The following is a 56379-nucleotide window of genomic DNA, read 5'->3' as shown; positions in this document are numbered from 1 at the left end:
TTCGGTGTGAACAGCGAATACACCTGGCCGCGATTGACACCGGGGGTGAAGAAAACTTCGTCCGTCACGCCGCGCAGCGTATCCAGGAATTCCTTGTTGTAGATGTCGCCTTGCTGCCCCTTCCACTCCACGCTCACCAGAATGCGGTTGGCGCCCGAGAAGGTGGCTGCATGCTTGAGAAACGCCGTCATGTACTCATGGCGCATGGGGATCAGCTTGTTGAAGCCGGGGTCCAGATGCGTGCGCATGGCCGAGGCAGCCAGCAGTGCCGTGGCAATCAGCGTCAGCACGACGATGGACTTGCTCCACGAGATCAGCCAGCGTGCCGTGGATGCAATGAACCGGTCCAGCCGGCTGGTGGGTTCGCTCAGAGTCATGGGGTCGCTCCTGGGTCAGCCTGAGTGGCTGCCTTGGCTTGTTGTGAAGGAGGGAAGGGCTGGAGACCCGCATCGCTGGACATCCAGCCGCTGTCAGGGCCGGTCAGAACGATGTCGGTCAGGGTGGCGCGGCCCTTGGCGCGTTGCAGACTGAAGCTCTTGCCGCCGTCCTTGCTCAGGCCCAGCATGCTGCCCTGTCCCACCAGGATGAGGGTTCCGTCCTTTTCCTGGGCATGGCCGAAAAAGGAAACCGGAGCCGGTATCGCCGACTTGAGCCACGGCGTGCCGGGCGCTGCCTGCACGAAGGCGTTGCCGCGCATGCCGTAGATCAGCCAGCCGCCCTCGCGCGTGGCCATGGCGTTGTAGAAAGAGCCCTTGTAGAACTCGGGCTCGATCTGCCAGCTGGCACCGGAGTCCTCGGATCTGATGACCAGACCGCGCTCGCCCACGATCAGCCAGTGCTTGCCGTCCTCGGTACTGGCAATGCGGTTCATGTGCTTGTCCTCGACCTCTGCGGGCAGGGCAAGCGGCTCCCAGGTCTGGCCGTTGTCCCTGGAGGTGATGGCACGGCCGAAGGCGCCGACGCTGATCCAGTCGCCCGAGGGAAGGCGTGCGATCGACATCAGAGGCTCACCGTTTTCCTTGGAGAAGGCGACCTCCTCCCAGGTGCTGCCGCCGTCCTTGCTGCGCAGGATCCAGCCCTCATGACCCACGGCAAAGCCGGTCTTTCTGTCGGGCGCAAAAGCCATGCTGATGAGGAGTGCCTGGCGCTGCTCCTTGATCCGTGCCTGCAGCCAGTGTGCGCCCTTGTCGTCCGAGTACAGGATCTCGCCCAGTGAGCCAGCGGCCAGCAGACGTTCACCCACCTGTGTGACGGTGTTGAAATGGCTGCGCTCGACGCCAATGGTGGTAGGCGCCAGCGGGGGCGGTGTGCGGGGCGCAAAGGCGAGCGCTGAGGCAAAGGCCACCAATGCTGCTGCGCCTATACCGACGGCTGTTTTCACGTTGTCTCCTTGTTGATTCGTACACGCTGTGCATGTATTGCAAACACGGGTGCAGGTTCTTGATTTGGAGCCTCAGCAACATCGTCCGAATGGACGTTTGCCCGGAGAATTAGGGGTATGTACGGGGCCGGCTTTTTAGTCTCTACAGACGATGGATTCGGTCTGCTTCATTTACACAATGAATGCACACTTTCTTGGTAAGGGAGACATATGGGTTTGCAAGGAAAAGCGGCGCTGGTCGGCGTCGCGCAGTACAAGCCGCAGAAGTACGCAACGGCGCCACGCATGTTCCATCTGGAGCAGGTGGCCGACCTGACGCTGCAGGCTCTGGAGGACGCCGGCATGGAGCTGTCCGAGGTGGACGGCCTGATCACCAGCGCTCCGCACTTTCATGAGGCCAGCTGCTTTGTGCCGGCCATGGCCGGCGAGTACCTGGGCGTGCGTCTGAACTTTGCCGAAGTGGTCGACCTGGGAGGGGCCAGCTCCGTGGCCATGGTCTGGCGCGCGGCGGCAGCGATAGAGCTGGGGCTGTGCAACACCGTGGTCTGCGTGCTGCCGGCGCGCATGGCGCCGATCTCCGAACATGACGACCATATCAAGGAAGTCATGAAGGCCAGCCGCTTCGGCGGCCACAGCACCCGCTTTGGCGCACCCGAGGCCGAGATGGACCTGCCCTATGGTCATATGGCGCAGAACACCGGTTACGCCATGATTGCCCAGCGCTACGGCGCGGTTCATGGCTACGACGCGGCCGCTCTGGCGCGCATCAGCGTGGACCAGCGCTTCAATGCCTGCCACAACCCCGATGCCATGTTCTACGGCCAGCCCATCACCGTCGATGACGTGCTGAACTCGCGCATGGTGGCCGACCCACTGCATGTGCTCGAAATCGTGCTGCCGGCGGCGGGCGGCGGGGCCATGATCGTCACCCGTGCAGACCGTGCCAAAACCACCCGACACCGCCCCGTCAGCATCGTCGGCTGCGGCGAGCATGTGAGCAGCAAGTCGCCCACCTATATGGCCGACATGCTGCAGACCCCCATCGGTCCGGCCTCTGCCAAGGCTTTCGAGATGGCGGGCATGCGCCCTTCCGATATGCATATGGCGCAGATCTATGACTGCTACACGATTACCGTGATGCTGACGCTGGAAGACGCGGGCTTTTGCGAGAAGGGCAGGGGCATGGACTTTCTGCGCAACAACGATTTCACCTTCAAGGGCAACTTCCCCATGAACACCCATGGCGGCCAGTTGAGCTTCGGGCAGTCCGGCACGGCGGGCGGCATGTCCCAAGTGATCGAGGCGGTGCACCAGATTCAGGGGCGTGCCGGCGACAGGCAGCTGGGTCGCAACGATCTGGCCTATGTGTCCGGCACCGGTGGCGTGATGAGCGAGCAGGGCGCCTTGATCCTGCGGGGAGCATAAGAACATGGCTTGGAACAAACCTCTGCCCCATCCCACGGAAATTTCTGCGCCGTACTGGGAAGGTCTCAAGGCCCACGAAGTGCGCATTCAGCAATGCGATCGTGGACATTCGCTATTTTTCCCGCGCACCCATTGCCCCACTTGCGGGTCGCGCTCACTGAAGTGGAGCAAGGTGTCGGGCGAGGGCACCCTCTACAGCTTCACCGTGGCGCGCATCCCCACCATGCCCGAGTTCACTGACGAGATGCCCCAGGCCCTGGCCGTGGTCGAACTGCGTGAAGGCGTGCGCATCAACACCACCATGGTTGGCGTGGCTCCCGAGGCGCTCAAGGTGGGCATGGAGGTGCGCCCAGTGTTTGACGAGCGCCCCGGCGAGGTCACGCTGCTGCGCTTTACAGCCCATGCGGGCAGCTATCCGAGCGTCATCAAGGCCGACGCAGATGCAGAGGCCGATGCCGCCGTGGCGGAGCAGGCTGTCGTCGCCAAGCGCAAGATTTCCGTCAAGGACATCGAGGCCATGAAGTCGCTGGTGTCCGAGGAGTACAGCCCCTGGTCCAACGAGTTCACCGTGAGCCAGGAAGTCATCGACGAATTTGCCAGGCTCTCGGGCGATGACTACTGGATTCACACAGACCCCGTGCAGGCGCGTGAGAAAAGCCCGTTCGGCACCACCATCGCCCATGGCGCCCTGGTGCAGGTGCTGGCCAGCCAGCTCAGGATTCCGCTGGACTACGAGGTAGTGGACTTCAACAACATGGTCAACTATGGCTCGGATCGTCTGCGCTTCCCGACCCCTGTGCCCTCCGGTTGCAAGATCCGTGCGCGGGCCCGCATCAAGGCGGTGGAGCAGGTCAGGAGCGGCGTCCAGGCCACGATGGAGCTCAACATCCATGTGGTCGGCCAGGATCGTCCGGCCGTCATCAACGACCTGGTGATTCTCTACATGTGATCGCCGCAGTCCGCCCTGTGAAGGCGGGTGTTTCAGTTTCTTCAAGGGTTGGGGCTTTGCGCAGGCAAAGCCCCTTTTTTGTGGCCACACACAGATGGACTGCGTTCTCTGCTGTCGTGCAGAAAATATCAGACAAATTGGCCTTATAGCTATGCCTGTAAAGCGATGACAGCTATCAAATTATGAAGATTGTGCTTGCCAGTAGTCCAAGCTGTGCGATGGCACCAGCGGGTATCGGTCTGGGGTTGCCACCTAAGTAAATACCTGCTCATCAAAACGGACGATGTTGCGTTTTCCGTGCTGGCCATACTGCAAATCACAAAGGCCATAGAGCCTGCACAGGAGACAAGCATGAAAACCTCTTTTCGCTGGATGAATGCACTTCGCGCAGTGTGGCTGGCCGCTGCGGCACTGGCGCTATACCTCCCCGCCATGAATCTGCCACAGAGTGCCGCGGTGGCGGCGCAGACGGACTCTGCGCTCAAGCTGCCCGCCGGCATCGTGCTGGCCAGAGCCCAGACTTCCTGGAGCGCGGTTTTTGCATCGGGCTATTGAGTCCAGGCAGACCTCGAATCCTGCGGCCTTCTGCTGCCTAGCCGACTCTGATTTCTGGGGAATTTCTGTACTGTAAAGTACAGGTAAATGAGACTGATTCTCGATTATGATGCGCACGCTTTTGCACAGCACACAGGTTGTAGCCAATTGATGCCGTAGTCCCTGCGGACGATACCCGCCAAGCCGAATTACAACTCCGTATAACGAGGCATTCATGGCATTGAGGTATTCGCCGCTGGCAGCGGCATTGGGGCTGGCTTTCTCCGGCGCAGCATGGGCGCAGAAGGCTCCAGAGGTGGTACTCGACGAGGTACAGGTCCGCAGCGAGCGTCAGCCGGATTCGAGCTACAACCCTCCCACGGCAACGAGCGCCACCAAGATCGAGGCCCCGCTGCGTGATATTCCTCAGACCGTGAATGTGGTGCCGCAGAGCCTGCTGCGTGACCAGGCTGCGCAGTCCATGCAGGACGCTCTCAAGGCCGTGCCCGGTGTGGGTTTCTCTCATGGCGACGGCCAGCGCGACCAGGTCACCATTCGCGGCTTCTCGGCGATTGCCGACCAGTTCGTGGATGGCCTGCGCGATGACGCACTGTACTTCCGCGATCTGTCCAATATCGAGCAGATCGAAGTGCTCAAGGGCCCGGCATCGGTTCTGTACGGGCGCGGCTCGTCGGGCGGCCTGATCAATCGCATCACCAAGAAGCCCGGCGTCAATCTCAGCGAAGTGGGCTTGACTCTGGGGCGCTGGAACCAGCGCCGCGGCGAGTTCGACCTTGCGCGCGCGCCGCAGGACAGTGTGGTCTCCTATCGCCTGACCGGCGCCATAGAGCGCGCCGACAGCTACCGCGACCAGCAGTTTCTCGATCGCAAGGCGCTTGCGGCATCGGTGCTGATCAAGCCCAGTTCGGATACCAGCGTGCTGCTGCAGGCCGACTATCTGAAGGACAGCCGCCTGACGGACTTCGGTATCCCCGCGTACCAAGGCCGACCCGTCAATGTGTCGCCCGGCACCTACTACGGCGCGGCTAATGCCAGGGATGTGGATGTCAGCCGTGCCGAAGTGGCATCGCTGGGTGCGACGCTGAATCACCGTATCAGCGATAGCTTGTCGCTGCGCAATGCCTTGCGCTTCTACGATTACTCGCTGGATAGAAACAACACGCTTGTGGGCTCGGTCAACGAAAAGGCCCTGACCGCATCGTTGACCCGGGGCAATGTCCAGCGGGATGAGAGCGGCTTTTTCAACCAGACCGAACTGACCCAGAAGCTCGAGCTGGCGGGGATGAAGCATCAGCTGCTGTACGGCTTCGAGTTCGGTCGCCAGAGCAAGGACCTGCTGTCATACAGCCAGGCCAACGTGGCGACGGTCTCGTTGTTCAATCCGGTGCTGCCGACTTTGCCGCTGCGCATCAACGGCAAGCCTTCGGCGGACAACCACAGCGTCTTCAAGGTGGCCAGCCTGTATCTGCAGGATCTGGTGAGCATCAACTCTCAGTGGAAGGCTCTGGCCGGCGTGCGCTATGACCGTTTCCAGCAAGAAACGCATGAGCGTCAGCCGGGCAAGCCGGATCTGGGCCGCACGGACACCGCCTGGAGCCCGCGCGTCGGGCTGGTCTATCAGCCTTCGTCGGCATGGTCTTACTATGCATCGTGGAGCAAGTCCTTCCAGCCCTCGGGCGAAACCTTTGCGCTGGCAGCAAACAATGCGCAGCTGGCACCGGAAAAAACCACCAGCCAGGAAGTCGGCGTCAAATGGGATCTGCCTGACGGTAAGGCCTCGGTCACGGCCTCGCTGTTCAAGCTCGAGCGCACCAATATCAAGAGCGTCGATCCTGTCAGCAATACCGTGGTGCCTCTAGGCGTGCAGCGCACCAACGGGCTGGAGCTGACCTTTGCCGGAGAGATTGCTCCGAGCTGGCAGGTCTGGGCTGGCTACGCATTCCTCGATGGCGAGATGACCACATCGCCTGCCGTCGATGCCGGCCAGCCGGTCCAGGGCAAGCGCCCCACGCTGACGCCCAGGCAAAGTGCCAACCTCTGGGTGACCAAGGCGCTGGGCCACGGTTTCGGCCTGGGTGGGGGGCTGAACTATGTCGGCGCCCGGTTTGCCAATCCTGGCAATACCGTGACCTTGCCGGGCTACACCACGGTGGATGCCATGGTCTACTACCGCATGGGCCCCTGGGATGTACAGCTCAAGCTCAACAATCTGCTGGATCGTCGCTACATCGTGGCCGGCCATGGCAGCTCGCCCAATCTCAACCTGCCGGGGGCACCTCGCTCGGCCCAGGTGGTGGCGCGCTATCGCTTCTAAAAAAGCTGTGCCAACCGGCCCAGGCCGATTGGCCTGGACCAGAGCCGCTGCCAGGGGCCTCGGTGTGGATGGATAGAGGTTTGACGCTCACGACGATGCCGCAAAAAAAAGGGTTCAACGGCCGCCCCAAGCAGCCGCTGAACCCGATACAAAGTGGCAAAGAGAATGTGAAGTCAGGCGATCAGGCAGCCACGGCCACCTTCTGTGCCAGCTTCTGGCGCTCGCGCACCATGGTCAGTGCCGTGTCCTCGATCATGTCCTCCTGGCCGCCCACCATGCCGCGGCGGCCCAGCTCCAGCAGCAGCTCGCGCGCGGGGATGCCGTACTTGGCTTCGGCACGCTTGGCAAATAGCAGGAAGCTGCCGTACACGCCGGCATAGCCCAGAGTCAGCGCGTCGCGGTCGATGCGGATGGGGAAGTCCATCAAGGGCACGACCAGATCTTCGGCAACGTCCTGAATCTTGAACACATCCACGCCGGTTTCAATGCCCATGCGCGCGCATACGGCGACCAGCACTTCCATTGGCGTGTTGCCCGCACCGGCACCCAGACCTGCAGCGGCCGCATCGATGCGGTTGGCGCCGACTTCGATGGCGGCCAGTGAGTTGGCGATGCCCATGGCCAGATTGTGGTGGCCGTGGAAGCCCAGTTCGGTCTCGGGCTTGAGGGCCTGCCGCACGGCGGCCAGACGTTCCTTCACGTCATCGGGCAGCATATAGCCGGCTGAGTCCGTGATGTAGATGCAGTTGGCGCCGTAGCTTTCCATCAGCTTGGCTTGCTTGACCAGGCCTTCGGCGCTGTTCATATGGGCCATCATCAAAAAACCCACGGTGTCCATGCCCATCTTGCGGGCCATGGCGATGTGCTGCTCGGAGACATCGGCCTCGGTGCAATGGGTGGCCACGCGGATGGTGGAGACGCCCAGCTCATGGGCCATCTTCAGATGGTCGACGGTGCCGATACCGGGCAGCAGCAGGGCCGAGACCCTGGCCTGCTTCATCAGAGGGATGACGGTGGACAGGTATTCCTCGTCGGTGTGCGCGGGGAAGCCATAGTTGACCGAGCTGCCGCCCAGGCCGTCGCCATGGGTCACTTCAATCAGGGGCACGCCGGCGGCGTCCAGGCCCGTTGCCACGGACTTCATCTGCGCAAGCGTCATCTGGTGGCGCTTGGGGTGCATGCCGTCACGCAGCGTCATGTCGTGAACGGTGATCTTCTTACCTTTGAGGGACATGTTCTTCTCCAGTATCAGGCGGCAACAGCGGCTTCGGCCAGCTCGAAGCGGCCGGCAAGGATTTCTTCGGCAAACATCTCGGCCGTGCGTGCGGCGGCGGCGGTCATGATGTCCAGATTGCCGGCGTACTTGGGCAGGTAGTCGCCCAGGCCTTCGACCTCCATGTAAATGGAGACGCGGTTGCCGTCGATCACGGGGCCGTTGACCAGCTTGTAGCCGGGCACGTATTTCTGCACTTCCTTGATCATGTCGTGCACCGAGGCTTCGATTTCCTCTTTCTTTGGCGTATCCACGGTCAGGCAGTGGATGGTGTCGCGCATGATCAGAGGCGGCTCGGCGGGGTTGATGACGATGATGGCCTTGCCTTTTTGCGCGCCGCCGATCTTTTCGACCGCGCCCGATGTGGTGCGCGTGAACTCGTCGATGTTCTTGCGCGTTCCGGGGCCAACCGAGCGGCTCGAGACCGTGGCCACGATCTCGCCGTAGCTCACGGCCTGCACGCGCGAGACCGCAGCCACCATGGGAATGGTGGCCTGGCCGCCGCAGGTGACCATGTTCACGTTCATGGCCTTTTCGGCCACCTTCTCGGCCAGGTTCACGCTGGGCACGCAATAGGGGCCGATGGCTGCGGGCGTTAGGTCGATCATAAGTACGCCCAGCTCGTTGAGCTTGCGGCTGTTTTCAGCGTGGACATAGGCGCTGGTGGCGTCGAAGGCGATCTGTATGCCGTCTTCCTTGACGAAAGGCAGCAAGCCATCCACGCCCTCGGCCGTGGTCTTGATGCCCATTTCGCGGGCACGCTTGAGGCCGTCGGACTCAGGATCTATGCCGACCATCCACACAGGCTCCAGCAGGGGAGAGCGCTGCAGTTTCATGAGCAGGTCGGTGCCGATATTGCCGGGCCCGATCAGTGCGCACTTGATTTTCTTTTGCGTCATGGTGTCTTACTCCGTGAATTGAATGGAACAGCTGCCCAGGCCTTCAATGACCATCTCGAAGCGGTCACCGGCAGCGGCGGGCACCAGCGGAGCGAGGGAGCCCGAGAGAATGACCTCGCCTGCCTTGAATGGAATGCCGAACGCCCCCAGTGTGTTGGCCAGCCAGGCTACGGCTTCGGCCGGGTGGCCTTGCACGGCGCTGCCCAGGCCCGATCCGGCGGGTTGACCGTTCTTGCTCATCTGCATGGAAGCAGCGGCCAGATTCAGAGTGGCCGGATCGGTGTGCTGCTTGCCGATGACAAAGACGCCGCAGGATGCGTTGTCGGCCACGGTGTCCTGAATCTTGATCTTCCAGTCGTTGATGCGTGAATCGACGATCTCGAAGCAGGGAGCCACCCACTCGGTGGCAGCCAGCACGTCTTCGCGGGTCACGCCCGGGCCTTGCAGGTCCTTCTTGAGCATGAAGGCGATCTCGCCTTCGGCGCGGGGCTGGATTAGACCGGCCGCCTTGAGCGAGACGGTTGCGCCGTCCTCGTACTCCATGGAGTCGGTCAGAAAGCCGAAGTCGGGCTGGTGCACGTTCAGCATGTCCTGCACGGGCTTGGAGGTCACGCCGATCTTCTTGCCGATGACACGCTCGCCCGAAGCTTCGCGCAGGCGCAGCATGTGCAGGGATATGTGGTAGGCGTCTTCCACCGTCATTTCGGGGTGGTTGTCGGTGAGCGGTGCCAGCGTCCTGGCAGAGCGCAGTGCCTCATAAAGGCGCTGGCCTTGCGTTTCGATGAACTGCTTGTCACTCATGGCTTCAACCGTTCTTCATGAAGTCGATGCAACTGCGGTTGAACATCTCGCGATGCTCGACCTGCACCCAGTGGCCGCACTGGTTGACCAGAACCACGCGGCAGTTTTTGATGCCCTTGGCCAGCTTGTCGGCACCGCCCACGGGGTTGAAGGCGTCCTGCATGCCCCAGAAGCCCAGCACATTGCACTTCAGATCGGGCAGTTGCTCTGTCATGTTCGGGATATACAGACGCTGGCGCGAGGCTTCAGTCTGGGTCAGGGCAATGGGCGCGCGTTCGTTGATGATCTCGTCGGTCAGCAGCGCCTGGTCTACCACCTGCATGCTCATGACGGCGCGCATGGCCTCGGGGCCGGTCTTGCCGGACTTGTAGACATTGAACATATTGGCAATGCCGGGCATGGCCATATAGGCTTCGAACTCTTCCACGCCACCGGGCGCCATGAGGATCAGGCTCTTGACGTCTTCGGGGTACTTGAGCGCATAGCCCAGAGCCACTGCACCTCCCAGAGAGTTGCCCAGAATGGTGATGTTCTTCAGGCCCAGTTGGTCCACCAGCCCCTTGACGCCGGCGATGAAGAAATCCATGTCGTACTGTCTGGGCTCCTCGGTCTTGGAAGACAGGCCGTATCCGAGCAGATCGGGAACGATGGAACGAAAGCCGGCTGCCGCAAATTCGGGGTAGTTGCCCTTGAAGTTGCTGTAGCCGCTGGCGCCGGTGCCTGCGCCATGCAGAAAGATCACGGGGTCACCCGAACCCTGCTCGTGGTAATGCACGCGCTGGGGATGGCCGGCCACATCGCCGATGTCCACATATTTGCCTTCGGGAATGGAAAAAGTGCTCATCTCTGTTCTTTATGGTTGGGGTGGGTAGGCGAAGGCTGTCTTCTGCCTTCGGGTGAGGAATCGTTGCTGGCGCCTGCTCTCAGGCCTTGGCCTGCCAGAGCTTGGGTAGGCCGGGGTCTGTGGCTGCAATGGCTTTCTTGAGCAGATTGCGCAAGGTGGCGGCTTCCATCTCGCCCAGGCTTTCAACGAGGTCTGTCTCGACGGCCTTGGCAGCGGCCAGCACATGCAGGATGGCTTCATTGCCCTGGGCTGTCAGTTGCAGGGACTCGGCGCGGTCACGGCTTTCTTCTACCCAGCCTTTGCTGATCAGCGACTGCAGTGCCACGGTGCCGATATCGGTGCCGGTATAGGCCATGTGAGCGGCGATCTCGGCAGGCGATTGGGGTTGCTGGATGCTCAGCAGCGAGAGCACGTAGAAATCGGCATCGGTCATGCCGTAGGCCGCCATGGGCCTGCGCAGGCCGCTCAGAAACTGGAAGTGCGCGCGGCCCATCAGATAGCCGATCAGGTTTTCGGAATAGGCGGTGTTGGTGTCGGCTGCGGGTTCGCTGGCCACGGGGCTTGCCTTGCGCGAAGCCATGGCGTAGCCGCCGGTCACATAGAGCAGAGGAGGATGCGGGTTTGCGTCGTAGTCGGTCACCTCGCCCACAAAGATGATGTGGTCGCCACCGTCGTACTGGAAGGCCGTCTTGCACCGGAAGCGTGCGCTGCAGTCCTGCAGCAGCGGGGCATGGGCTTCCTCGGAGTCCAGCGGCAGGCCCGAGAACTTGTCCTCGCCGACGCGTGCAAAGCGGTTGGAAAGTGCTTCTTGCTCGTTGGAGAGGATATGCACATTCCAGGTGCTGGCGCTCTGGAACACCGGCAGGCTGCGCGCGTTCTTGGCCAGGCTCCACAGCACCATGGGGGGCTCCAGCGAAACCGAATTGAAGCTGTTGGCGGTGATTCCTACAGGCTCGCCATTCTCGGCACGGGTGGTGACGATGGTGACCCCGGTGCCGAACATGCCCAGGGCGCGGCGAAAGTCTTTGGGGTCGAAGGTTGCTGCAGTACTTTGCATGAGGTGAATGTCTCCTTGCTGCAAGAGTGCTGCGGACGGGGTTTTGATGAATCCTTCACTTGGACTAGCAGCGAAAAACCGGGACTGGTATTTGTCCTAGGCCCTGTGTTTTTGCTGCACCGGATCCGGTTCCTGAAAGCTCCGAAAACGCCTGCGTCGTCGTTAGTCTGATCGGACGATGAACGAAAAATTGCATGGTGCGAGCATTTCTGTCATAGGCGAGAAGCCTTGCCCACCACACCACAAGCCGTCCGGTGGAGCGGCAACCGGAGACCTGAATGAACACAATGACAGACAACTACCTCACCCCCGATGCGCTGGCCGTGATCGAGCGTGCCAAGGCTCTGGCGCCCAAGCTGGCGGCTCGCGCCCAGCAGGCAGATCGCGAAGGAAAGATCAGCGACGAAACTGTTCAGGAGATGGCCGAGGCAGGTCTGTTCCGTGTGTTGCAGCCCAAGCGCTGGGGCGGCTATGAAATGGATCCCCGTGTGTTCTACAGCGTGCAGATGGAGCTGGCCAAGGGCTGCATGTCCACGGCCTGGATCTATGGCGTGGTCGGTGTTCACCCCTGGCAACTGGCACTGTTTCCCGCTCAGGCGCAGGAAGATGTCTGGGGCAAGGATACGGGCGTGCGCATTGCCTCGACCTATATGCCCACTGGCAAGGCCGAGCCCGTGGAAGGCGGCTTCAGGTTCAACGGTCGCTGGAGTTTCTCCACGGGCTCCAAGCATTGCGACTGGCTGTTTCTCGGCGGCCTGCTGCCCAACCGTGATGGCACGCCCGGCATGGAGCATGTGACCTTTCTGCTGCCCAAGTCGGACTACCGCATCGAGGACAACTGGGATGTGCTGGGCCTGCGTGGCACGGGCAGCCATGACATCGTGGTGGAAAACGCCTTTGTGCCCACTCACCGCATCCAGTACACCAATGACCACAGCGATGTGGGCTGCCCTGGCCGCAAGGAAAACTCGGGCTGGCTGTTCCGCATCCCGTTTACCCATGTGTTCCAGCGCGCCGTGTCCACGGCCTGCCTGGGCGCACTGGAAGGCACGATTGCCGCCTTTACCGAGCGCGCTACGGCCCACGTCGGCAAGCATGGCAACAAGATGGCCGAGGACGTGAACGCGCAGACGGCAGTGACCGAAGCCACGATTGCACTGGACCAGCTCAAGCTGGTTCTGTTCCGCAACTACGCCCGCATCGTCGATGCTGCCAAGACCGGCATTCAGCTGTCGCTGCAAGAGCGCCTGCTGCAGCGTGCGCAAGCGGCCCATGTGCCCAAGCTCACGGGCTTTCATGTCAACGAGATGATGCGCGCCTGCGCTGCCAGCGGCACCTTCAAGAGCAACCCCATCGAGCGGGTGTTCCGCGACATCCATCAGGGCCGTACCCATATCGCGAACAATACCGACGCCTATGTGCGCTCCTATGGCTCGCATGTGCTGGGTATTCCTAACCAGGAAGCGTATGTGTAAGTCGCTCTGATTGCGAGTGCGGTGGTGGTCTTTACAAGGGCTGCTGCCGCATGCAGGTTTTTGCAGAAGCCCATCCAATAAAACAAATATTTCGGAGACAAGGTATGGCAGAACAGGAATATGACCTGATCGTCGTGGGCTCGGGTGCCGGCGCTTTGCTGGGCGCGATTCGTGCGCAGGAGCAGGGTCTCAGGACTCTGGTGGTGGAGAAGACCGAGCTGTTTGGTGGTACCTCGGCCCTGTCCGGCGGCGGCATCTGGATTCCGGTCAATTACGATCAGAAAAATGCCGGCATCCAGGATGATCTGGAAACTGCGTTCGGCTATATGAAGCGCTGCGTGCGCGGCATGGCCACCGACGACCGCGTGCTGGCCTATGTGGAAACCGCCAGCAAGATGGCCGAGTACCTGCGCCAGATCGGCATTCCTTATCGTGCCATGGCCAAGTATGCAGATTACTACCCCCATATCGAAGGCTCCAGGCCCGGTGGCCGCACCATGGACCCGGTGGATTTCAATGCCGCCAAGCTGGGCGTGGCTGCGCTGGAAACCATGCGCCCCGGCCCTCCGGGCAATCAGCTGTTCGGCCGCATGAGCATCAATGCCTTCGAGGCGCATTCCATGCTGTCGCGCGAGCTGAAGTCGCGCTTCACCATCCTCGGCATCATGCTCAAATATTTTCTGGACTACCCCTGGCGCAGCAAGACCGGGCGCGACCGCCGTATGACCGGTGGCCAGGCGCTGATTGCCGGTCTGCTGACCGCAGCCAACAAGGCGGGTGTCGAGCTGTGGAGCAATAGCCCGCTCAAGGAGCTGGTGCAGGACGCATCGGGGCGTGTCACCGGAGTTGTCCTTGAAAAGAATGGTCAGCGTACTCAAGTCAAGGCCAGGCGTGGCGTGCTGCTGGGCGCAGGTGGCTTTGAGCGCAATCAGGAAATGCGCGACCAGTATCTGAACAAGCCCACCAAAGCCGAATGGACCGCCACCCCTGTGGGCGGCAATACCGGCGATGCCCATCGCGCAGGCCAGGCCGTGGGTGCGCAGCTGGCGCTGATGGACTGGTCCTGGGGCGTGCCCACCATGGACGTTCCCAAGGAACCCGCTTTCCGCGGCATTTTCGTGGAGCGCTCGCTGCCGGGTTGCATGGTGGTCAACGCGAAAGGTCAGCGCTTTTTGAATGAGTCCGGCCCTTATCCCGAGTTCCAGCAGGCCATGCTGGCCGAGCATGCCAAGGGCAATGGCGGCGTGCCTGCATGGATTGTGTTCGATGCCAGTTTCCGCGCGCAAAACCCCATGGGCCCGCTGATGCCCGGCTCCGCCGTGCCGGACAGCAAGCTGCGCAAGAGCTGGCTGAACAATGTCTACTGGAAGGGCGAGACGCTGGAGGATCTGGCGCGCCAGATCGGCGTGGATGCCACCGGCCTGAAGGACAGTGCGCGGCGCATGACCGAATATTCCCGGACCGGCAAGGATCTGGACTTCGACCGCGGCGGCAATGTGTTCGACCGCTACTACGGCGATCCGCGACTTGGCAATCCCAACCTCGGCCCCATCGAGAAAGGCCCGTTCTACGCCATGCGCCTATGGCCCGGCGAGATCGGCACCAAGGGAGGGCTGCTGACCGACAGGGAAGGCCGTGTTCTCGACACCCAGGGCAGGATCATCGAAGGCCTGTACTGCGTGGGCAACAACTCCGCCTCCGTCATGGGACCGGCCTACGCCGGTGCTGGTTCCACGCTGGGGCCGGCCATGACTTTCGCCTTCCGCGCCGTGGCCGACATGGTGGGCAAGCCTTTGCCACTCGAGAACCCGCATCTGCTGGGCAAGACCGTTTAGGAAGGAGGCATGGAGATGTCCAATTCCAAGAAACTCGTCAGCACCGTCAATCCCGTGAGGGCTGCGCTGGATGTGCGCTCGGCCGATGAGATCCAGTGGTCCGATGCCAGTGATGTGGTGGTTGTCGGTTGGGGGGGCGCAGGCGCCAGCGCGGCCATTGAGGCTCGCGAGCAAGGTGCCGAGGTGCTGGTCATCGACCGTTTCGGCGGCGGCGGTGCCAGTGTGCTTTCCGGCGGCGTGGTCTATGCCGGCGGCGGCACCAGATACCAGAAGGAGGCCGGCTTCGAGGATTCGCCCGAAGCCATGGCGGCTTACCTCAAGCATGAGGTCAATGGTGTGGTCAGCGATGAAACACTGGCCCGCTTCAGCCGCGACAGCGTGGACAACCTCGACTGGCTCGAGAAGCAGGGCGCCACATTTGCATCCACCATGCCGTCGTACAAGACGTCCTATCCGGCCGACGGCATGTATCTCTACTACTCGGGCAACGAGGTCGTGCCTGCCTACGGCAACCCCCAGCTTAGCAGCAAGCCCGCGCCGCGCGGTCATCGCGTGGTGGCCAAGGGGCAGTCGGGAGCGACGTTCTTCGCCGCGCTGCAGAAGTCCACCTTGGCGCACGGAGCCCGTACCTTGACGCAGGCTCGCGTCCAGCGCCTGGTGCGCGAGAAGGAGAGCGGCCGCGTGCTGGGCGTGGAGGTGATGGTCTTGCCCGAAGGCGATCCGCGCACCGAGCGCCATAAGAAGCTGGACGAGCTGGTGGCCAAGTGGCGTCTGTATCAGGCGCCACGGGCCCAGGCAGGCCGCCGCGAAGCGGCACAGATCGAAAGCGAGATCGGCGAGAAGCGCTATATCCGCGCCCGCAAGGCGGTGGTGCTGTCCACCGGCGGCTATATCTTCAATTCGGAGCTGCTGGATCGGCATGCGCCAGCCTACAAGCCCGGCTGGCTGACCGGTGCGGCGGGCTGCGATGGCTCCGGTCTGCGGCTCGGGCTGTCCGTGGGAGGGGTGGCCCAGGACCTGAACAATATCTCGGCCTGGCGCTTCATCACGCCGCCCTCGGTCTGGCCCAAGGGCCTGGTGGTCAATACCCGAGGCGAGCGCTTTTGCAACGAACAGGTCTACGGCGCCAAGCTTGGCTACGAGCTGATGGAAAAGCAGGGTGGCAAGGCCTGGCTCATCATTGACGGCAAGCTACGCAGGCAGGCGGCCTGGCAGTGCCTGTTTGGAGGCCTGTGGGCCTTCCAGTCCATGCCCGCATTGGCGCTGATGTACAAGGTCGCGATCAAGGGCCGATCGGTCGCCGATCTGGCCCGCAAGCTCGATATGGATGCGGCGGTGCTGCAGCGCCAGTTTGACGGCGCCAATGCCGCAGCTCGCGGCGAGATCGAAGACCCCCAGGGTAAGTCCAGGGATATGCGTCATGAGTTCAAGGGCGGTTCGCTGTTTGCCATCGATATCTCCATCAGCCAGAAGATGTTCCCGCTGGCTGTGCTGAGTCTGGGAGGCCTCAAAGTCAACGAGGGCAACGGTGCGGTGATTGATGGCGCGGGCCGGGACATTCCCGGGTTGTATGCCGCAGGGCGTACCGCCATCGGCGTGGCTTCCTCACGCTATGTGAGTGGCCTGTCTCTGGCCGACTGTGTGTTCTCGGGTCGCCGTGCCGGCAAGGCGGCGGCGCTTGAGGATGAAAAGTCCCTGGCCGGCCAGGCCGTGCACAAGCTGTCATCCGCTGTGGAGAGCGTCAGTTACTGATCCCTTGAGTCGGGGGGGCGATCCTGCGCCGGAGCGCCGCTGCAAGACGGCACAGAAAGAGTGAGTAAGGGGTAAGAAGAAATGAGCAGTGAAGCCATGACCAACGCATCGCGCTACCACCCGCTGCGTGTGCGTGCAGTGATTGACGAGACGCACGATACCAAGTCCATCGTCTTCGAAGTGCCAGGGGAGCTGGCGGAGCAGTTCAGCTATAGGCCTGGCCAGTTTCTGACATTGCGTCTGCCCATCGAAGGACGTTATGTGCCTCGCTGCTATTCCATGTCTAGCGCTCCGACGCTCGACGATGCCTTGCGCGTGACCGTCAAGCGCGTGGAAAAGGGGCGAGGCTCCAACTGGGTGTGCGACCGGATCCGGGTCGGTGATTCCATCGAGCTGATGCCTCCCTCGGGCCTGTTCTCGCCGCGCAATCTGTCGCAGAACTTCTTGCTGCTGGCCGGTGGTAGCGGCATTACGCCAGTGTTCTCCATCCTGCGCACCGTGCTCAAGCAGCATCAGGGCAATGTGGTGCTTTTCTATGCCAACCGCGACGAGCGCTCGGTCATCTTCAAGAAGGACCTGCAGCTGCTGGCGGCCGAGTATCCGGATCGCTTGCAGGTCATTCACTGGCTGGACTCGGTGCAGGGTGCGCCGTCGCAAAAGCAGCTCGCTGCCTGGGCCACGCCCTGGGTGGCCGATGCGGGGCAGGCCTTTATCTGCGGGCCGGGCCCGTTCATGGATGCCGCACAGGCCGCGATGATGGAAGCCGGCATGCCAGCCGATCAGGTGCATGTGGAGCGCTTTGTCTCCCTGCCTGACGAAGAGACCCTGCAGCAGCTGCAGGAGGCTGCAACTCCCGTAGCGGCCGCTGTCGAGCAGGCCGTGGTGCAGCTGCGCCTAGACGGCGAGGAATACGAGTTCAGCTGCAGCGGCACGGAGACCATTCTGGAGGCCGGACTGCGCGCCGGCATCAACGTGCCGTACTCCTGCCAGGCCGGCATGTGCGCCTCCTGCATGTGCCAGGTACAGGACGGCAGCGTACATCTGCGTCACAACGAAGTGCTGGATGCCAAGGATCTGTCCAGGAACTGGACGCTGGCCTGTCAGTCCGTGCCCACCAGTGAAAAGCTGCGCGTCAAATTTCCGGAGTAATTTATGTCGAAACCCAACCAGAATGCGATGCCCGAGTCCTCGCTGACCTTGCCGGGCATGCTGGCCGATGTGGTCAGCCGCTTTTCCGCCCGCGCGGCGATTGTCGAAAGCGGCAAGTCCATCAGCTATGCTGAGCTGCAGCAACTGAGCCGTCAGGCCGCACGAGCCTTGATGAGCCTGGGCGTGCAGGCCGGTGACCGGGTGGCGCTGTGGGCGCCGAATCTCAGCGAGTGGATCGTGGCCGCCTGCGGCGTGCATGCCGCAGGCGGCGTGCTGGTGCCCTTGAACACCCGAATGAAGGGCGCCGAAGCTGCCGACATTCTGGAGCGCAGCCGTGCCAGGGTGCTGGTGTGCGTGGGGGAATTTCTGAACAACTATTACCCCGATCTGCTGCAAGGTCTGCGTCCTGCCACACTGGAGCAGGTGGTGGTGCTCGGTGACAAGGTGTTGCCCAGCGCGGACCTGAGCTGGGCGCAGTTCATGGCCAGGGCCGAGAACACGACTGCTCTGGCCCAGCAGCAGCGCGAAGCCGCGATCAATCCCGACGACACGGCCGACCTGATGTTCACCTCCGGCACCACGGGCCGCCCCAAGGGCGTGATGTGCGCTCACCGACCGACGATTCTGGCTTTCAAGGCCTGGTCGGAGGTGGTGGGTTTGACCGAGGGCAGCCGCTACCTGATCGTCAACCCCTTCTTTCACACCTTTGGCTACAAGGCCGGCTGGGTGGCTGCCTTGCTGCAGGGCTCCACCGTCTATCCCGAGCAGGTGTTCGATGCACAGGCCATCTTGCAGCGCATCGAGAGCGACCGCATCAGCTTCCTGCCCGGGCCGCCCACCCTGTTCCTGTCCATGCTGGCGCATCCAGGCCTCAAGGATTTCGATCTGAGTTCGCTGAAGTCCTCGGTGACTGGCGCCTCCACCGTCCCTCCCATTCTCATCAAGCGCATGCGCGAAGAGCTGGGCATCCAGAATGTCACCACGGCCTACGGCCTGACGGAATGCGGTGGTTGCGCCACGCTCTGCGAGCCCTCCGACAATGTGGAAACGGTGGCCAATACCTGCGGCAAGGCCCTGCCCGGGACCGAGGTGCGCTGCGTCAACGAGCAGGGGCAGCCCGTAGCTCCCGGCGAGGCGGGCGAGGTGCTGCTGCGTGGCTATCACATCATGCAGGGCTACTTCGAGGACGAAAAAGCCACGGCCGAGACCATCGATGCCGATGGCTGGCTGCATACCGGCGATGTGGGCGTGCTTGACGAGCGCGGCTATCTGCGCATCACCGACCGCCTCAAGGACATGTTCATCGTGGGAGGCTTCAATTGCTACCCCGCAGAGATCGAGCGCATGCTCTCCAACCACCCCGAGGTGGCGCAGGTCGCCGTGGTCGGCGTGGCCGACGAGCGCTTGGGTGAGGTCGGCTGTGCCTGCGTGGTGGCCCGCAACGGCATCACGCTGGACAAGGAAGCCTTTACCGCCTGGTGCCGCGCGAATATGGCCAACTACAAGGTGCCGCGCTTTGTGCTGCAGCTGGACGGCCTGCCCGTCAATGCCTCCAACAAGGTGCAAAAGCGCGATCTGCTGCAGATCGTCAAGAGCAGGCTCGCGCCTGCTTCACAGCCTGCCTGAACAGGACTATCTGAAAAAGCCAGACGGTTTTCGGAAAGCGGCCGGAAATCATGGCTATAATTCGAGTCTGCTCTGTGAGGCGCATAGCTTTTCAGAAATGCGGGAATAGCTCAGTTGGTAGAGCGATACCTTGCCAAGGTATAGGTCGACGGTTCGAACCCGTTTTCCCGCTCCAGATTTTGAAAAGGGAAGCAAAAGCTTCCCTTTTTTATTGCTTTGGTCGCTTGGCTGATGCAATACTTCCCGCTGGCGCCCAGCGCCGGTAGTGAAGTGGGCCCCGATGGTGAAATTGGTAGACACTGCAGACTTAAAATCTGCCGCTTTTAACGAAGCGTACCGGTTCGATTCCGGTTCGGGGCACCAGAATTGAAAAGCCTGCTATATATTTTGTAGCGGGCTTTTTTTATTTGTGGCTTGATGGCCGCTGCCGCCCGCAGTCTTGCCGAAGGTGGGAAAATCAAGGGCTGTGATGCCGTAGGGCACTGCGATGTCGGGCTTTGTCAAGGCACTTGGAAAAGCTCCGGCTTCGATGCAATATGGCTTGCAGTTCTGTCATGCTGACGGGGTCTGCACTCCTAGAGAGAAAAGATGTCTAGTTACAACGCTGCTTTTGAAATTCATGTCCACGGTCAGGTTCTGCTCCGTGCTGACGTTACGTATGAGCAGCTGCAAGATGCATTGCGTCCCTTGTGGGCCTATGCCGGCGCGCGCTCATTGACGGATGGCGAGGGAAGTCTTTACGAAGAAGAGCCCGGCATCCAGTTCGAGGCCAAGGAGCATCTACTGCAGATGTGCTGGACCGTGCGCGGCGATGATGACTTCCGCCAGGCCCTGGACGATATGTGCATGGGCCTGAACGAGCTGGCCGAGCAGGGCTCGCCGATCGAAGTGACCTTCTACGACACCGAGTTCGACGAGGAAGAGGCTCCTGCCGAGGCCCAGAGCCGCGATGACTTCCTGATGCTGTTTGTCGGTCCCAATCCTGCGGCCATCATGCAGGTGCAGCGCGATCTGCTGGTGCAGGATGTCATCAACATGATGGAGCGTCACTTCGATGGCGCCGAACTCGGCGGCGTGGTGCAGGAAATCGACAAGCTGTTCTCGCAGCGTTTCGAAGCCCTGGTCAGCTCGCTGGAGCTGGGCAAGCCGCCGCGTGGCGGATCGGGCGGCTCGGCCTCCGGCCATGGCGGCAATCGCCGCCCGCGCCATCTGCATTGATTCTTCGCTCATTCGCCGTCAAAGCCCTCTGTGCTGCAGTCCCGAGACTGTGACAGAGGGTTTGTCTTTTGCCATGAAGCCCATTCCCACCCCCAAATATTCGGGAGCCGTCACGCAGCAGCTGCGCAAGGACAGGGCTGCGCGCGCCAGCATGGGAGAAGCAGGGGCGCAGTTGGCGTTGCCCTATCTTTCGGGCTACGCGCCATCGCTGCAGAACCAGGTGCGTGACTGGCTGCTGGCAGGCAATGCCGGTGACTGGCTGCTGCGCAAATATCCCCAGGCGCATGCGGTGCGTACGGACAGGGCGCTTTATGACTATGTCGATGCGCTCAAGGCCCAGTATCTGCGCAATGCCGGTCAGCTGCACAAGGTCGCTTACGACAGCAGGATCCATGTGGTGCGCAATGCCCTGGGTCTGCATACGCGGCGTGCGATTGCGCATGGCGGCAGGCTCAATGCGCGGCACGAGATCCATGTGGCGGCCATGTTCAAGCAGGCGCCTGATGCCTTCTTGCGCATGATCTGTGTGCATGAGCTGGCCCATATCCGCATCATGGACCATGACAAGGCTTTCTATCAGTTATGCATGCATATGGAGCCTGAATACCACCAGTTGGAGTTCGATGTGCGTTTTTACCTCAGCTATCTGGATCAGGGCGGCCAGCCGCTCTGGATCTGATGACGCAGCTCAGGCGGGTGTGGCCACGGCGCTTGGCGAGGGCACGTTGACGGCCTGGCTGCAAGCGGCAGGCAGATCCAGCCAGCGTTGGGCTGCGGCTTGCATGGCCGTCAGGCGGCCGGTTGTCATGAGCTGAATCTGATCGGCACCGGCCAGCTCTGGCGAGCCCTCGGTTTCGGGTCTGAGCATATCGCGCTGCTCCAGCATGCGCCGGGTCTGGCGCGCGACAGGGGCGCCCGTGTCCAGAAACTGGATATCGGGCCCCAGCAGCGCGCGCAGATCGTCCTTGACGAAGACGTAGTGGGTGCAGCCCAGCACCAGCGTATCCATCTGCCCCGTCTTATGGCCGAAACTGCCCAGAGCACTTGCGTATTTCGTGCAAAGCGCTCTGATCTCGGTGGCGCTTGCATCCTCGGGCAAGGCCTGCTCGGTGCTTTGCTCGATGGCTCTGGCCAGGCCGTCGCAGGCCTGCAGATGAAACTCGGCGCGCTGACCATGTTCCGTCACCAGGCGTGCCACGCGCTGGCTGAAGATGGTGCCCCGAGTGGCCATCACTCCCACATGATGGGTCTGGCTGGAAAAAGAGGCCGGTTTGATGGCTGGTTCCACGCCGATGACGGGCAATTGCGGCATACGTTCGCGCATCAGCTCCACGGCCGCAGCCGTCGCGGTATTGCAGGCAATCACCAGAATCTTGATGTCGTGCTGCTGCAGCAGATACTGCGCAATGGCCAGGCTGCGCTCCTGCACAAACGCATCGCCCCGTGCGTCGCCATAGGGGGCATTGCCGCTGTCGGCCAGATAGACAAACTGCTCGTGAGGCAGCTCGTGGCGCAGTGCCTGCAGCACGCTGAGGCCACCCACACCGCTATCAAAAATACCGATGGGGGAGTGAGGAGTGGGCATGGTGCAAAAAGAGGTGTGCAGGCAATGATGCGGCCGCCAGTATGCGCCGCTTTGCGCCTGGGTGGCGGGTTCAGGGGTATGGATGCGTCATGCGTCCTGGCTGCTGTGGTCAGCGGGCAGGCCGCAGACCGGGCAGAAATTATTGCCATGACCGACTTCATGCCCGGCCGGGCAGTGGCGGGGCGTGAGGATGGAGGGCAGGTTCCAGCTCGAGAAGAAGATGCAGAACGCCGTGCCGTAGAAGATCATCCAGTGGCCCGAGAACATGCGCAGGCCTGTCATGCCGCCCGCAACGCTGAGAAAGAAGTTGGCAAAAGCGTAGATGAAGATCGCGCAAGCGCTGTGGCGCATCCATGCGGGGCAGCCTGCGAGCACCTTCTTCCAGGAAAACTGCAGCCGATTGCCGTTGTTGATGTGCTGGGCGATCATCACGGCAGGCAGCCAGACGGCAAAGATCCCGATGAACATGGCGGTTTTGAATATTTCCAGCGCATTTTTGGGTAAATGCATTTCAAGTGCATCTATCTGCCCTGCAAGTGCTGCTATATGCGCGATTGCGCTGAGTGCAAAGCCCATGCCGGAGATCAGCATCAATGGCGGTAGAAGAATCGACATGGCACTGATGAAAAGATAAAAAAGAAGCTGCTAGCGCTTGTTTGACAATGGATTCAGGTGTGAATAATGCAACTTTTCAGGCTGAATATGCAGTCAATACTCATCTTCTTGCTGGAAATTGGACAGGCGAATGCTGTCCACCAGCTTGCCGAAGTAGCTTTGGCGCATGGATAGCAGGGCTGGCAAGGGGCCTGAGGGCAGGCGTTCGTAGTCTTCTTCACCGATACAGAACTCGAAGAAGAGATAGTCCACTTCAGCCAGTTTGAGCTGATGGCGGCAGGCATAGCGGCCCGAACCCCGTTTTTTCTCGGCAACGGTCTGCAGGCTGGCATCGCTTCCCATCACTGCCGTATAGGCCATGGGCAGGGTGGCTGCCAGATCGAGCCAGAGCACAAAAACCATGAAGGCGCTGCAGAGCAGGCCCATCAGCCAGCGCTTGACAGGACCGTAGCCGGGCCAGGGGCCTGCCGGCTGCCACAGTCCCAGTCTGTGCAGCCGCCGCAGCCAGATGCCTGCTGCCGCGGTCAGCGCCAGTGACAGATACAGCGCGAGCAACTGCCACTGGGCCTCGGGTATGAAGCTGCGCCAGACAATGGGGGCGAGGGCGCCCAGCATCACCGCCATGAAAATGACGATCAGCCATTTCTGCGGAGTGGAGGTTTCAGGTTTCCAGAGCCAGTTCATACAGTAGGGGCCGCAGTCCGGTCAGAGCGCTTTTCGCATGCGCGTGTTGCTCAGGGCAATGCCTCTCACGACGGGCATTTGCCGGCGCTGCGGCTCAAAGCCGAAACGGGCGAAGAAGCCCTGGGCGTTGAGGCTGACATCCGCGCTCAGCTCCAGCAGGCCGTTTCGCCGCGCGGCCTGCTCGATATGCGCGAGCAAGAGTCGACCCACGCCCTGGCCGGCATGTTGCGGGGCCACAAAAAAGTGATCGATATAGCCGTTGGCTTGCAGATCTGCATAAGCCACGGGTAGATCATTGGCGCAGACGGCGACAAAAGGGCTCAGTGCCTGGATGCGCCTGCGCCATTCCTCCTGGTCGGGCTGTGGCGGCGCCCAGGCATCGAGCTGCTCGGGGCTGTAGTGATTTGCGGCCAGTTGATGCACCGCGTCGTGGAACACCTGCCACAGCGCGATTTCATCTCCGGGGCGATAGCTGCGTATATGCATGGGTTGGCAGATGGATTGAGTTTGGCAAAAATGCTTTTCAGCAGCAGAGGCATGACATCGGTTCCGCGCGCATGGGTAGATCGGATGCACTTCTTTATCTGCACGCAACCCGCTGTTTTGATGGATTTTCTGTCATCAATTAAAGCTGAACAGTGGTCTAAAGTCTGTGAAATGCTCAGGTTTTTATAGCGGAAAAAATAACGTCAACCTCTAGAATGATCCGCCCATGCCCTTGATATACCTCATCCTCCTACCTTTCGCAGGCAGCCTTCTGGCTGCCTTATTGCCTGCAAATGCGCGCAATACGGAATCCACACTTGCAGGTGTCATCGCGCTGATATGCGCGATTCAGGTAGGGATGCTGTTCCCGGAAATGGCCGATGGAGCGGTGCTGAGGCAGGAGGTGTCCTGGCTGCCGGCGCTGGGACTGAATCTGGTGATTCGCATGGACGGATTTGCATGGCTGTTCTCCATGCTGGTCTTCGGCATCGGTGCACTGGTGGTGCTTTATGCACGCTACTACATGTCACCCGCCGATCCGGTTCCGCGCTTTTTCTCGTTTTTTCTGGCCTTCATGGGGGCCATGGCGGGGGTGGTGCTCTCGGGAAACATCATTCAACTGGTGTTTTTCTGGGAGCTGACCAGTCTTTTCTCCTTCCTGCTGATCGGCTACTGGTATCACCGCAAGGATGCGCGCCGGGGGGCGCGCATGGCCTTGACGGTCACGGGTACGGGCGGGCTGGCCATGCTGGTGGGCATGCTGGTGCTGGGTCATATCGTGGGCAGCTATGACCTCGACAATGTACTGGCTGCAGGCCAGCAAATTCGCGATAGCCACCTCTATCTGCTGGCATTGGTGCTGATCTTGCTTGGCGCACTCACCAAAAGTGCTCAATTTCCATTCCAGTTCTGGCTGCCCAATGCCATGGCTGCGCCAACGCCCGTGTCGGCCTATCTGCACTCGGCCACCATGGTCAAGGCCGGCGTGTTTCTGCTGGCGCGGCTGTGGCCGGTGCTAGCGGACACCGATGCATGGTTCTGGCTGGTCGGTGGAGCCGGTGCCATGACGCTGCTGATTGGCGGCTATTGCGCGATGTTCCAGCACGATCTCAAGGGTTTGCTGGCTTATTCAACGATCTCGCATCTGGGGCTGATTACCTTGCTGTTGGGCCTGAACAGCAAGCTGGCTGCCGTGGCCGCAGTTTTTCACATCATGAATCACGCGACCTTCAAGGCTTCGCTGTTCATGGCTGCGGGCATCGTGGACCATGAAAGCGGCACGCGTGACATCCGGCGCCTGTCGGGTTTGCGCTTCATGATGCCGATCACGGCCACGCTGGCCTGTGTGGCCAGTGCCGCCATGGCCGGCGTGCCGCTGCTCAACGGATTCATCTCCAAGGAAATGTTCTTTGCCGAGACCGTCTATCTGGACGCAGCTCCCTGGGTCAAGACCGTGCTGCCGGTGGTGGCGACGGTGGCCGGCATGTTCAGCGTGGCCTATTCGCTGCGCTTCACGTTCGATGTCTTCTTTGGTCCCCAGGCCGACGATTTGCCGCACGAGCCTCACGAGCCGCCGCACTGGATGCGTGTGCCCGTGGAGCTTCTGGTGCTGGCCTGCCTGATCGTGGGCATCTTCCCGGCCTGGGCGGTGGGCGGTTTTCTCGCGGTGGCCGCGACGCCTGTCGTGGGCGGCGACCTGCCGGAATACAGCCTGGCCATCTGGCATGGCTGGAATATGCCGCTGATCATGAGCCTGGTGGCACTGGCCGGCGGTATCGTGCTCTACACCATGCTGCGCTGGCAGCGCACGGTCGGGCACTTCGACACCACGCCCGTGCTGGGCCGTGTCAGCGGTCGTCGGATCTTCGAGAATCTGCTGGCCCGCATCACCTGGCTGGGCCGGGCGGGGCGCCGCAATCTCTCCACACGCCGTCTGCAGTGGCAGATGCTGTGGCTGGTCTGCGTCGCCCTGGTCGCAGCGGCCCTGCCGCTATGGCTATGGGGCATGAAGCTGGGTGACCGCGGCACTTTGCCGGTGTCTTCGGCCTTTGTGCTGCTCTGGGCGATTGGCTGTCTGTGCGCGCTGGGAACGGCCTGGAAAGCCAAGTACCACCGGATGACCGCGCTGATCATGCTGGGCGGCACGGGGCTGTGCACGGTGCTGACCTTCCTCTGGTTCTCTGCGCCCGATCTGGCGCTGACCCAGCTGGTGGTGGAAGTTGCCACCACGGTGCTGATCCTGCTGGGGCTGCGCTGGCTGCCCAAGCGGGACAAGAACATGCGTACCGCCGACAACGCCGATGCGCGGGCCAAGGCACGCCGCCTGCGCGATCTGGTGCTGTCGCTGATTGCCGGTGGCGGCATGGCCTGGCTGGCCTTTGCCATGATGAGCCGGCCTTTCTACGAAAGCACCTCCACCTTCTTCCTCGAAAACGCGCTGGGTGGCGGCGGCGGCACCAATGTGGTCAACGTGACGCTGGTGGACTTCCGTGGCTTCGACACTTTCGGCGAGATCGTGGTGCTGGGCATCGTGGCCGTCGTCATCTATGCGCTGCTGCGCCGCTTCCGTCCGGCGCGCGAGGCCATGGACATTCCGGAGCAGCAGCGCTATGTGCCCGGCGATTTGCAGACCGATTTGCTCAACCCGCGCAATGCCAGCGATACGGCGGTTGGCTACCTCATGGTGCCAGCCGTGCTGGTGCGGCTGCTGCTGCCATTCGCGACGCTGGTGGCCGCCTATATCTTCGTGCGTGGCCACAACCAGCCGGGTGGCGGTTTCGTGGCCGGGCTGGTGTTCTCGGTCGCCTTGCTGATGCAGTACATCATCTCGGGCACGCATTGGGTGGAGGCGCATCTGCCGCTGTATCCGCGCCGCTGGATTGCCGCAGGCCTGCTGTTTGCGCTGGGCACGGGTCTGGGCTCGGTGGCCGTGGGCTACCCCTTCCTGACCAGCCACAGCTTTGACTTTTCGCTGCCCTTGGTGGGACATGTGCATTTCGCCAGCGCCACCTTCTTCGATATCGGTGTGTTTGCGCTGGTGGTGGGCTCCACCATGCTGATCCTGACGGCGATTGCCCACCAATCGGTACGCGGACACCGCTTCCATGCGCGCTTGCTGGAAGAGCAGGAACAAGAGGCCAAGAAGGCCGAGGCCGAGGTGCAGGCGGCCACGGCCGCGGCGTTGGCAAGGGGAGGTATGTAATGGAAATCGTTCTGGCCATTGCCATCGGTGTGCTCACCGGCTCGGGCGTCTGGCTGCTGCTGCGTCCGCGTAGCTACCAGGTCATCATGGGGCTGGCGTTGCTGTCGTATGCCGTCAACCTGTTCATCTTCTCGATGGGGCGCCAAGGCCTCTCGATCAACAAGGTGCCGGTGCTGCAAAACGGTGTGCCCACCGATTTGTCGCACTATGCCGACCCCATGCCGCAGGCGCTGGTGCTGACCGCCATCGTCATCGGCTTTGCCATGACGGCGCTGTTCCTGGTCGTGCTGCTGGCGTCGCGAGGCGCTTCCGGCAATGACCATGTGGATGGCGCGCACTCGCGAACCGAACAGGAAATGCTATGAGCGAGTGGATTGAACGTCTGATGCCGCACCTGATGCTGGCCCCCATCATGCTGCCCATGCTGACGGCAGCGCTGATGCTGTTCCTGCGCGAGGAGCGCCAGCGCCTGAAGCTGGGCATGAACATCCTCTCCACAACGATCAGCCTGGTGATCGTGGTGATGCTGCTGAGCTGGACCAATCAGGCGGGTTCGGCCGTCACCATGTCGGTCTATATGCCAGGCAACTGGCCTGCGCCCTTCGGCATCGCGCTGGCGCTGGACCGGCTCACGGCCCTGATGCTGCTGGTCACCTATGTGGTGGCACTGGCCGCGCTGGTGTTCTCCGCGGCGCGCTGGCACAAGGCCGGGGTGCACTTCCACCCCCTGTTCCAGCTGCAGCTGATGGGGCTCAGCGGCGCCTTCATCACGGCGGACCTGTTCAATCTGTTCGTGTTCTTCGAGATCATGCTGGCAGCCTCTTACGGTCTGCTGCTGCATGGCTCGGGCAGCACGCGGATCCAGGCCGGTCTTCACTACATCGCTATCAATCTGGCAGCTTCTTCGCTGTTCCTGATCGGCGTGTCCATGCTCTACGGCATTACCGGCACGCTCAATATGGCCGATCTGGCCCGGGCCATTCCGCTGGTACAGGATGCCGACCGCGGCCTGCTGCATGCGGCGGCAGGCGTGCTGGGCACGGCCTTTCTGATCAAGGCGGCGCTGTGGCCGCTGAACTTCTGGCTGGTGCCCGGCTACAGCGCGGCGACTGCGCCCGTGGGAGCCCTGTTTGCGCTCATGACCAAGGTGGGGGTCTATGTCATCTTGCGCCTGTGGACCCTGCTGTTCAGCTCGGAAGCCGGGGCATCGGCCCTGTTTGGCAGCACCTGGCTGATCGTGGGCGGCATGCTGACCATGGCTTTTGGTGCCATCGGCATGCTGGGCTCGCAGCGGCTGACCCATCTGGCGGGCTTTGCGGCGATTCTTTCGTCCGGCACCCTGCTGGCAGCGACGGGCTTCGGGCAGAACCTGCTGACGGCCGGACTGCTGTATTACCTGCCGGGCTCCACGCTGGCCGTGGCCTCCCTGTTCCTGATCGCCGATGTCGTGGATCGCTGGCGCGTGGATGATGATGCGGGCGAGCCCTACGAAGACGACGAAGCACCGTTCCTCAATGCCGAGCTGTTGCCGACCGAGGGCTTCAACCTCGACGATGAGGAAGAGCTCATGATCGGCCGGGCCTTCCCGGCGGCAGCGGCTTTTCTGGGTCTGAGCTTCATGGCCTGTACCTTGCTGATTTCGGGCTTGCCGCCGCTCTCGGGCTTTCTCGGCAAGTTCGCCATGCTGACCAGCCTGCTCAATCCGCTGGGCATGGGCACCTCCAGTGGGGTGGAGGCCGGCCCGCTGGGCTGGAGCATGGTGGCACTGCTCATCATTACCGGTCTGATGGCGCTGATTGCGCTCACGCGCGCCGGCATCCGACATTTCTGGGCCAACCCGGAGCAGAGCGCTCCCTCGCTCAAGGTGGCCGAAGGCCTGCCCATCGCAGCGCTGTTGCTGTGCTGCATGGTGCTGACGGTCAAGGCCGATGACGTGATGCGCTATACCCAGCGCGCGGCCAATGCACTGCATTCGCCCGATGTCTATGTGCGTACCGTCATGGGCCTGGCTCCCGTGCCGGCGCCCAAGGAGAAGAAGGCTCAGGAAGCCGCAGGCCCCGAGGCGGCAGCGCGTGCGGCTGCGCTGGAAATGCAGGCCGAGCTGCTGCCCGGTATCGGCGATGAACGCGAAGCCGAGCAGAACGCCGTGACCCAGACCACGGCTTCGGTTCAGAAGGAGGAGAGCCGCCCATGAGGAACGTCATGAAATCCATCTTCCCGGCACCGCTGCTGTCGATAGCGCTGCTGGTGCTGTGGCTGCTGCTCAACCGCTCGGTCAGTGCCGGCCAGATCCTGCTGGGCCTGATCCTGGGCCTGCTGATCCCCGTGCTGCTGCGCGGCCTGCGTCCCTTGCCGGTGAGGGTCAGCCATCCGCTGAGCATTCTCAAGCTGGCCTTTCGGGTGGTCTGCGACACCTCGATCTCCAACTTCCACGTGGTGCGCTTTCTGTTGTTGCCGCGCATGCGCAAGCACCCGGCGGCCTTTGTCCCGATTCCGCTGGACCTGCGCGACCCAAACGGCCTGGCGGTGCTGGCCATGATCGTCTGTCTGACGCCGGGCACGTCCTGGGCCGAGATTTCGCGTGACCGCTCCATGCTGCTGCTGCATGCGCTGGAAGTGGAGGATGCGAAGAAGCTGGCCGACTTTGTGAAGTCCCGCTACGAAAGCCTGCTGATGGAGATTTTTGAATGAACCCCTGGTTTTATTGGGTGCTGATGGCATCTCTGGTCATGCTGCTGGCGGCCATGGGCTGCTCGGTGCTGCGCCTTCTCAAGGGACCGCATGCGCAGGACCGTGTGCTGGCGCTGGACTGCATGTATCTCAACGGCATGCTGGCCATGCTGGTCATGGGGATTCTCTATGACAGCACCAACTACTTCGAGGCGGCCTTGCTGGTGGCCTTGTTTGGCTGCGTGGGCTCCACAGCCATGGCCAAGTTCCTGCTGCGCGGCGAGGTGATCGAATGAGTACCGAGGTCATTGGCGTGGATCTGCCTCTGTGGGCCCAGATTCTGGTGGCGGCCCTGGTATTTGGCGGTTCCTTGATTGCGCTCATGGGCTCCGTCGGCTTGCTGCGGCTCAAGAGCTATTTCGAGCGCGTGCATGCGCCCTCCATCATTGCCACCATGGGCTGCTGGCTCATCATGCATGCCACCTGGATCTACTTTTCCGTCAGCGGCCAGGGCTTTGTCATGCACTCGGTGTTGATTGCCATCTTCATTGCCGTGACCGTACCCATCACCACCATCTTCCTCATGCGTGCGGCGCTGTTCCGCTCGCGCCGTGCAGGAGAGAGCGTGCCGCCCACGCTCAGCAATCTGGTGCGCAACGAACCCCTGGACGAGGAAGAGGCCGCCGAGGCCGATGAGAAGCCTGTGGCGAATAAAGCCTGAAATCCTGTTGTCCAAACATTTCCGGGCCGCCGTCTTGCGCTAGATTGGCAGCCATGCTCAATATTTTCGCCATCTGCATCGGTGCCTGTCTTGGCGCCCTGTCACGCTGGGGGCTGGGACTGTGGCTGAGCGCAGGTGCCAGTCTGCCCTGGGGTACCCTGGCCGCCAATCTGATCGGGGGCTATCTGATCGGTGTCTTCATCGCGCTGTTTCAGGCCATGCCCCAACTGGATCCGGCCTGGAAACTGGCCATCATCACCGGCTTCCTCGGAGCCCTGACCACGTTTTCCAGCTATTCGGCCGAGGTCATCGGGCTGCTGCAACAGCAACGTCTGGCTGCCGCTCTGGGCTGGACCAGCGTGCACCTGGTCGGCTCACTGTTCATGACCTACATGGGCATGCTCAGCTGGAGCATCTGGTTCAGCCGTTAGGCTGGCAGACCATTTGTCACTATTGAGGCAAACTGCTTCAGCGTTTAGAGGCGAAATACTCTCCTGGGCTATAGCTTTGTGAGCGTATAGTGCAAGCATCATCTGCACTACAGGTGCATTTGAGCTTGAAGTACTTGACGGATGGGCGGTCAGCGCTACGAAATCTTTAGAGATGGCTGTAGCCCGTGCCACTCAGCATTCTAAGAACCGAGGGTCCATGCAAATTTCATCTCCCCTGTCCGATACCGATCTGGCCAATGCCTGGGCCGAGCTGCACAACCAGGCCCACAACGGCAAAGAGCTGGAACCTCAATCCAATCGCCTTGCATTCGCCGATCCGGAGTTCATGTTCCGCCGTGAAACGCGTGGCATTCGCATGCAGCTGGAAATGCTCAAGCCCGATCTGACCCAGATCGAGCGCGGCATCGAGCACACGGTGGTTGTCTATGGCAGCGCGCGCTTTGTCGATATGGATCAGGCGCGCGAGCAGCTTGCGCAAGCCAAGGCGAGCGGCGATACCCAGCGCATGGCGCTGGCCGAGCGTGGCATGCGCAATGCCGAGCGTTATGAGGCGGCACGGGCCTTTGCACGCATCGTGGCGACCGAAGGCATGAAGCAGGCGCCCAGCGAGCGCTTCTACATCTGCACTGGCGGCGGCCCCGGCATCATGGAGGCCGCCAACCGCGGCGCCCATGATGCAGGTGCGCCCAATGTGGGGCTGAACATCTATCTGCCGCACGAGCAGCATGGCAACCCCTACATCACGCCGGGGCTGAGCTTCAAGTTCCACTACTTTGCGCTGCGCAAAATGCATTTCATGATGCGTGCCAAGGCACTGGTGGCCTTCCCTGGCGGCTTTGGCACCATGGACGAGCTGTTTGAAGTGCTGACGCTGGTGCAGACCCACAAGAGCAAGCCCGTGCCCGTGATCCTGTTCGGCACGGAGTTCTGGAAGCGGGTGCTGAACTTCGACGTGCTGGTGGAGGAGGGCACCATTTCCGCCAAGGATCTGAACCTGTTCCGCTACACCGATGATCCGGCCGAGGCCTGGTCCTTCATCCAGCAGTTCTATCAGACCGGCTGGAACAACGGATAAGCGTTCACACCACCTCCCCGAACCGCCAGAAGGTTTTCCTCTGGCGGTTTTTTATTGCACATCAACGCATAGACGATAGCTTCTGCAGAGTCAGCGCTCGGGCCTGGTTGGGCCTATGTGCCATGCAGCGATTGCTCGGCCAGTTGCTGGGCGCGCGCGATCGAAATGCCTTCATGCTGGTCGATGACCAGCGCATCGCTCTCGTTGTCGCCGCGGTGCAGCACCACACGCGGGCGTGTGCCGTCGGCCTGGATATGCACATCGGCCGGGCGTGACTTCTGCGTGGGGTAGACTGCGATCAGATTGGACAGCCAGCCAAAGAAAACCGGGTCTTCAGGCGGCTTGTCGAAGGAGTCCAGATAGCGGTGAAAGCTGGCTTCGCTGGCCGATACCCAGATGCCCCAGAGAAAGGGCTCGTCCAGGCCATGGATCGGCACTTCCAGAATGGCGCGCACATAGTATTGCGTGCCTTCGGGATGGCTGATGACGCAGAGTTCGTCGCTCAGCTCGGCCCATGCCTCGCGTTCTTGCTCGCTCAGGCGTCGATAAGGTGCAGGTGCATCGAAAGCAAAGCTCGGCGATCCTTCGTGAATCTCATCGCATTTGCTGCATTGGTAGGCAAAGATGGCGGCCATGGTGTGAGCTTTCAGCGTTTTTGAAATACCAGCGTGCGGTTGTTGGCCGGCATGGCCTGGTCGAGCTGCAGCTCCATGTCGTGTTCTGCGGCCAGCGTCACGATGGCTTCAAAATCGCGCAGGCCGCTGCGCGCATCGCGCTGGCGCAGCCAGGCATCGAAGGCGCGGTTGCTTTCGCTGGTGAAATGACCGCCATAGTTGAACGGGCCGTAGACGGCAAACACGCCGCCCACGGGAAGATGTGAGCCCACCAGCTCGAACATGCGCTGCACCAGCGGCCAGGCCACGATATGACAGGTGTTGCTGGTGAAGACGGCATCGAAGCCGGATGCATCCGCAGTTGCTGGCCAGGCATCGGTCGCCAGGTCGAACTCCAGCGGCGCCTGCAGATTGGGAGCGCCATGGGCGGCGTGCCAGGCCCGGATGCTTGCATGACTGTCGGCCAGGTCACTGGTTTGCCAGCGCAACTGCGGCAGGCGCGGTGCGAAGTACACGCTATGCTGGCCTGTGCCGGAGCCTATCTCCAGCACCTGTCGGCAGTGCTGGAGGGCGGATTGCAGCACCTCGAAGATGGCGGCCTGATTGTTTTCGCAGGCCTGGGAAAAAGGCAGTTGCGGTGCGGTCAATGAAGAGTTGGAGGTCATAGGACTCGGCGGGCAGACACAGTAAATGGTGCTGGCATCTTCGCCCGAAATGCCAAGTCCGCGCAGTGCGATGGCCTTCAGGGCCTGAAGCGCAGCCTGATCTCGGGCCGAACGTTCAAGCTGCCGATTTTCCAACTGTACGAGCCAAGGCCCAGCGTGGGTGTGGAGCTGGCGTTTTGCGAGAGTACCTCGGCATTGCGGGGCAGGCTGACCTTCAGGTTGCCATTCATGGTGATGCCCAGTTGCGCAAAGTCTCTCTTTTCCTTGTCCTTGAGCGGCTTGGCGGCAATCGTCATCACGCCGTTTCTGTCGGTCTGCACGGTGAACAAGTCCAGCAATCGCAGGCCTTCGCCGGGCTTGCGCTGGCCGGCAATCTCCAGAGCATAGCGGGCATTGCCGTTGTAGACGGCTTTCTTGACCTCGGGTTCGCGGCTAAGTTGCTGTGCTTGCTCTGCCAGATCGCGGTGGTCTTTCTCGCTCAGCACGCCCTGTTTTCTGAGCTTCATGACGGCCAGGGCATTCACCACCGTACCGTCAAAGCGATAGCTGTAGCTGCCGTCTGGTTGTACGTCCACACTGGCGGAGAATCGCTCTGGCACCAGGCAGGCGGTCAGCAACGCGGTGAGGGCGGCGGCCGTCGACAGCGCCAAAAGCTTGTGCATGAGGACTCCTTTCGAGCGGCATCGCAGCATCCCGGAATGCAGATGCCTGAGTCATCGTAGAACAAACAGGCATCATGCCAATAGGGGCAGCCATCAAGACGCTATGGAGCCCTGTCGCAAGACTATTCAAAAAGAGTAGCTGCAATCGTTTTCTGTATAAGGGATTCAAGTCATTTTTGTTTTCAATTGGCTTGGCCGAGGGCAGGCCCTTACTTGGATTTGGATTCGGCTTTGAGCTGGCTGATGGCTTCCTGAAAGCCCTGCAGATACTTGGAGCGCGTCTGCTCGGCCAGAGCAGGCCACTGCGCGGCTGGCAGGCTCAGCGATTCCAGCGTCAGCCTGGAGGCCAGTTGCGGGTCCCGCGAGGCCTGTACCGCCTGCATGCCGTGCAGATTGATCCAGTGCGGATCGTAGGCGTGGGGCGTGCGGCGATCCCATTCCACGACTTTGGCGATTAACTCCTGAGCCTTGTCCAGATCCTGAAACAGATAGCGGTTGATGGGGGCTCCATAGCTCTGGTTCATCACATCGACAGCTTGCCTGGCGGTGACGTCTGCACAGCGATTGGCGTCGAAGCGGGCGCGCAGCTGGCCGGCGTAGTACCAGAAGGCAGCCTCGTCGCGCTGGCCTGCCTTGAACAGCACCTGCGACAGGACGTAGAAGACCGGAGGCTGAAAGCGCTCGGGTGTGGCGCGTACGCGCTCCAGCACGGCTTGTTGCTGCTGAGGCGTACCCTGAGACAGCAGGCGAAGCGCCTCCTGCCCCAGTCTGGTATCGATCTGGGCATATACCCCCTGGGGGGGCAGTACCTGAGTCGAAGGGGAGGGCTGTGGCTTGGGCGCAGCCGATGGCTGCTGAGTCTGTGCGGAAGCAAAGCCCGAAAGCGCCACCAGCGCACCGGTCACCATCTTTGCTGCGACATGGCTCATGCTGAACTCCTTATGCTTGCGTTGCAAATCATTCCGGACGGTGTCAGACAAATACCCACTCTGTCGCCTATCTTAAATAGCAAGCGTGTTATCGGTGTCTCGTATTTACCAAGAAGTGTTGATTTCACGGAAAACCAGGCATGGCCTACCGCCCTGAGGCCGGCATGCAGCGCTGGCTGAAACAGGCATATCAGTCCCTGGCATCGAAAGCGCTGTGATAACTCACTTCACCTTGCGGCAGCGGACCTGCGAAAGACAGGGCCTGAAAGTACTCGGCAGGCACTCCAGGCAGCACCAGGCCCGGCACCGCCCGAAAGCCGAAACGTCGGTAGTAACCCGGATCACCAAGCAGCACGCATCCCTGCGCGGACTGCGCCCGCAGAGCGCTGATGGCAGTCTGCATCAAGGCGCTGCCTATGCCTTGTTGCTGCTTTTCAGGAAGTACGGAGATCGGGCCCAGGCCCAACCAGTGCTGGCTGCCATCGCCGATGGTGACGGGGGAGGCGGCGACATGCCCGACGATCAGTCCGTCGATCTCCGCGACCAGAGACAAGGCAAGAGCCCCGGCCGCACGCAGTGCACGCACGATGAACTGCTCGGTGTGGTCGGAATGCGGTGCGTGCCTGAAGGCGAGGATCGTCACCTGCTCTATGGCCTCGGCATCGGTGGGGAGTTCTGCTCGGATTTGCATGGCTTAGGATGGGTTCACAAAAATCTGGCTCGACTATGCCGCAAATGGGAAAAGAGCCGAAGAAATGGCCCATGGTCCTGCTGCGGTCCATGTCCAGGCGGCCGGACATGAAAAAACCGCCCGAAGGCGGTTCTTTGTTCAGGCAGGCTGCAACAGCGAATCAGGCGCCCGCAACGGCAATGCCCTTGAAATCGCCGGTTGCAATCTTTTCCTTCCAGATGGCAGGGCCGGTGATGTGGGCGCTGGTGCCACCGGCATCCACTGCCACGGTCACAGGCATGTCGACCACGTCGAATTCATAGATGGCTTCCATGCCCAGGTCTTCAAAGCCCACCACCTTGGCTTGCTTGATGGCCTTGGAAACCAGGTAGGCGGCGCCGCCCACGGCCATCAGGTAAGCGCTCTGGTGCTTCTTGATGGCTTCGATGGCGACGGGGCCGCGCTCGGACTTGCCGATCATCGAGATCAGGCCGGTCTGGGACAGCATCATCTCGGTGAACTTGTCCATGCGGGTGGCGGTGGTGGGGCCGGCCGGGCCGACCACTTCGTCGCGCACGGGGTCCACGGGGCCAACGTAGTAGATCACGCGGTTGGTGAAGTCCACGGGCAGCTTTTCACCCTTGGCCAGCATGTCCTGGATGCGCTTGTGGGCGGCGTCACGGCCGGTCAGCATCTTGCCGTTGAGCAAGATGGTGTCGCCGGGCTTCCAGCTGGCGACTTCTTCCTTGGTCAGGGTGTTCAGGTCCACGCGCTTGGACTTGTTGTAGTCGGGCGCCCAGTCGATCTTGGGCCAGCTGTCCAGCGAAGGCGCGTCCAGGTACACGGGGCCGGAGCCGTCCATCACGAAGTGGGCGTGGCGGGTGGCGGCGCAGTTGGGGATCATGGCCACGGGCTTGGAAGCCGCGTGCGTGGGGTACATATTGATCTTGACGTCCAGCACCGTGGTCAGGCCGCCCAGACCTTGGGCGCCAATGCCCAGGGCGTTGATCTTCTCGAACAACTCCAGACGCAGCTTTTCCACGTCGTCGAGCTCTGCACCGCTGGCAGCCTTGGCCTGCAGCTCGTACATGTTCAGGTCTTCCATCAGGCTTTCCTTGGCCAGCAAGACGGCTTTTTCTGCCGTGCCGCCAATGCCGATGCCGATCATGCCCGGGGGGCACCAGCCGGCGCCCATGGTGGGGATGGTCTTGAGCACCCATTCCACCAGGTCGTCGCTGGGGTTCATCATGATCATCTTGGACTTGTTCTCGGAGCCGCCGCCCTTGGCTGCCACGGTCACGTCCACCTTGTCGCCGGGCACGATCTGCACGTTGATCACGGCGGGGGTGTTGTCCTTGGTGTTCTTGCGCTTGAAATGCGGGTCGGCCACGACGGACGCACGCAGCGTGTTGTCGGGGTGGTTGTAGCCGCGGCGCACGCCTTCGTTGATGGCGTCTTCCAGGCCCATGGTGAAGCCTTCCCACTTGACGTCCATGCCCACCTTCAGGAACACGTTGACGATGCCGGTGTCCTGGCAGATGGGACGCTGGCCGGTTGCGCTCATCTTGGAGTTGGTCAGGATCTGAGCCATCGCATCCTTGGCCGCAGGGCTTTGCTCGCGCTCATAGGCACGGGCCAGATGCTGGATGAAATCCGGCGTGTGGTAGTAACTGATGTACTGCAGGGCACCTGCGATCGAATCGATCAGGTCCTGCTGGCGGATGGAGGTCGTCATCGTGAAGCTTCTCGGGGGTTGCAATCTGTACGCGTGGGGCGCGCACGGTAAACCCACCGATTATCGGCCCAGACGACAAATCTTGCAGCCATAACCCAGCAGTCTTATATATGACTTGCGGGCGTTTTGCAGGGCTCAGCCAGTCAGCGATCCGAGGATGGATGCCGAGAAGTCGGCCTGGCCTGCGCGCTGATCGCCTCTGGCCCAGGCCAGCAGGCTGTCCGCCGGCATGGGACGCGCATAGAAGTAGCCCTGCAGCTCATCGCATTGCATGTCGATCAGAATGTCCCGTTGCCCTGCGGTCTCCACACCTTCGGCTACCACGCGCAGGCCCAGGGCATGCGCCAGGCGCACGACGGCATGGACCACGGCGCGGGCATCTTCCTCGGTTTCCAGGTCGCGGATGAAGCTGCGGTCGATCTTCAGCTGCTGGGCAGGCAGCTGGCGCAAATAGTTGAGGCTGGAGTAACCGGTGCCGAAGTCATCGATCGAGAGAAAGATGCCGATATCGCGCAATTCCTCGATGGCGCGCTGTGTGGCCTGGGTGTCTTCCATGGCCACGGATTCGGTGATCTCGCACAGCAGCTGGCTGGCCTGCACATCATGGCGCAGCAGCGTCTGGGTGATGCGATCTGCCAGGCCGCTTTCGCGCAACTGGTGAACGGAAAGATTGATTGCCACCCGCATCTGCAGTCCCATGTTGCGCCATAGGGCGAGCTGGCGGCAGGCTTCTTCGATCACCCAGTTGCCCAGGCTGTTGATGATGCCGAAGCGCTCGGCCAGGGGGATGAAGATGTCCGGGGCAATCATGCCGCGTTCGGGGTGGGCCCAGCGCAGCAACGCCTCGACCCCGATGATGTTGCCGCGCTCGCCGTCGATCTTGGGCTGGTAATGCAGCTCCATCTGGCTGCGCTGAATGGCGTTGCGCAGGTCGTTTTGCAGTTCCAGCTGCTCGGAGGCGTCGCTGCCCATGTGCGGCTCGAATACCGCAAAGCCATTGCCGCCATTGCGTTTGGCGGCGTACATGGCCGCATCGGCGTTGGCGATCAGGTGGTCGCGGTCGCCATGGTCGGGAAAGGCCACGATGCCGATGGAGCAGGTGATCTGCAGTTCCTTGTTGCCCAGCCGGAATGGCTGGCTCAGGGCCTTGAGAATGCGGTTGGCCACGGCCATGCAGGCGGCCACGTCCTGGGTGTCTTCCAGCAGCACCAGGAATTCATCCCCGCCGACCCGGGCCACGGTATCGCTGCTGCGAGCTTCCGCCATCAGCCGCTCGGCCGCGCTGACAAGGATCTGATCTCCCGCAGCGTGACCGAAGGAGTCGTTGATGGGTTTGAAACCGTCCAGATCCACGAACAGAATGCCCAGCCTCTCCTTGGTTCGCGAGCGGTTGGCGCGCTCCAGGCGCAGCAGGGCGTGAATGAGGCGGTCTTCGAACAGCAGTCGGTTGGGCAGATTGGTCAGCGGATCGGCAAAGGCGCGCTGGCGCAGCTCGGTATTGGCCAGCTGCAGCTTGGCATTGGTTTCCTGCAGTGACTGGTTTAGCTTGAAGGCCGTGCTTTGCAGGCGCGCATCGAGCAGGGTGCTGAACAGCGCCGCGATCAGCAGCATGACCGTGGTGATGATGATGATGGTGGTGAGTTCGGGGCCGCTCAGCGCTTCTGCACTCAGGCAGACCGAGCCGCTGGCAAAGCTGGCGGCCGACATCCCGGTGTAGTGCATGCCGCAGATGGCAAAGCCCATGACCAGTGCCGCCAAAGACTGGAACAGCCACAGCCGCTTGCCGGAGAGCGCGAATAATGCGCGAAACAGGTTCAGCGCCGTGGCCGAGGCCAGTACCGCGATCAGGGCGGAGGCCGTCACCAGAGACCAGTCCCAGGCAATCGGGATGGACATCTCGATGGCCAGCATGCCCAGGTAGTGCATGGCGCAGATGCCGCCGCCCATGAGCAGCGAAGCGCCCAGAAAATGAGGCCATCGGTATTCGGCCCTGGTCGCTACGCCGAAGGCCAGCGCCGAGGCTGCAACGGCTGCGGCCCAGGACGCTAGTGTCAGAGCGCCGCTGTAGCCGAGAGTGATGGGCAACTCGAACGCCTGCATGCCGATGAAGTGCATTGCCCAGACCCCCGTGCCCATGACCATGGCGCCGATGGCCCACCAGATACGTCCGATCCTGCCTGAGGCCATGCGCATGCGGCGGGCCAGACCCAGTGTCACAAAGGAGGCAAACACCGCGATGACGATGGAGACACACACCATCATCGCGCTGTAGCTGGATGGCATGAAGGTGTTGGCGACAGGGGCGGAAAGATCAGTGAACATTGATGTGGCGGTCCAGCATGGCCGGTCGGATTCTTTGTCCGATATTGATTTAATGTAACTTTGTATTTCTGGCCTTGCCGGCGCAGGGGTGTTGCCCCGATTGTGCTTGCCGCCCCTCGGGCTGAGCTAGCATGGACCGGTTGTGGAAGTCGTCCGCCTGGCGGTGGGTCGACTTCCGTTTCCGGCCAACGGCAGCCAAATTTTCAGCCAGCTGCGCCGAGTTGTATGCAAGGAGCGATTCCATGACAGTCACCCGCCAGGAAAAAGACACTTTTGGCCTGATCGATGTACCCGCCGACAAACTCTGGGGCGCGCAGACGCAGCGCTCGCTGCAGAATTTTGACATCAGCGGCGAGCAGCAACCGCGTGAAATCATTGCCGCGCTGGCGCAGGTCAAAAAGGCCTCTGCCAGCGTTAACCAGGCGCTGGGTCTGCTGGACGAGAAAAAATCCAGGGCCATCAATGCGGCCGCCGACGAGGTGCTCGCGGGCAAGCACCCCGACGAGTTCCCTCTGGTGGTCTGGCAGACCGGTTCCGGCACCCAGACTAATATGAACGTCAACGAGGTGCTGGCCAACCGGGCCAGCGAGCTGATGGGCGGCGAACGTGGTGAAGCCCGTCTGGTTCACCCGAATGACGATGTGAACAAGAGTCAGTCCAGCAACGATGTCTATCCCACAGCCATGCATGTGGCGGCGGTGACAGCCATCGAGCACAAGCTGCTGCCCGCCATCGCCAAGCTGCGTGTCACGCTGCTGACCAAGAGCGAAGCCTTTGCCGACATCGTCAAAATCGGCCGCACGCATTTGCAGGATGCAACGCCGCTGACGCTGGGCCAGGAAATATCCGGCTGGGTGGCCCAGCTGGCCCATGGCGAAGCCCATGTGCGCGCCGCATTGCCGCATCTGCATGAGCTGGCCCTGGGGGGGACGGCTGTGGGCACGGGGCTGAATGCTCCCAGAGGCTACGCCGAAGGAGTGGCGGCGGAACTGGCCAGACTGACGGGCTCCCCGTTTGTCACCTCGCCCAACAAGTTCGAGTCTCTTGCGAGCTGCGACGGCATGGTCTATGCACATGGCGCTCTCAAGACACTGGCCGCCAGCCTGATGAAAATCGCCAACGATGTGCGCTGGCTGGCCTCCGGTCCGCGCAGCGGCCTGGGCGAGATTTCGATTCCCGAGAACGAGCCGGGCTCGTCCATCATGCCGGGCAAGGTCAATCCCACGCAGTCCGAAGCCGTGACCATGCTTTGCGCCCAGGTGTTCGGTAACGATGTGGCCATCAATTTCGGCGGAGCCTCGGGCAATTTCGAACTCAATGTGTTCCGCCCCATGGTGGCGCACAACTTCCTGCAAAGCGTGCGCCTGCTGGCCGACGGCATGGTCAGCTTCAACGATCACTGCGCCGTGGGCATAGAACCCAATCGCGCGCGCATCGAGGAGCTGGTGGGCCGTTCGCTGATGCTGGTGACGGCGCTCAACACGCATATCGGCTACGACAAGGCGGCCTATATCGCCAAGAAGGCGCACAAGGAAGGTAGCAGCCTGCGTGAGGCGGCCATTGCCAGCGGCCATGTGACGGCCGAGCAGTTTGACCAGTGGGTCGTGCCCGAGCAGATGGTCGGCAATCTGTAAGCCGGTTCCGTCCCGAAAAGAGCCCGCTTGCCGGGCTCTTTTCTTTTTGCCCAGGGTTTGCACACAATGCGGCATTAGTTGATGACTGGAGTCAGCATGCCCGCACAGCAGCACCTGGAGCAGGTTTCCGTTTCGGATCTACGGCCCACGCAGATGACGGTAGGAGCCGCCGAAGTGGCGCTCAAACGCTCTCAATGGGCACAGCTGAAATCCAAGGCCCGTGACAAACTGTTGCTCAGTCATTGGTTTCCTGCCGTAAAAGGTCCGCAGGGGCGATTTTTTATCGTTGACCACCATCATTTGGGGCAGGCGCTCATGCATGAAGCGGTCAAAACCGTTTGGGTCATGCAGCTGGCCGATTTGAGCGAGCAGGGCGCGGAGATGTTCTGGCGGGTCATGGAGTTTCATCACTGGGCGCACCCTTATGACGAAAAAGGGCGGCGCTGCGAGTTCTCGCAGATCCCTTTGCAGTTGAGCCAGCTCAAGGATGACCCGTATCGAAGCTTGGCGGGCGAGGTACGCAAGGCCGGCGGCTATGCCAAGGATGCCTCGCCCTATGCCGAGTTCCTCTGGGCCGACTTCTACCGACCTCTGTTTCGCAAGGCGGATTTGCGCAGCAATGGCGGTCAGGGCTTGCCCGAGTCCGCTGTCGTGGAGGCTGTTGCCTTGGCACGCAGCGTCAAGGCACAGTTTCTGCCCGGCTGGTCCGGGGTTTCCACCACGTTGCACAAATAGCATGGGCCAGTTGCGTTGGGGCTCGCTTGTCATTCCGGCCAGTGCGGACTGGGTCGCGGGTCTGTCCATTGCGGGGCTGCTGCTGCCTGAGGCGGTGGCTTATGCCGGCCTTGCCGGAGCTCCGCCGCAAGCGGGGGTGATGGCCTTGTTTGCCGGGCTGCTGGTCTACGGGTTGATGGGTAGCAGCCGCTTTGCGATTGTTTCTTCTACCTCTTCATCGGCAGCCGTGCTGCTGGCAGCAAGCAGCTCGGTGCTGCATGTCTCTGCTGAGCATCGCGCGGCCATGGGCATCGCCATGGTGCTGGTTGTGGGCATCATCTTTGTTCTTGCCGGACTGATGCGACTGGGGGCCATTTCCCAGTTCATTGCCAAGCCCGTGTTGCGCGGCTTTGCCATGGGGCTGGCTTTGACTATTGTGCTCAAGCAGTTGCCCCTGGCCGTTGGAGTGCACCCGGAGCACAGCGATTTCCTGCATTTCGCCTGGGATCTGCTGGCTAGACTTCCGCAATGGAACTTCTATGGTCTGGCCATGCTGGTGCTGGCCTTGCTGGCATTACGTCTGCTGGGGCGTTGGCGGGCAGTGCCTGCGGCCTTGCTGGTCATTGCTGCTGGCATTGCGCTTGATAGCTTGGGTTATGGGCTGCGCTGGGGCATACCGGCTGTGGGCTCGCTGGCACTGGGCGGGGTGCATCTGGCGCTGCCCGACCTAGCCTGGCCGGACTGGCTGCGAGCCGGCCAACTGGCCGTGGCGCTGGCCTTGATTTTGTATGCAGAGTCTTATAGCTCCATCAGATCACTGGCCTTACGCCATGGCGATACCGTCTCTGCCAACCGTGATTTGTGGGCCTTGGGCGGTGCCAATATGTTGTCGGCGCTGGTTCAGGGCTTGCCTGTGGGCGCTGGCTTCTCGGCCAGCTCTGCCAATGAGGTGGCTGGCGCCAAGACAAGGGGGGCGGGGCTGATTGCCTGCGCCGTCGTGGCGCTGTTGGTATGGCAGTTACTGCCATGGATGGAGCGGATTCCAGAGCCCATGCTGGCAGCCATCGTCATACACGCGGTGGGCCACTCGCTGAACTGGAAGACTTTGCAACCCTATTTCGTCTGGCGCCGTGATCGGCTTCTGGTGATCACAGCTTTTACGGCCGTGATCCTGCTGGGTGTGCTGGATGGATTGCTGCTGTCCATGGTTCTCAGCATTGCCTTGCTGCTCAAGCGCATGGCCCAGGCAAGGGTCAGTGAACTGGGGCGACTGGCGCACAGCCATGATTTTGTGGACATACAGCGGCATCCCGAAGCGATGGCTGTCCCCCATGTACTGATTGTGCGCCCCGAGGAGCGCCTGTTCTTTGGCAACGCCGATGCCGTCATGGCAGACATCAGCGCGCGAGTGGCGCGCGCTTCTGGTCTCAAGGCATTGATTCTGAGCCTTGAAGAATGCCCGGATCTGGATAGCACCAGTGTCGAAGCCTTGAGCGAGCTTGCCAGGCAATTGCTCCATTCCGGGATTCAGCTGCGACTGGCGCGCGTCAAGGATGAGGTGCGAGAGCTGCTGCAACTTGTGCAGATTCCAGGACTGGAGCCGACGGCCTATGCCTCTTGGAGTGTGGACGATGCGGTGCAGGGGATTGAAGACTCGATCGGGTTTTCAAACACCTCGTCCTCTGAGTCCTAGGTTCCGAGTTCTCGATTGCAAGGCCGATATCTGTTTCAAGGTGCGATGCTTCGATTCAGGCGCAGCGCGTATCTGAAGCCCAGCTGCCCCACAGCGCAGGCAATTAGCAGCACTGAAAAGGCCGACAGCGCGGGGCTGCTGCCCAGGCTGGCTCCCAGCGTGCACAGACCGCCCACGGCCATCTGGGAAAAGCCATAGACTCCGGCGGCCGATCCCGTCAGATCGCTGTGCACGCCCAGAGCCTTGGTCAGCGCAGCGGGGCTGGTCAGGCCCGAGCCCACGGTGAACAGCAGCATCAGGCCAACAACCACAGGCACGTTGATCTGCTGCAGCAGGGTCAGGGCCACCAGCGCTGTGGCGCAGCCCAGGCTCAGCAAATTGCCGCCCAGTATCAGCCGCTCCAGTGGCCAGCGTTTGATGAGCTGGCGCGCCAGGGCATTGCCCGCAGCCATGCCGGCCATCAACACCCCCAGGTAGATGCCGAGCTGGGCCTTGCTGCTGTGCAGCTGCTCGATAAAGATGAAAGGCGCTGCTGCAATAAAGGCATACATGGATGTGGTGGCACTGCCCCCGCCTATGGCAAAGCCCAGAAACTGGGGTGAGCCGAGCAAGGTGCGATAGTCATTGCGCACGGTGCGCCAGTTCAGCTGGCCGCTGGGGCGACCGGTTTCGGGCAGCAGGCGCCAGACCCCGAGGGTCGTCAGCGCCCCCATCAGCGCCAGCACCGCAAAAATCACGCGCCAGCCGAAGAGTGCATCCAGCCCCGAACCTATGGAAGGGGCGATGCCCGGGCCGATCATCATCATGAGATTGAGCAGGGCCAGGCTGCCCACGGCGGTCTCGGGTGTCGCGGTGTCGCGCGCAATGGCACGGCCCAGTGCCAGGCCGGCACAGCCGCCCAGCGCTTGCATCAGGCGTGCGCCGATCAGCATATTCGCGCTGGGCGCCAGAAAGGCTGCAAGACTGGCGACGGTGTAGAGACACAGGCCGGTCAGCAGCATGGGGCGGCGGCCCAGCGCATCCGACAGGGGGCCGTAGATCAGCTGGCCCAGCGCCAGCCCGAGGATGTAGACCGTGATGGTCTGCTGCATCTGCGCGCTGCTGGCGCCAAAGTGGCGCGCTGCATCAGGCAGAGCCGGGATGAACATATGCATGGCCATGGTGCCGGCAATGGTGACCATGGCCAGCAGCCAGAGCGGCGCTTTGCGTGAGGAGGAGACAGGACTTTGCATACAGTTGAGATCAGGAGCTGACGGAGAGAGGACGGTGGCATGCGGCGCGCCTTCAGCTGCCCGGTCGCGAAGCAGCGTCGGCGCTCATCTCCAGGGCCGCCATCTTCTCCAGCATGGTCTCCAGTGCATCCAGGGTCGCATCCAGCAGATCGGGGGCCAGCTCCTGCATGACTTCGCTGCGGACATCTGCCACGATGGACTTCACGGTCTCGACCTGTGCCAGGCCGGCTGCCGTGAGCTGTATACGTTTGACGCGCCGGTCGGCATCGTCGAGGCGCTCCACCCAGCCCTGGGCCTCCAGACCGTCGATCAGGCGCACGACAGAGGAGCTGTCCAGCGCCAGCGCCTGGGCCAGATCCTTTTGCCGCATGGCTCCCGCACTGCGCTCCAGATGGACCAGGGGCAGCCACAGTGCCTGGGTCAGGCCCAGCGGAGCCAGGACCTTGTCCAGCGTGCGCCGCCATTGCTTGTTGACCTGGGCCATGACGAAGATGAGCTGACGCTGGCGGCTGGACAGTGAGGCGGTGCTGGACATTGCGGATGTATTCAAATTGTTGGTATTCAAATTATTGCGCAAACAGTATTTATCCTGTGAACAGGGTTTTGTTACTTCACGCTGCCGCCTGTGGTCGGCAAAGAGGCTTGCTTGCCTGCTGTGCAGGGCATTGCCTTATAAGTTGCGGCATGGTCCGGCCTTGTCTGGCCAGGGAAGGGGGCGGCTCGCATGGGCCCGGCAGGCGCTGAAAGCCGGCGGTGGAGACTGGGCAGGCCTGGTCTTGTGGGCATTCGCTTGCAGCAAGTGGCCCTGGTGTGCCTATCGCGGCTTCGGTCGTACCGGCTTTGAGAGTGCGGGCGGAGCAGTAGGGGGCGGAGCAGTAGGGGGCGGAGCAGTAGGGGGCGGGCCCCGACGCTGACGCCAAGGCCGGCGAGGGCTGGTCTCGCCAGGCTGTGGTCAGGCGGCGACGGCCTGCGTGTTGGCCGATGCGAGGCGGCTGAAAGCAGATGGAAAGCCTAGGGGCGCAGCCCGATTCCGGGGCCCGAGCGGGCGGCGGCCGCTGCGGCGTCCATCCGCTCCAGGCGCTGCTGCATGCTTTCATACGTGCTGCCGCCGCGTGAAGGCCGCGCGAGCATATGGCGCCCTTCTTCGCCGGGGGGGCGGAATCGAGCTTGAGCTCATGGCGCTTGGGCTGCCGGCCTGAGTGCATGCTCTGACCATGCATGATGGCTTCATTGCCTTTGCAGGCCTAGCCTGCGCCGTTGGCATCGACGCAGCAGGGTGTTTGAGCGAGCGTTGCCTTCGCAGTCAGCAGCAGACTGCAGAGCATGAATGCAGAGGCGAGAGTGCGCATGGTGTTTCTTCTGACAGAGGCAGCATGCAGGGGTCATGGCGCCTCGCGCGCTACCAGGCTGTCTTAGAGGCCCAGGGACTTGAGCAGATCGTCGGTGTCGCTGGAGGCTGCAGCAGCCGGCGCCTGAACCGATTGGGCTTCACGGGTCTGAGCCATGACCAGATCGGGGTCTGGCTTCTCCTGGGCTTCGAAGTCCTTGATCTTGATGAACTCCATGTGATCTACCGCCATCTCCAGATAGAAGATGTTGTTGTTGCCCGTGTAGAAGGTCACGCGGCGTGCTTCGGGGGCATCGAGGTTGGCATCCACGCTGAGATTGACCTGCTTGTTCAGGCGGATCATCTTGGGCTGGCTTTGCGCGATATGGGTTTGCAGCTCGCGTTGCACCTTGCTGGTGAAGTCGCCCACGACCTGGTTCATCAGCTCGCCCATGACGTTGCTCACGTCATCCGAGGTGTAGGAATTGGCCAGATCACTCTCGGCCATGCCCATGGACAGCAGATAGCTGCGGTAGAGCTCCATGGCCGCGTCGGCCGAGAAATTGATGATGATGAGCGCCGAAAAGCCGCCATCGATCAGCACGAAGCAGCCGATATCGGGTTTGAGGCTGGTCTTGGTGATGCGTTGCACCATGCCCGAGTACTGGATCGGGCACTGGGTGGCCACCTGCAGCACGCGTGAGACGGAGTTGCACAGGGCAATCAGCACATCTTCGGTGCCGTGGACGATGGGGGCGTTGGGTTGGCTCATGGCTGCATTGGTTCAAGAGATGGCTGATTATGTATGCAACACTTTGTTGCATCGAGATATCTGCAGCAATTGCAGGCTGCCGCTGTCTGTTAACGTGCCTGCTTTTGCAAAATCAGAGGTATTCATGCAGAGCAAGCTGTGGCGCCTGGCGGCTAGTGTCATTGTGGTGACGGGTTTGACCGCCTGTTCGAGCTTGTCCGGCATGACGGACAAGGTTTCCCAGACCTGGGACAAGACCTGGACCGGTCTCACGGGCAAGAAGCAGGCCCAGACCCAGGCAGCGGTCAAGCAGGCCGGACCGGTATCCGAGGGCCTCAAGCCCAGTCAGGAAAGTGGGCGCTGGCAGGGACTGTACAGCCTGGATGGCGAGACGGCGCGCTTTCAGGAGTGTGAAACCGGCCAAGTCATCAGCGTGCTGCCCGAGGGTGACAGCGTGCTGCTGGAGCAGGCCTACCTAAACACGCGCAGCAGCGCCACCATCGCCATGCTGGCCGAGGTGCAGGGCCAGGTGGTGGAGCGAGCCGTGGCCGATCCGGTGCTGGCCAGGCAGGGGCGCAAGATGCTGGCGCTGCGGGTGGAGCGCTTTGTCGCGCTGTCCAGTCAGGCGGCCTGCCGCAATGCCAAGGCCAACTGGTAGGCAGTGGCCTGCTGTTCAAAGCACTTTTGATAGCTGCCAGCGGCTTCCCTTCAAGCGCTGGAGCCGTTTTTGATACTTATTTGGCAGCGGCACGCGCCTGCTCCAGCCAACCGTCAAAAGTCTGCTGATGGGCCTTGATCCAGGCGTCCACATGGCGGCTGACATCGGCCTCGCTGTTCTCGCCCTGGCGCATGCGCATGTTCTGGGCGTTGATGTCCTCTATGGGCAGCTGCATCACGGCAAACAGCTTGGCTGCCGCCGGGTTTTTCTCGGCCCAGGCCTTGTTGGCCAGGATGTATTGCTGATTGAGCTTGAAGCCGTAGTTCTTGCCATTGGGCAGCTGGGTCTGGTCTTCAGCCTGGGCACCGGGGATATTGGGTACCTCCAGCCAGCGGACCTCCTTGCCCGGGCGCAGCACGGTGTTCACCCAGAACGGGGTCCAGACGTAATACAGAATGGGCTTGCCGCTTTTGTAGCGGGTGATGGTGTCGGCAATCAAGGCCTGGTAGTTGCCTTGCCTGTGGGTAATGCTGGACTCCAGATCCAGTCCCTTGAGATGTTTGTTGATGGCCAGCTCGCAGCCCCAGCCAGGGTTGCAGCCTGTCAGATCGGCCTTGCCGTCGCCATCGGTGTCGAACAGCGCTGCCAGCTTGGGGTCCTTGAGTTGCGTGATGCTGGTGATGTGGTATTTCTCGGCCGTGGCCTTGTCGATCAGATAGCCTTGCACCGCATTGCGCGAATAGGTGCCTGCGCGATAGAAGGCCTTGTCTGCGCCATTGTTCTCATAGAAGGCACGGTGCAGCGGCATCCAGTGAGTGGCGGTAAAGGTGGCGTCGCCCTGGGCCACAGCCACATGCTGGGTGCCGTTTTCCAGACTCTTGACGGGCTGAACCCGGTAGCCCAGCTTCTCCAGAGCGCGCGAAACCAGTAGGGTCTGGAACATTTCCTCATCCACCGTGCCCTTGAGCGGCTGCACCGAGACGCCTTTGCCGGGCAGCTCGCCAGCGTTCGTCTGCGCTTGTGCGGTAGCGGCGCCAAAGCTCAGCAAGGCGATGGCAGCGAGACAGCGGTATTGGCGCTGCAGGGTTGGGAAAGGCGAATGTGCGGGCTTGTTGCTGTGCATGAATACTCCTTGGATGCTGGGTGCCTACCCCGAAATCGGCATGAAAAAAGCGAAAGGGTTGATGAAGGAAACGGCGCCCGGATCAGGTCCGGCGCGCCGTTGGCGAATCAGGATTTCAGGGCTGCGGCCTTGGCCTGGGCAATCCAGGCGTCAAAAGTCTTCTGATGGGCCTTGATCCACGCGTCCACATGGCGCTGGATATCGGCGGGCTTGCTTTCCCCTTCGCGCAGCAACTGGTTCTGGCGGCTGATGTCGTTGATGGGAATCTGCATGATCTCGAACAGCTTGCCGGCGGCCGGGTTCTGTTCGACCCAGAGCTTGTTGGCCACGATGTACTCGTCGTTGAGCGGAAAGCCGTAGTTGCGGCCATTGGGCAGCTTGGTGTCGGTGCCGGCCTGCACCCCGGGCATGGAAGAGCGCGACACCTGCAGCCACACCACTTCCTGGCCCGGGCGCAGTACATTGCTGAGCCAGTAGGGCGTCCACGCGTAATACAGCACAGGCTTGCCGGCCTTGAAGCGCGCAAGCGTGTCGGCAATCAGCGCCGGATAGTTGCCCTGGGTGTAGTTGACGGTGTTTTCCAGACCGAAAGCCTTGATCTGGTGGGCCACCACGGCCTCGCCACCCCAGCCAGCGTTGGGGCCGATCAGATTGGCCTTGCCGTCGCCGTCGATATCGAACAGGGCCGCCAGTGCGGGATCCTTGAGCTGGTCGAGATGGGTGATCTGGTGCTTGTCGGCCGTCTTCTTGTCGATCATGTAGCCCTGTGCGGCGCCGGCCGCATACACGCCCTTGCGCGAGAGCTTGGCGTCGCCGCCGGCCTGCTGATAGAACTCGGCATGGTGGGGGTTCCAGTGGTTGGCCATGAAGCTGGCGTCGCCATTGGCCACGGCCACATGGATCAGCGGGTAGTCCAGCTCTTCCCAGGGCTTGACTGTGTAGCCCAGTTGCTGCAGCGCCTTCATCACCAGCAGCGTCTGGAAGTTCTCCTCGGCCAGAGCGCTCTTGACGGGCAGCACTGTGATGCCTTTGCCCGGAAGCGCATCGCCAGGCATATTCTGGCCGGCCGCCCAGCTAGACGATTGACCCAGACCCAGCGCCGCAGCGCCGGCAGTACCCAGCAACAGCTGACGCCTGGTGTGTTGGCTTGGGGTTGGGGTCTGCACAGACTTGCTCATTGTTCTTGTCTCTCCTTGGTTGGAGTGGGCTTGCGGCCCGATTGAAAATGACACCCCAGGCTCCCCACTGCGTGTGGTTCGCTGCCCCTACAGCAGGGGCGTTTTTATCTTGGGGCGGCCCGATAAAAAAACGGCGGCCGCGCAAGCGGTCGCCGTGATTCGGGGATTGTGATCAGGACTTCTTGGCAGCAGCCAGTGCCTGGCTGATCCAGCCGTCGAAAGTTTTTTGATGGGCCTTGATCCAGCCGTCGGTGTGACGCTCGATGTCGGAGGCCTTGTTCTGGCCCTGGCTCATCATGTAGTTCTGGGCGTTGATGTCGCCCACGGGCAGCTTGATGATTTCAAACAGCTTGGCTGCCGCAGGGTTCTGCTCTGCCCAGGCCTTGTTGGCCACGATTTGCTGGTTGTTGGCAATGAAGCCGTAGTTCTTACCGTTGGCCAGCTTGGTGTCCGTGCCGGACTGCTCGCCGGGCAGGGCGGAGAACGGAACCTCCAGCCACACCACGTCCTTGCCGGGTTTGAGCACATTGCTCACCCAGTAGGGCGTCCAGGTGTAGTAGAGGATGGGCTTGCCGGCCTTGTAGCGCGTGATGGTGTCGGCCATCAGTGCCGAATAGGTGCCCTGCTTGTGAGTGACCGTGTCGCGCAGCTTGTAGGCGCCGAGCTGGTGCTCGATCATGGCTTCGCAGCCCCAGCCGGGCGTGCAGCCTGTCAGGTCGGCTTTGCCGTCACCGTCGGTGTCGAACAGCTTGGCAATTTCGGGGTCCTTGAGCTGGCCCAGATTCGTGATCTTGTGCGCATCGGCCGTCTTCTTGTCGATCAGATAGCCCTGAGCGGCATTGGCCGAGAACACACCCTTGCGGTAGAGCTTGGCGTCGCCGCCCGCATTCTTGTAGTAGTCGGCGTGCAGCGGGTTCCAGTGATTGGCCATGAAGGTGGCATCGCCGTTGGCCAGTGCAATATGGGCCGTGGGGTATTCCACTTCCTTCATGGGCTGGACCTCGTAGCCCAGCTTTTCCAGGGCCTTCATGACGAGCTGGGTCTGGAAGGTTTCTTCTGCAATCGAGCTCTTGAGCGGCTGGACCTTGATGCCTTTGCCTGGAAGCTCGTCGGCAGCGAAGGCGCCGGTGCTGACCATGGACAAGGCCATGGAGGCTGCGGCCGTGCTGGCAAGCAGCCAGTGGCCCAGGCCGTGGCGGATGCTGGCAGTGTGGTTGGCTGTATTCATGTGTTCTCCTTGTTCTTGATTCAGATCGTCGCGGGCTTGGCGGTCTCGCTGCCAGGCTTGGAGGCCGGCGCAGAGCGCTTGCTGCCGAGCAGGCGCATGACCAGACCGGCAGGGCCGGTGGCCCACCAGCGGGCACTGCCGCGCTTGGGCTCGCCCATTGCCTGGGTGATGCGGTCCAGCACGATGGCCAGCAGCACGATGCCCAGGCCGCCGACGGTGGCCAGACCCATGTCCAGACGGCCGATACCGCGCAGCACCATCTGGCCCAGACCGCCCACGGCAATCATGGAAGCGATCACCACCATGGACAGGGACAGCATCAGCGCCTGGTTGATACCGGCCATGATGGAGGGCATGGCCAGCGGCAGCTGCACCTTCCACAGCAGCTGGGCGGGCGATGCACCGTAGGCGCGGCTGGCCTCGATCAGGTCTGGGCGTACCTGGCGAATGCCCAGATTGGTCAGGCGGATCAGCGGTGGCAGCGCAAACACGATGGTCACGATCACGCCGGGCACATTGCCAATACCGAACAGCATGACCACCGGCACCAGATAGACGAAGGCCGGTGTGGTCTGCATGGCGTCCAGGAAGGGGCGCGTCCAGCGCTGAGCGAGGTCGCTGCTGGCCAGCAGGATGCCCACGGGCAGGCCGATGGCAATGCAGAAGAACAGCGAGGTCAGTACCAGGGCCAGGGTGACCATGGCTTCGGACCAGATGCCCAGCAGGGCCACGCCCAGCAGGGCCACGGCCGAGCCTATGGCCAGCTTGCGGCCCGCAAACTGCCAGGCCAGCAGGGCAATCAGCAGTACCAGCGCGGGCATGGGAATGGTCTGCAACACATCGGTCACGCCGTTGAGCGTGGCGTCGATAGGCGTGCGAACGGCCTGGAAGAAGGGGCGGAAATGATCGACGACCCAGGTGAGACCGTTGTTGATCGAGTCCTGCACGGGCAGGCCCTCGGTGGTGATCTGGTGCCAGAGTTGGCCGATACTGCCGTCATGTTCGGGCACATCGGTGGGCGAGGGGGCGCTGAGCCAGTCGGTGCTGCTGACCTGGCTGGCGGCATCGCCGCTGCTCCAGGCATCGCTGCCCGAGCCTGCATTCGCATCGGCGTAGGAGGCAGCCCAGGGATCGGCATCTGCGGCCGAGGCCGTGGCATCGGCGCTGGTGGGCTCGGTGGCGGGCGCAGAGGCTGCTGCCCACGGGTCTTCAAAAGCCGCGCTGTTGGTTTCTGTGTTGGGGGTATTCAGTGCGTTATCGTTCAAATCGGCTCCCTCCTTTTATTAGGCTGCGTGTCGGGCAGCTTGCGTGTTGGACATGGGCTGGAAGTGCTGGTCCAGCTTGATGGGTGGAATTTCCTTCTGGGGTGGCGGCACCGGCGGGGTAGCCCGATCCAGGAACTTGAGCATGGTGGTGCGGCTGATCACGCCCAGGTACTTGCCGTCTTCGTCAACCACGGGCAGCGGATAGGGCGGGGCAGCCACGGCGCCGAACAGCTCGGCCACCGGGGTGTTGCTGGCGATGGGCTGCACATCGGGGATGAAGGCGTGCTTGAGTCCCAGCATTCCGTCGTGGCCGTGCAGCGCATCGCGCAGCGACTGCGACGAGACCATGCCCAGAAAGCGCTTGCGGGCATTGAGCACATAGGCGTAGTCGCGATCGGAGTCCTCCAGCAGGCGCAGCGCGGCGCGGCAGCCACGGTCGCTGTGCTCGGAAATCACGGTCAGCGCCTGACGGGCGATGTCGGCGGCCTTGAACACGGCAGCCGCATCCACGCCCTGGATAAAGGTGCGCACATAGTCATTGGCCGGGTTGCGCAGAATCTCGTCGGGCGTGCCGACCTGCTGCACCATGCCGTCCTTCATGATGGCGATGCGGTCGCCAATGCGCATGGCTTCGTCCAGGTCGTGGGAAATGAAGACGATGGTGCGGCGCTTGATTTCCTGCAGGCGTAGCAGCTCGGACTGCATTTCGGTGCGGATGATGGGGTCCAGCGCCGAGAAGGCCTCGTCCATCAGCAGAATGGAGGGGTCGGAGGCCAGCGCACGGGCCAGACCCACGCGCTGCTGCATGCCGCCCGAGAGCTCGTCGGGGTAGCTGGCACCCCAGGCGCCCAGGCCCACCTGCTCCAGGGCGTCCTGCGCCTGCTGCTGGCGCGTGGCGCGGTCCACGCCGGCCAGCTCCAGGCCAAAGGCCGTGTTGTCCAGCACCGTGAGGTGGGGCATGAGCGCAAAGGACTGGAACACCATGGAGATGTCCTTGCGGCGCAGCGCGCGCAGTTCCTTGTCGTTCAGCGCATTGATGTCCTGGCCGTCGACCAGGATGCGACCGCTGGTGGGCTCGATCAGGCGGTTGAGCATGCGCACCAGGGTGGACTTGCCCGAGCCCGACAGGCCCATGACCACGAAGATTTCACCGGCTTCGATGGTGAAGTCGGCGTCGAACACGCCGATGGATTGCCCGGTCTGGGCGAGGATCTCCTGCTTGCTCAGGCCCTGCTTCACGAGGCTGAGAGCGGTTTTCGGATCGTTGCCGAAGACCTTGAAGACATGATCGATAGCGATTTGCTTGGCCACTGTGGCGTTCTCCTTTTTGATGGGATGGAACACAGTCCAGCGCCCACGACCGGTAATGCCGGTGGGCGCTGGCGCACAAGCCAAAATAAAAGCCCTGATGCCGCAGCCCAGCCCTGCCTTGTGGACAGGACTGCGCAATGCAGATGGCGCAGCGATGGCGCCAAGTTTTCAGCCCGGATGGCACAGCCAGGTGTGCGCAAGAGCTGGCAAATTGGAAGAAGCAGCTGGCTGGCAGAGCAGGTACCGACTGGCACGCATCTGCACGGCTTCTTGTCAGGCCAACCCCGGCACATCGGCCGGGGAGAGCCCCCTACATCAGGGCCGTGTTTCGGCCCGGTTGACGGGGCTGCGCCAAAGAGCGGCAAGCGCTCTTGAATTGACACAACGATCCGCCGGGAAGTTAGTCAATCGCATCTCAACGATGCGTTGACGACCTGCGCGGCAGGTTGTAAATGACTTTTTAATATATCGAATTGAGTTTTATGCGTCAAATAGAGCTGTAAGCTTTGCCGCCTGCATGTGCCGGAAATGGCGCTGCTGAAACATTCGCATACGTAAAAATACCTGATGCAAGTCATTGATAAATAAGGGTTTGTGCCGGATTGAAGAATTATTTTTGACGCTTGTCAGCTTTTGCCGAGCTTTGCGCTCGCCGCAGACATGAAAAAAGCCCCTTCATGGACAACCATGCGGGGCTTTTTGGGAGGAAGAGTGTGGCTTCAGTGGTGAGCGCTTTGGGTGAGCTTGTCCGTCAATGCAATGGCCAGGGCGCTGAGCAGGAAGACCACGTGGATGATGGTCTGCCACATCAGCACCTGGACTTCATAGCTGCCGGCATTGATGAAGCTCTTGAGCAGGTGGATGGAGCTGATGCCGATGATGGACAGCGCCAGCTTGACCTTGAGCACCGAGGCATTCACATGGCTCAGCCACTCGGGCTGGTCGGGATGGGACTCCAGGCCCATGCGGCTGACAAAGGTTTCGTAGCCGCCGACGATGACCATGATCAGCAGGTTGGAGATCATGACCACATCGATCAGGGCCAGTACCACCAGCATGATGATGGTCTCGTTCAGATGGGTGATCTGCACATCGCTTTTGTAGCCGATATTGGTGATCAGGGCATGCAGGGCTTCCTGGTTGCCGAAGACCGCCTCCACCAGATGCCAGAGTTCCACCAAAAAGTGCCAGACATAGACGCCCTGGGCGGCAATCAGACCTAGGTACAGCGGCAGTTGCAGCCAGCGGCTGGCAAAGATCAGCGAGGGCAGGGGACGCAATACGCCAGAAGGCTGATAGCCGCCATGTGGCGTTTGGTGGTTGGGGTTGCCTGCTTCGTCGGAAGGGGTGCGGCTCATGATGTGTATGCGGGGCGGGCGGGATGCGTTGGGTGGGCAACGGGATGCCGCCACCTTGTAAGACTGGTTTTGCTGGGGCCGCGTCCCGGACTGCCTGCGCCTTCGAGAGCTGGCCGCAATGTGGGCCCCGGCCTCTGGAGCAGCAGGTGCGCGATTCTAAGGGTTTGTTCCGGGGTGTTTTGAAAAAAGTGCAAGCAAATCAACACCAAGCAGTTGCTTTCTGCTGCAAAAATGGGAGCGAATGACGGGCTTGACGGCGCGCAAAAGTCGCTTCTCAATTTCAGTCAGTGGGGTGTAAGACCGAGCCTTGACAGTACACCCACAATTATTTCATTGCTTATGCATCAGGAGACAAAACGATGAGCGCTGCGACATCAACCATCGAATCCGTACTGGTGGAAAACCGTGTGTTCCCGCCCCCTGCGGATTTCGCCGCCAAGGCCCGCATCTCGGGCATGGCGCAGTACCAGGCCTTGTGCGACGAAGCCGAACGCGACTATGAAGGCTATTGGGCACGGCTGGCCCGCGAGAACGTGCAGTGGACCAAGCCCTTCACCCAGGTGCTGGACCAGAGCAACCCGCCGTTCTACAAATGGTTTGCCGACGGCGAGCTCAACGCCAGCGCCAACTGTCTGGACAAGCACATGGGCACGCCCGTGGAGAACAAGACGGCCATCATCTTTGAAGCCGACGGTGGTGAAGTCACCAAGGTCACTTACAAAGAGTTGCTCGCCCGCGTGAGCCAGTTCGCCAATGCGCTGAAGGCACGCGGCGTGCAAAAGGGCGATCGTGTGCTGATCTACATGCCTATGACCATCGAGGGCGTGGTGGCCATGCAGGCCTGCGCACGTATCGGCGCCACGCATTCCGTGGTGTTCGGCGGTTTCTCGGCCAAGGCCGTGCAGGAGCGCATTGTAGATGTGGGTGCAAGCCTGGTCGTCACTTCCAACTACCAGATGCGTGGCGGCAAGGAACTTCCGCTCAAGGCCATCGTCGACGATGCGCTTGCGCTGGGTGGCTGCGAAGCCGTCAAGAGCGTGCTGGTCTATGAGCGCACGGCCAGCGCCTGCAATATGGTCGCGGGCCGCGACATCAGCTTCACCGATGCGCTGGCCGGTCAGTCCACCGAGTGCGAAGCCGTGCCCGTCAATGCCGAGCATCCGCTCTTCATCCTCTACACCAGCGGCTCCACCGGCAAGCCCAAGGGCGTGCAGCACGCCACCGGCGGCTATGTGCTGTGGGCCAAGCAGACCTTTGAGTGGACTTT

51 protein-coding genes and 2 tRNA genes (2 of these 53 cut by a window edge) are annotated in these 56379 nt (G+C 61.8%); 26 read left to right on the top strand and 27 right to left on the bottom strand.

Annotated elements, in window-relative coordinates:
• Both F3J24_RS19120 and F3J24_RS19115 read right to left on the bottom strand, forming a co-directional pair.
• Window positions 1–377, bottom strand: the beginning of a protein-coding gene (locus tag F3J24_RS19120) for an RND family transporter (RefSeq protein WP_167009701.1). Its footprint begins 2107 nt before the window's first position; the window shows 377 of its 2484 coding nt (coding positions 1–377); the start codon lies at window positions 375–377; the stop codon falls past the left edge of the window.
• Window positions 374–1381, bottom strand: coding sequence for a YCF48-related protein (locus F3J24_RS19115; RefSeq protein WP_167009699.1), 1008 nt, complete (start codon window positions 1379–1381; stop codon window positions 374–376). Before F3J24_RS19115 ends, F3J24_RS19120 begins: the two co-directional genes overlap by 4 nt.
• 210 nt (window positions 1382–1591) lie before the next feature.
• Between F3J24_RS19115 and F3J24_RS19110 the strand changes: the two genes are divergently transcribed.
• From F3J24_RS19110 to F3J24_RS19095, 4 genes are all read left to right on the top strand, one after another.
• Window positions 1592–2806, top strand: a complete 1215-nt coding sequence (locus F3J24_RS19110) for a thiolase family protein (protein WP_167009697.1) — start codon at window positions 1592–1594, stop codon at window positions 2804–2806.
• A 4-nt stretch (window positions 2807–2810) separates the two neighbouring features.
• Window positions 2811–3755, top strand: coding sequence for an OB-fold domain-containing protein (locus F3J24_RS19105; RefSeq protein ID WP_167009695.1), 945 nt, complete (start codon window positions 2811–2813; stop codon window positions 3753–3755).
• Window positions 3756–4106: 351 nt separating this feature from the next.
• Window positions 4107–4310, top strand: a complete 204-nt coding sequence (locus F3J24_RS19100) for a hypothetical protein (RefSeq protein ID WP_167009693.1) — start codon at window positions 4107–4109, stop codon at window positions 4308–4310.
• A gap of 214 nt (window positions 4311–4524) precedes the next feature.
• Entirely contained in the window at window positions 4525–6624 is a 2100-nt protein-coding gene (locus F3J24_RS19095; RefSeq protein WP_167009691.1) for a TonB-dependent siderophore receptor, read from the top strand.
• Between the two features lie 181 nt (window positions 6625–6805).
• Here F3J24_RS19095 and tesG read toward each other — a convergent pair whose 3' ends face one another.
• The 5 genes from tesG to F3J24_RS19070 form a co-directional block, all read right to left on the bottom strand.
• Window positions 6806–7858 (bottom strand): 4-hydroxy-2-oxovalerate aldolase TesG, encoded by a 1053-nt coding sequence (tesG, locus tag F3J24_RS19090; RefSeq protein WP_167009689.1) that lies wholly within the window; start codon window positions 7856–7858, stop codon window positions 6806–6808.
• Between the two features lie 14 nt (window positions 7859–7872).
• Window positions 7873–8796 (bottom strand): acetaldehyde dehydrogenase TesF, encoded by a 924-nt coding sequence (tesF, locus tag F3J24_RS19085; protein ID WP_167009687.1) that lies wholly within the window; start codon window positions 8794–8796, stop codon window positions 7873–7875.
• A gap of 6 nt (window positions 8797–8802) precedes the next feature.
• Window positions 8803–9597: a 2-hydroxyhexa-2,4-dienoate hydratase TesE gene (gene tesE / locus F3J24_RS19080; RefSeq protein WP_167009685.1), complete on the bottom strand. Its 795-nt coding sequence runs from the start codon at window positions 9595–9597 to the stop codon at window positions 8803–8805.
• Window positions 9598–9601: 4 nt separating this feature from the next.
• The gene (locus F3J24_RS19075) at window positions 9602–10441 is read right to left on the bottom strand and encodes an alpha/beta fold hydrolase (protein WP_167009683.1); all 840 of its coding nucleotides are present in this window, start codon (window positions 10439–10441) and stop codon (window positions 9602–9604) included.
• A 79-nt stretch (window positions 10442–10520) separates the two neighbouring features.
• Complete coding sequence (locus F3J24_RS19070; protein WP_167009681.1) at window positions 10521–11498, bottom strand: flavin reductase; 978 nt, start codon at window positions 11496–11498, stop codon at window positions 10521–10523.
• Window positions 11499–11785: 287 nt separating this feature from the next.
• Here F3J24_RS19070 and F3J24_RS19065 point away from each other — a divergent pair, with 287 nt between their 5' ends.
• The 9 genes from F3J24_RS19065 (at window position 11786) to F3J24_RS19025 (ending at window position 21232) form a co-directional block, all read left to right on the top strand.
• Complete coding sequence (locus F3J24_RS19065) at window positions 11786–12973, top strand: acyl-CoA dehydrogenase family protein (protein WP_167009961.1); 1188 nt, start codon at window positions 11786–11788, stop codon at window positions 12971–12973.
• 104 nt (window positions 12974–13077) lie between these two features.
• Window positions 13078–14808, top strand: a complete 1731-nt coding sequence (locus F3J24_RS19060) for an FAD-dependent oxidoreductase (protein ID WP_167009679.1) — start codon at window positions 13078–13080, stop codon at window positions 14806–14808.
• Between the two features lie 15 nt (window positions 14809–14823).
• The gene (locus tag F3J24_RS19055) at window positions 14824–16560 is read left to right on the top strand and encodes an FAD-binding protein (RefSeq protein ID WP_167009677.1); all 1737 of its coding nucleotides are present in this window, start codon (window positions 14824–14826) and stop codon (window positions 16558–16560) included.
• Between the two features lie 81 nt (window positions 16561–16641).
• Entirely contained in the window at window positions 16642–17709 is a 1068-nt protein-coding gene (locus F3J24_RS19050) for a ferredoxin--NADP reductase (RefSeq protein ID WP_167009675.1), read from the top strand.
• A 3-nt stretch (window positions 17710–17712) separates the two neighbouring features.
• Window positions 17713–19335: a FadD3 family acyl-CoA ligase gene (locus F3J24_RS19045; RefSeq protein ID WP_167009673.1), complete on the top strand. Its 1623-nt coding sequence runs from the start codon at window positions 17713–17715 to the stop codon at window positions 19333–19335.
• Window positions 19336–19434: 99 nt separating this feature from the next.
• A tRNA-Gly gene (locus tag F3J24_RS19040) sits at window positions 19435–19510 on the top strand.
• A 99-nt stretch (window positions 19511–19609) separates the two neighbouring features.
• A tRNA-Leu gene (locus F3J24_RS19035) sits at window positions 19610–19698 on the top strand.
• A gap of 225 nt (window positions 19699–19923) precedes the next feature.
• A complete protein-coding gene (locus F3J24_RS19030; RefSeq protein ID WP_003057277.1) occupies window positions 19924–20553 on the top strand; it encodes a DUF6806 family protein in 630 nt (209 codons plus the stop codon).
• A 73-nt stretch (window positions 20554–20626) separates the two neighbouring features.
• The gene (locus F3J24_RS19025; protein WP_167009671.1) at window positions 20627–21232 is read left to right on the top strand and encodes a M48 family metallopeptidase; all 606 of its coding nucleotides are present in this window, start codon (window positions 20627–20629) and stop codon (window positions 21230–21232) included.
• Window positions 21233–21241: 9 nt separating this feature from the next.
• On the opposite strand, the gene murI is transcribed toward F3J24_RS19025, so the two are convergent.
• The 4 genes from murI to F3J24_RS19005 all read right to left on the bottom strand — a co-directional run bounded on the left by murI (window position 21242) and on the right by F3J24_RS19005 (window position 23923).
• Window positions 21242–22138, bottom strand: a complete 897-nt coding sequence (gene murI / locus F3J24_RS19020) for a glutamate racemase (RefSeq protein WP_167009669.1) — start codon at window positions 22136–22138, stop codon at window positions 21242–21244.
• Between the two features lie 87 nt (window positions 22139–22225).
• A complete protein-coding gene (locus F3J24_RS19015) occupies window positions 22226–22648 on the bottom strand; it encodes a hypothetical protein (protein WP_240154386.1) in 423 nt (140 codons plus the stop codon).
• A gap of 198 nt (window positions 22649–22846) precedes the next feature.
• Window positions 22847–23437 carry a hypothetical protein gene (locus tag F3J24_RS19010; protein ID WP_167009667.1) on the bottom strand — a complete coding sequence of 197 codons (591 nt, stop codon included), beginning with the start codon at window positions 23435–23437 and terminating at the stop codon, window positions 22847–22849.
• 21 nt (window positions 23438–23458) lie between these two features.
• Window positions 23459–23923: a GNAT family N-acetyltransferase gene (locus tag F3J24_RS19005; RefSeq protein ID WP_167009665.1), complete on the bottom strand. Its 465-nt coding sequence runs from the start codon at window positions 23921–23923 to the stop codon at window positions 23459–23461.
• Window positions 23924–24149: 226 nt separating this feature from the next.
• Between F3J24_RS19005 and F3J24_RS19000 the strand changes: the two genes are divergently transcribed.
• The 8 genes from F3J24_RS19000 (at window position 24150) to F3J24_RS18965 (ending at window position 32043) form a co-directional block, all read left to right on the top strand.
• Window positions 24150–27125 carry a monovalent cation/H+ antiporter subunit A gene (locus F3J24_RS19000; RefSeq protein WP_167009663.1) on the top strand — a complete coding sequence of 992 codons (2976 nt, stop codon included), beginning with the start codon at window positions 24150–24152 and terminating at the stop codon, window positions 27123–27125.
• Complete coding sequence (locus tag F3J24_RS18995; protein WP_003057261.1) at window positions 27125–27490, top strand: Na+/H+ antiporter subunit C; 366 nt, start codon at window positions 27125–27127, stop codon at window positions 27488–27490. Before F3J24_RS19000 ends, F3J24_RS18995 begins: the two co-directional genes overlap by 1 nt.
• Window positions 27487–29319 carry a monovalent cation/H+ antiporter subunit D gene (locus F3J24_RS18990; protein WP_167009661.1) on the top strand — a complete coding sequence of 611 codons (1833 nt, stop codon included), beginning with the start codon at window positions 27487–27489 and terminating at the stop codon, window positions 29317–29319. Before F3J24_RS18995 ends, F3J24_RS18990 begins: the two co-directional genes overlap by 4 nt.
• The gene (locus F3J24_RS18985) at window positions 29316–29816 is read left to right on the top strand and encodes a Na+/H+ antiporter subunit E (protein ID WP_167009659.1); all 501 of its coding nucleotides are present in this window, start codon (window positions 29316–29318) and stop codon (window positions 29814–29816) included. Before F3J24_RS18990 ends, F3J24_RS18985 begins: the two co-directional genes overlap by 4 nt.
• Window positions 29813–30091: a K+/H+ antiporter subunit F gene (locus F3J24_RS18980; protein WP_003057255.1), complete on the top strand. Its 279-nt coding sequence runs from the start codon at window positions 29813–29815 to the stop codon at window positions 30089–30091. The genes F3J24_RS18985 and F3J24_RS18980 overlap by 4 nt, the downstream gene beginning before the upstream one ends.
• Window positions 30088–30516 carry a monovalent cation/H(+) antiporter subunit G gene (gene mnhG / locus F3J24_RS18975; RefSeq protein ID WP_043005732.1) on the top strand — a complete coding sequence of 143 codons (429 nt, stop codon included), beginning with the start codon at window positions 30088–30090 and terminating at the stop codon, window positions 30514–30516. The genes F3J24_RS18980 and mnhG overlap by 4 nt, the downstream gene beginning before the upstream one ends.
• A 53-nt stretch (window positions 30517–30569) precedes the next feature.
• Window positions 30570–30947: a fluoride efflux transporter CrcB gene (crcB, locus tag F3J24_RS18970; RefSeq protein WP_043005880.1), complete on the top strand. Its 378-nt coding sequence runs from the start codon at window positions 30570–30572 to the stop codon at window positions 30945–30947.
• 217 nt (window positions 30948–31164) lie between these two features.
• The gene (locus F3J24_RS18965; protein WP_167009657.1) at window positions 31165–32043 is read left to right on the top strand and encodes a TIGR00730 family Rossman fold protein; all 879 of its coding nucleotides are present in this window, start codon (window positions 31165–31167) and stop codon (window positions 32041–32043) included.
• 113 nt (window positions 32044–32156) lie between these two features.
• On the opposite strand, the gene F3J24_RS18960 is transcribed toward F3J24_RS18965, so the two are convergent.
• The 7 genes from F3J24_RS18960 to F3J24_RS18930 form a co-directional block, all read right to left on the bottom strand.
• Window positions 32157–32678 (bottom strand): DUF2199 domain-containing protein, encoded by a 522-nt coding sequence (locus F3J24_RS18960; RefSeq protein WP_167009654.1) that lies wholly within the window; start codon window positions 32676–32678, stop codon window positions 32157–32159.
• 11 nt (window positions 32679–32689) lie between these two features.
• On the bottom strand, window positions 32690–33322 hold the full coding sequence (locus tag F3J24_RS18955) for a DUF938 domain-containing protein (protein ID WP_167009652.1): 633 nt from the start codon (window positions 33320–33322) through the stop codon (window positions 32690–32692).
• A gap of 77 nt (window positions 33323–33399) precedes the next feature.
• Entirely contained in the window at window positions 33400–33984 is a 585-nt protein-coding gene (locus F3J24_RS18950; RefSeq protein ID WP_167009649.1) for a hypothetical protein, read from the bottom strand.
• A 209-nt stretch (window positions 33985–34193) separates the two neighbouring features.
• Entirely contained in the window at window positions 34194–34913 is a 720-nt protein-coding gene (locus F3J24_RS18945) for a hypothetical protein (RefSeq protein ID WP_167009647.1), read from the bottom strand.
• 190 nt (window positions 34914–35103) lie between these two features.
• On the bottom strand, window positions 35104–35604 hold the full coding sequence (locus F3J24_RS18940; RefSeq protein WP_167009645.1) for a GNAT family N-acetyltransferase: 501 nt from the start codon (window positions 35602–35604) through the stop codon (window positions 35104–35106).
• Between the two features lie 160 nt (window positions 35605–35764).
• A complete protein-coding gene (locus tag F3J24_RS18935; protein ID WP_167009643.1) occupies window positions 35765–37318 on the bottom strand; it encodes a fumarate hydratase in 1554 nt (517 codons plus the stop codon).
• A gap of 135 nt (window positions 37319–37453) precedes the next feature.
• Window positions 37454–39640, bottom strand: a complete 2187-nt coding sequence (locus F3J24_RS18930; protein ID WP_240154385.1) for a bifunctional diguanylate cyclase/phosphodiesterase — start codon at window positions 39638–39640, stop codon at window positions 37454–37456.
• A 242-nt stretch (window positions 39641–39882) separates the two neighbouring features.
• On the opposite strand from F3J24_RS18930, the gene fumC reads away from it, so the two are divergent.
• From fumC to F3J24_RS18915, 3 genes are all read left to right on the top strand, one after another.
• Window positions 39883–41274 (top strand): class II fumarate hydratase, encoded by a 1392-nt coding sequence (gene fumC / locus F3J24_RS18925; RefSeq protein ID WP_167009640.1) that lies wholly within the window; start codon window positions 39883–39885, stop codon window positions 41272–41274.
• A 96-nt stretch (window positions 41275–41370) separates the two neighbouring features.
• Window positions 41371–42009 (top strand): ParB-like protein, encoded by a 639-nt coding sequence (locus F3J24_RS18920; protein ID WP_167009638.1) that lies wholly within the window; start codon window positions 41371–41373, stop codon window positions 42007–42009.
• Between the two features lies 1 nt (window position 42010).
• Window positions 42011–43681: a SulP family inorganic anion transporter gene (locus F3J24_RS18915; protein ID WP_167009636.1), complete on the top strand. Its 1671-nt coding sequence runs from the start codon at window positions 42011–42013 to the stop codon at window positions 43679–43681.
• A gap of 35 nt (window positions 43682–43716) precedes the next feature.
• Here the strand turns inward: F3J24_RS18915 and F3J24_RS18910 are convergent, their stop codons facing one another.
• The 3 genes from F3J24_RS18910 to F3J24_RS18895 all read right to left on the bottom strand — a co-directional run bounded on the left by F3J24_RS18910 (window position 43717) and on the right by F3J24_RS18895 (window position 47012).
• Window positions 43717–44913 carry a multidrug effflux MFS transporter gene (locus F3J24_RS18910; protein WP_167009634.1) on the bottom strand — a complete coding sequence of 399 codons (1197 nt, stop codon included), beginning with the start codon at window positions 44911–44913 and terminating at the stop codon, window positions 43717–43719.
• 52 nt (window positions 44914–44965) lie between these two features.
• Window positions 44966–45448, bottom strand: coding sequence for a MarR family winged helix-turn-helix transcriptional regulator (locus F3J24_RS18905; RefSeq protein ID WP_167009632.1), 483 nt, complete (start codon window positions 45446–45448; stop codon window positions 44966–44968).
• An 877-nt stretch (window positions 45449–46325) separates the two neighbouring features.
• Window positions 46326–47012, bottom strand: coding sequence for a DUF3334 family protein (locus tag F3J24_RS18895; protein ID WP_167009630.1), 687 nt, complete (start codon window positions 47010–47012; stop codon window positions 46326–46328).
• Between the two features lie 124 nt (window positions 47013–47136).
• On the opposite strand from F3J24_RS18895, the gene F3J24_RS18890 reads away from it, so the two are divergent.
• Window positions 47137–47649 (top strand): hypothetical protein, encoded by a 513-nt coding sequence (locus tag F3J24_RS18890; RefSeq protein WP_003078186.1) that lies wholly within the window; start codon window positions 47137–47139, stop codon window positions 47647–47649.
• A 76-nt stretch (window positions 47650–47725) separates the two neighbouring features.
• Here the strand turns inward: F3J24_RS18890 and proX (F3J24_RS18885) are convergent, their stop codons facing one another.
• The 6 genes from proX (F3J24_RS18885) to F3J24_RS18860 all read right to left on the bottom strand — a co-directional run bounded on the left by proX (F3J24_RS18885) (window position 47726) and on the right by F3J24_RS18860 (window position 55112).
• Entirely contained in the window at window positions 47726–48772 is a 1047-nt protein-coding gene (proX, locus tag F3J24_RS18885; RefSeq protein WP_167009628.1) for a glycine betaine/L-proline ABC transporter substrate-binding protein ProX, read from the bottom strand.
• A 107-nt stretch (window positions 48773–48879) separates the two neighbouring features.
• Window positions 48880–49950 (bottom strand): glycine betaine/L-proline ABC transporter substrate-binding protein ProX, encoded by a 1071-nt coding sequence (gene proX / locus F3J24_RS18880; RefSeq protein ID WP_167009626.1) that lies wholly within the window; start codon window positions 49948–49950, stop codon window positions 48880–48882.
• Window positions 49951–50122: 172 nt separating this feature from the next.
• Window positions 50123–51178: a glycine betaine/L-proline ABC transporter substrate-binding protein ProX gene (gene proX / locus F3J24_RS18875; protein ID WP_167009625.1), complete on the bottom strand. Its 1056-nt coding sequence runs from the start codon at window positions 51176–51178 to the stop codon at window positions 50123–50125.
• A gap of 20 nt (window positions 51179–51198) precedes the next feature.
• Window positions 51199–52443: a glycine betaine/L-proline ABC transporter permease ProW gene (gene proW, locus F3J24_RS18870; RefSeq protein ID WP_167009624.1), complete on the bottom strand. Its 1245-nt coding sequence runs from the start codon at window positions 52441–52443 to the stop codon at window positions 51199–51201.
• An 18-nt stretch (window positions 52444–52461) separates the two neighbouring features.
• The gene (gene proV / locus F3J24_RS18865; protein WP_167009623.1) at window positions 52462–53754 is read right to left on the bottom strand and encodes a glycine betaine/L-proline ABC transporter ATP-binding protein ProV; all 1293 of its coding nucleotides are present in this window, start codon (window positions 53752–53754) and stop codon (window positions 52462–52464) included.
• Window positions 53755–54473: 719 nt separating this feature from the next.
• Window positions 54474–55112 carry a YqhA family protein gene (locus F3J24_RS18860; protein ID WP_205244862.1) on the bottom strand — a complete coding sequence of 213 codons (639 nt, stop codon included), beginning with the start codon at window positions 55110–55112 and terminating at the stop codon, window positions 54474–54476.
• Between the two features lie 359 nt (window positions 55113–55471).
• On the opposite strand from F3J24_RS18860, the gene acs reads away from it, so the two are divergent.
• Window positions 55472–56379 carry the start of an acetate--CoA ligase gene (acs, locus tag F3J24_RS18855; protein WP_167009621.1) on the top strand. Its footprint extends 1087 nt past the window's final position, so 908 of the gene's 1995 nt are visible here — the first part of the coding sequence; the start codon lies at window positions 55472–55474; its stop codon lies beyond the right edge, outside the window.

Origin of the sequence: Comamonas sp. Tr-654 (genome assembly GCF_011752915.1) — a bacterium.
GTDB lineage: Bacteria > Pseudomonadota > Gammaproteobacteria > Burkholderiales > Burkholderiaceae_C > Comamonas.
The sequence above is the reverse complement of the archived record's forward strand: the minus strand, read 5'-3'. Positions and strand labels throughout refer to the sequence as shown.

What these genes read in the sequence shown, in the direction of transcription:
- F3J24_RS18890 (WP_003078186.1), top strand. Translation starts at nt 47,137, where the DNA reads ATGCAGAGCAAGCTGTGGCGCCTGGCGGCTAGTGTCATTGTGGTGACG.
- F3J24_RS19075 (WP_167009683.1), bottom strand. Translation starts at nt 10,441, where the DNA reads ATGAGCACTTTTTCCATTCCCGAAGGCAAATATGTGGACATCGGCGAT.
- F3J24_RS19025 (WP_167009671.1), top strand. Translation starts at nt 20,627, where the DNA reads ATGAAGCCCATTCCCACCCCCAAATATTCGGGAGCCGTCACGCAGCAG.
- F3J24_RS18940 (WP_167009645.1), bottom strand. Translation starts at nt 35,604, where the DNA reads ATGCAAATCCGAGCAGAACTCCCCACCGATGCCGAGGCCATAGAGCAG.
- F3J24_RS18905 (WP_167009632.1), bottom strand. Translation starts at nt 45,448, where the DNA reads ATGTCCAGCACCGCCTCACTGTCCAGCCGCCAGCGTCAGCTCATCTTC.
- F3J24_RS18930 (WP_240154385.1), bottom strand. Translation starts at nt 39,640, where the DNA reads ATGTTCACTGATCTTTCCGCCCCTGTCGCCAACACCTTCATGCCATCC.
- fumC (WP_167009640.1), top strand. Translation starts at nt 39,883, where the DNA reads ATGACAGTCACCCGCCAGGAAAAAGACACTTTTGGCCTGATCGATGTA.
- F3J24_RS18995 (WP_003057261.1), top strand. Translation starts at nt 27,125, where the DNA reads ATGGAAATCGTTCTGGCCATTGCCATCGGTGTGCTCACCGGCTCGGGC.
- F3J24_RS18980 (WP_003057255.1), top strand. Translation starts at nt 29,813, where the DNA reads ATGAACCCCTGGTTTTATTGGGTGCTGATGGCATCTCTGGTCATGCTG.
- crcB (WP_043005880.1), top strand. Translation starts at nt 30,570, where the DNA reads ATGCTCAATATTTTCGCCATCTGCATCGGTGCCTGTCTTGGCGCCCTG.
- F3J24_RS18860 (WP_205244862.1), bottom strand. Translation starts at nt 55,112, where the DNA reads ATGAGCCGCACCCCTTCCGACGAAGCAGGCAACCCCAACCACCAAACG.
- F3J24_RS18955 (WP_167009652.1), bottom strand. Translation starts at nt 33,322, where the DNA reads ATGACCTCCAACTCTTCATTGACCGCACCGCAACTGCCTTTTTCCCAG.
- F3J24_RS19105 (WP_167009695.1), top strand. Translation starts at nt 2,811, where the DNA reads ATGGCTTGGAACAAACCTCTGCCCCATCCCACGGAAATTTCTGCGCCG.
- proX (WP_167009625.1), bottom strand. Translation starts at nt 51,178, where the DNA reads ATGAATACAGCCAACCACACTGCCAGCATCCGCCACGGCCTGGGCCAC.
- F3J24_RS18950 (WP_167009649.1), bottom strand. Translation starts at nt 33,984, where the DNA reads ATGCACAAGCTTTTGGCGCTGTCGACGGCCGCCGCCCTCACCGCGTTG.
- F3J24_RS19095 (WP_167009691.1), top strand. Translation starts at nt 4,525, where the DNA reads ATGGCATTGAGGTATTCGCCGCTGGCAGCGGCATTGGGGCTGGCTTTC.
- mnhG (WP_043005732.1), top strand. Translation starts at nt 30,088, where the DNA reads ATGAGTACCGAGGTCATTGGCGTGGATCTGCCTCTGTGGGCCCAGATT.
- F3J24_RS18990 (WP_167009661.1), top strand. Translation starts at nt 27,487, where the DNA reads ATGAGCGAGTGGATTGAACGTCTGATGCCGCACCTGATGCTGGCCCCC.
- murI (WP_167009669.1), bottom strand. Translation starts at nt 22,138, where the DNA reads ATGCCCACTCCTCACTCCCCCATCGGTATTTTTGATAGCGGTGTGGGT.
- F3J24_RS18920 (WP_167009638.1), top strand. Translation starts at nt 41,371, where the DNA reads ATGCCCGCACAGCAGCACCTGGAGCAGGTTTCCGTTTCGGATCTACGG.
- F3J24_RS19065 (WP_167009961.1), top strand. Translation starts at nt 11,786, where the DNA reads ATGACAGACAACTACCTCACCCCCGATGCGCTGGCCGTGATCGAGCGT.
- F3J24_RS19045 (WP_167009673.1), top strand. Translation starts at nt 17,713, where the DNA reads ATGTCGAAACCCAACCAGAATGCGATGCCCGAGTCCTCGCTGACCTTG.
- F3J24_RS18945 (WP_167009647.1), bottom strand. Translation starts at nt 34,913, where the DNA reads ATGAGCCATGTCGCAGCAAAGATGGTGACCGGTGCGCTGGTGGCGCTT.
- F3J24_RS19110 (WP_167009697.1), top strand. Translation starts at nt 1,592, where the DNA reads ATGGGTTTGCAAGGAAAAGCGGCGCTGGTCGGCGTCGCGCAGTACAAG.
- F3J24_RS18985 (WP_167009659.1), top strand. Translation starts at nt 29,316, where the DNA reads ATGAGGAACGTCATGAAATCCATCTTCCCGGCACCGCTGCTGTCGATA.
- F3J24_RS18895 (WP_167009630.1), bottom strand. Translation starts at nt 47,012, where the DNA reads ATGAGCCAACCCAACGCCCCCATCGTCCACGGCACCGAAGATGTGCTG.
- F3J24_RS19015 (WP_240154386.1), bottom strand. Translation starts at nt 22,648, where the DNA reads ATGCATTTACCCAAAAATGCGCTGGAAATATTCAAAACCGCCATGTTC.
- proX (WP_167009628.1), bottom strand. Translation starts at nt 48,772, where the DNA reads ATGCACAGCAACAAGCCCGCACATTCGCCTTTCCCAACCCTGCAGCGC.
- F3J24_RS18910 (WP_167009634.1), bottom strand. Translation starts at nt 44,913, where the DNA reads ATGCAAAGTCCTGTCTCCTCCTCACGCAAAGCGCCGCTCTGGCTGCTG.
- F3J24_RS19055 (WP_167009677.1), top strand. Translation starts at nt 14,824, where the DNA reads ATGTCCAATTCCAAGAAACTCGTCAGCACCGTCAATCCCGTGAGGGCT.
- F3J24_RS19070 (WP_167009681.1), bottom strand. Translation starts at nt 11,498, where the DNA reads ATGCAAAGTACTGCAGCAACCTTCGACCCCAAAGACTTTCGCCGCGCC.
- F3J24_RS19010 (WP_167009667.1), bottom strand. Translation starts at nt 23,437, where the DNA reads ATGAACTGGCTCTGGAAACCTGAAACCTCCACTCCGCAGAAATGGCTG.
- F3J24_RS19000 (WP_167009663.1), top strand. Translation starts at nt 24,150, where the DNA reads ATGCCCTTGATATACCTCATCCTCCTACCTTTCGCAGGCAGCCTTCTG.
- tesE (WP_167009685.1), bottom strand. Translation starts at nt 9,597, where the DNA reads ATGAGTGACAAGCAGTTCATCGAAACGCAAGGCCAGCGCCTTTATGAG.
- F3J24_RS19060 (WP_167009679.1), top strand. Translation starts at nt 13,078, where the DNA reads ATGGCAGAACAGGAATATGACCTGATCGTCGTGGGCTCGGGTGCCGGC.
- F3J24_RS19100 (WP_167009693.1), top strand. Translation starts at nt 4,107, where the DNA reads ATGAAAACCTCTTTTCGCTGGATGAATGCACTTCGCGCAGTGTGGCTG.
- F3J24_RS19030 (WP_003057277.1), top strand. Translation starts at nt 19,924, where the DNA reads ATGTCTAGTTACAACGCTGCTTTTGAAATTCATGTCCACGGTCAGGTT.
- tesF (WP_167009687.1), bottom strand. Translation starts at nt 8,796, where the DNA reads ATGACGCAAAAGAAAATCAAGTGCGCACTGATCGGGCCCGGCAATATC.
- F3J24_RS19050 (WP_167009675.1), top strand. Translation starts at nt 16,642, where the DNA reads ATGAGCAGTGAAGCCATGACCAACGCATCGCGCTACCACCCGCTGCGT.
- F3J24_RS19005 (WP_167009665.1), bottom strand. Translation starts at nt 23,923, where the DNA reads ATGCATATACGCAGCTATCGCCCCGGAGATGAAATCGCGCTGTGGCAG.
- proX (WP_167009626.1), bottom strand. Translation starts at nt 49,950, where the DNA reads ATGAGCAAGTCTGTGCAGACCCCAACCCCAAGCCAACACACCAGGCGT.
- F3J24_RS18935 (WP_167009643.1), bottom strand. Translation starts at nt 37,318, where the DNA reads ATGACGACCTCCATCCGCCAGCAGGACCTGATCGATTCGATCGCAGGT.
- F3J24_RS18915 (WP_167009636.1), top strand. Translation starts at nt 42,011, where the DNA reads ATGGGCCAGTTGCGTTGGGGCTCGCTTGTCATTCCGGCCAGTGCGGAC.
- F3J24_RS18960 (WP_167009654.1), bottom strand. Translation starts at nt 32,678, where the DNA reads ATGGCCGCCATCTTTGCCTACCAATGCAGCAAATGCGATGAGATTCAC.
- tesG (WP_167009689.1), bottom strand. Translation starts at nt 7,858, where the DNA reads ATGTCCCTCAAAGGTAAGAAGATCACCGTTCACGACATGACGCTGCGT.
- F3J24_RS18965 (WP_167009657.1), top strand. Translation starts at nt 31,165, where the DNA reads ATGCAAATTTCATCTCCCCTGTCCGATACCGATCTGGCCAATGCCTGG.